Origin of the sequence: Fibrobacter sp., assembly GCF_045601785.1 — a bacterium.
Classification (GTDB): Bacteria; Fibrobacterota; Fibrobacteria; order Fibrobacterales; family Fibrobacteraceae; genus Fibrobacter.
Map to the genome: position 1 here is coordinate 1 of NZ_JAZSAF010000040.1, position 57671 is coordinate 57671.

The window sequence follows — 57671 nt, forward strand, 5'->3', positions numbered from 1 at the left end:
ACTTTTTTCATAGGTTCCTCTCGGTTGAAGTCTTTACATGTTCAAATATACCTCTTTTTTCAGATATTGCAAATACTTTATTTTCATAACTAGATATGCTTGAAAAGCATTGGTTTAAGGCAGAAAACTCGCAATACGGCACGTATTTCGTTGAATTTTACTTGTAATTATTCTTAAAATTTTGTATTTTAGGAAAGGAGGTTCCCCATGCCCTGTATTTTGCCAGTTTCTGATTTGCGCAATTATAACGAAGTTCTTCAGAACGTGACCGAAGATTCCCCAGTCTTTTTGACCAAGAACGGCCGGGGTTGTTACGTTGTAATAGACATCAAGGAATACGAACGCATGGTCGCCGAACTGACGTTACAGAAGGCTCTTGCCGAAGGCGAACGCTCCGCCGAACAGGGACGATGGCTTTCCGCCGCTGATGTGCGGAAAAAATACGAGGTCTAGATGCCCTCCATCGTATTTTCGCCAAAAGCCGTCGAAGATTTAGACGGCATCAACGCTTATATAGAATCCGAGCTAGGCAGCCCTAAAGCGGCGAATGAAAAGGTCATTGAAATTCTTGACGCCATTGACAACCTAGCCGTTTTCCCCGAGATCGGCCCTTCGTTAAGAGGTAAGGTAAATAGCTTGACGAAGTATCGTTGCCTATCTGTCAGCGGGTATTTGGTCTTTTACCGGAACGGACGTGATAAAGTTTTTGTCATTCGAATTTTGGATAGCCGGATGGACTACCTAAGGATTTTGGGATTGTGATGTTGGTTACAACGAACCTGTGCAATTTTTGCACAAGTTGAATTTTCATACAATTCCTGCGTCTGAAAAATATTGCAAATATGCCGATTTATTGAAGTTCAGTCCGTATTGAACAGCTCCGCCATTTGCACTATGTGCAATCGGCTGCAACTCGGTCATAAAATCAAGCAAGCTTGATTTTGCGACACTCGTTTTGCACGATTTTGCGCCTGCGTCAGCCAAACAGTGTCCTGATCCACGCGAACCTCGATGTGAAATTCGCCCCCTTCCGGCTGATACACGATGATTTCGTTCTTCTCGCCGTCAACTTCACCCGACGGCAACAAACCGACATTCTTCATCATTCCTCCCTCCGCCTACATGCATAAAAAAGGCGGGGCTTAATGTTCGTCATCGCGAGCCTCAAAGAAGCGTGGCGATCCGTTTTAGAGTTTTGCTCTTTTGAGCACTATAAATATAAATCAAAAAGAAATGATTGGCAAGGGATTCGCGAAAAACTTTTCAAACTGCTCAAAAATAAAGAGAACGACGCCTCGAATGAAGCGCCGCTCTAAATGTTTTCACAACGGAATAATCCTTATTGTGAATTGCTTTCAGATTTGACAATAATATACATAAAGAAATACAGAAAGTCAACACATTTTTTCTCTTTTTCAAAAAATCACACAAAAAATTTGAGATGTCATTATATGTCACAATAAGAATCTATATTTAATAATTTATTCTTTCCTGTATTTCCATAAAAATCGCCGATTTTTTTCAAAAAAAGCCCTTTTATCCTTACTTTTTCTCTCAAAATTGATTATTTTGAGTAACGAAATAAAAAGGAAATCAAATGAAAAAGATTCTTGGACTTGATTTGGGAACCAATTCGATTGGTTGGGCAGTGGTGAATGAAGCGGAAAAGGAAGGCGAAAAATCTTCTATTGTAAAATTAGGCGTAAGAACCATCAGCTTCGACAATTTTGTAAATACAGCATCAAAAAAAGCCTGCATGGATGCTGTAGCAGATTTTAACGGAGGAAAAAGCATTTCCTGCAATGCAGGGCGAACACAAAGCCGTTCTATGCGACGTAATTTACAGCGTTATAAATTACGTAGAGATCATCTAAGAAAACTACTCAAGGAACATGGCTTTATTGACGATTCGACGATTCTTGCCGAAAAAGGAAACGGCACAACATTTGAAACCTATCGATTAAGAGCCAAAGCAGCCTCTGAAGAGATTTCTTTAACAGAATTTGCACGCGTATTGTTGATGATCAACAAAAAAAGAGGTTATAAGAGCAATCGAAAAGCAAAGTCTTCTGACGAGGGTTCCCTGATTGACGGTATGGCTATTGCTGAAAAACTCTATAATGAAAATTTAACTCCTGGTCAACTAGTCCTTTCCTTGTTCAATCAAGGTAAACGCTACGAACCAGAATTCTATCCATCTGATTTGCAAACGGAATTTGATAAAATTTGGAGTTTTCAAAAAACATTCTATCCAGATGTCTTGACCGAATCCTTAAAGCATAATGTAGAAGGGAAAAATAAATCTGCTACATGGGCTATTTGCAAGACGCCGTTCAACATTGTTGGCATTAAACGATCAACAAAGGGATTCGACCAAAAAAAAGAAGACTACGAATGGCGAGTGAATGCTCTTTCTGAAAAGATTGGGCTAGAGGAATTAGCAATTGTTCTTCAAAATATCAATGGTCAAAAAAGTGGAACAAGTAGTTATCTCGGAAATATTGGGGATCGCAGTAAGGAGTTACGAATTAATCATTTGACTGTTGGACAGTTCCAAATGAATGAATTAGCCAAGAATCCTAACTACAGTCTTAAAAATCAGGTCTTCTATCGTCAAGACTATTTAGATGAATTTGAGACGATTTGGGAAACGCAAGTAAAATTTCATCCGGAATTGACTCCCAAACTAAAGCACGAAATTCGCGATATTACTATATTCTATCAGAGGCCTCTTAAATCACAAAAAAATTTAATCAGCATTTGTGAACTGGAAGGTCGCAAAGTTAATAGAACTATTGATGGGCAAACAAAAACTGTTTCATCGGGACCTAAAGTTATTCCCGCGTCATCTCCAATTTTTCAAGAATTTCGTATATGGCAAGTTCTAAACAATTTGATGCTAACAAGCAAGGAAACTGGCGAGTATTGCGCATTAAAGCAAGACGAAAAAGAGAAATTATTTGCTGAACTGAATGTAAAGGAGCAATTAAGCAAATCAGATGCGTTAAAAGTTCTATTTAACAAGGAATACCGTGAATACGATTTAAACTTCGATAAACTAGAAGGAAACCAGACTCAATCAAAATTATTTGATGCTTATCAACGTATTATCGAAATGAGTGGTTACGGAGAATTCAACTTCCAAAAGATGCCTGCAAAAGAAATCTTTAATACCGTTCAGAACTCATTCGAAAAATTGAAAATCAGAACAGACTTCTTGAGTTACAATTCCTCATTGACAACTCCAGAACTCGAAAATCAGCCTTTATTCAAACTTTGGCACCTATTATATTCATTCCAAGATGACAAGTCTATTACTGGCAACAGAAATCTCATTGCAAAGATTGGAAATCTTTGTAACATGGAAGAAGACTATGCAGCCATTTTAGCTAGCGTTACCTTTGAAGACGCTTATGGAAGTCTTTCGGCAAAGGCAATTAAAAAGATTTTGCCTTTCATGAAACAAGGTCAAATGTATAGCGACGCTTGTGCATCCGCAGGATACAAACACTCAAAACGTTCTCTCACTCGTGAGGAGTTGGCAAATAAGGTCTATAAAGATCATTTAGACGCGCTTCCAATGAACTCGTTAAGGAATCCTGTTGTTGAAAAAATTTTGAACCAGATGGTAAATGTTGTCAATTCAATTATTGACACTTATGGGAAACCAGACGAAGTTCGAATTGAATTAGCAAGAGAATTGAAGAAGAGCGCCAAAGAACGGGAGGAAATGACTAACGCCATTAAGAAAAGTACGGCTGATTATGATGATTTTAGAAAAATTCTCATAAATGAATTCGGTTTGGAACATCCTAGCAAAAATGACTTACTTCGCTATAGACTGTATAAAGAACTAGAATCAAATGGTTTCAAAACTCTTTATTCAGACACGTATATTCCTCAAGAAAAACTGTTCAGTAAGGAATTTGATATTGAACATATAATTCCCCAGGCAAAGCGTTTTGACGACTCGTTTGCAAACAAAACGCTTGAAAAAAGGCAAACCAACATTGAGAAAAGCAACTCTACCGCTTATGATTTTGTTCTCGCTAAATATGGAGAAAATGGCGCAGAACAATACAAGTCTCGTATAGACAAAATGTACAATGAAGGAATGATTAGCAAGGCGAAATACAAAAATTTGTTAATGCACGAAGCCGATATTCCTTCTGGTTTTATTGAACGTGATTTACGCGATTCTCAGTACATCGCGAAGAAAGCTCGAGAAATGCTTGAAGACGTTGTAAAATTTATTGTTCCTACAACAGGTTCCATCACAGACCGTCTTCGTGAAGATTGGAAACTTGTTGATGTTATGCAGGAATTAAATTGGGATAAATATAATAAGCAGGGACTTACAGAAGCCTTCAAGGACAAAGACGGCAGAACCATTCATAAGATAATTGATTGGACAAAACGAAATGATCACCGTCATCATGCGATGGACGCTTTAACGATTGCATTTACCAAACGCAGCTATATTCAATATTTGAACAATTTAAATGCTCGTGTACCTAAATCAGAACAGGAATACATAGATTTGGCGGATTATGATTTAAGCAATATAAACCCTGCGGATGTGAAAAGGATTGAAGCTACTATAGAACAAAAAGAACTTTACCGGAACGAAAAGGGGAAACTTTGTTTCATTCCTCCGATTCCGTTGGATGAATTCCGCGCACAGGCAAAAGAGCAATTGGAAAATACCCTTATCTCAATTAAGGCGCGAAATAAGGTTGTAACACGAAATACAAATATCAGTAAGGGTAAAAATGGAAAGTTAAATCAGCAACAAACTTTAACACCTCGTGGACAGTTGCACAACGAGTCTATTTACGGAAGCTATCAGGCTGAAAATGTAAAATCTGAAAAGATTGATGCAAAATTTACTGCTGAAAAAATAGCAACAGTATGCAATGCCAAATATCGAGATGCTTTGCTCGAAAGGCTAAATGCATTTAATGGTGATGCTAAGAAAGCGTTTACGGGGAAAAATGCACTTGCAAAATCGCCTATTTATTTGGACGAAATGCACACAACAAAGATTCCGGAAATTGTAACAACGAAATCATACGAAACGACCTATACTATTCGTAAAGCAGTTTCATCACAAAATTTCAAAGACGCTAAATCTATTGAAAAAGTGATTGATGGAAAAATAAAGCAAATATTACTTGATCGTTTAGCTGAGTACGATAACGATGCAAAGAAAGCTTTTGACAATTTAATGGATAACCCTATTTGGCTGAATAAAGAAAAAGGAATTTCTATTAAGAGTGTTACTATTCGTGCTGTAAACAATGCTGTAGCCCTGCGAAAAGGACATGATTTCGTGAATACTGGTAACAATCACCATGTTGCGATTTTCCAGGATGCAGACGGCAATTTGCAAGAACATATCGTTTCGTTCTACGAAGCGACGCAACGAGCCACAAAGGGATTACCAATCATTGACAAAGAATACAACAAAGAGCTAGGATGGCAATTCCTGTTCACAATGAAGCAAAATGAATTCTTTGTATTCCCGAATCAAGAAACCGGTTTTGACCCGCAAAAAATCGACTTACTAGATTCAAAGAATAATGCATTGATTAGTCCAAACTTGTATAGGGTACAAAAATTTACAACCAGAGACTATTTCTTTAGACATCATCAAGAAACGATGCTAAACGACAACAAAAAGCTTTTGGGAAAAACGTGGAAACGTGGTGGTTTAAGTTTATTAAACGGCATTGTAAAGGTTCGTGTAAATCATATTGGTCAAATTGTGTCTGTAGGTGAATACTAAATGGGTATAGCCTATGATTAAACGGACATTATATTTTGGGAATCAGGCGTATTTAAGCCTAAAGGACAACCAGCTTGTCATTAAGAAACGCGACGACGAAATCGTCACTGCGGCTATTGAAGACATTGCATACATAATCCTTGATTCACCCCAAATTACAGTGACCAACGCTTTGCTCGGAGCCTTACTAGAAAACAATTGTGCAATAATCAACTGCGACAAGACTCATTTGCCATCGGGACTACTACTACCACTTTCCGGAAACACCTTGCAAAGCGAAAGATTCCAAGCACAGATAGAAGCATCTCTTCCATTAAAAAAGCAACTATGGCAACAAACGGTCCAACAGAAAATTTTGAATCAAGCAGCCATCTTGAAGGCCACAAGAAACGCCGAAATAGGCAATATGACAGCTTGGGCAAACTCCGTACGAAGTGGAGACGTTGATAATCGAGAAGCCGTTGCTGCAGCATACTACTGGAAAGAGATGTTTCTCGACATTTCTGATTTTGTCCGTGATAGAAATGGAGTTCCACCAAACAACATGTTGAATTATGGATACGCCATTTTGAGAGGAGTCGTTGCAAGAGCTTTAGTTTCCAGCGGGCTATTACCGACATTGGGCATCCATCATCACAATCGTTACAATGCGTATTGCCTTGCAGATGATATAATGGAGCCCTACCGACCGATTGTAGACAAACTAGCCATAGATATCCTGACTGAAATTAAAGAATATCCAAAGGATTTGTCTACCGACATCAAAGCAAAAATCCTGCAAATTCCTGTTCTTGATTGTTTTATCAATGGAGAGCGAAGGCCTTTAATGAACGCCGTTGCAACAACAACGGCATCGCTCGCCAAATGCTATATGGGAGTCACAAAGAAACTAATCTATCCTGAGGTGTAGGATGGATCGATTTAGCGAGTATCGAATTATGTGGATACTATGTTTCTTTGATCTACCTACAGAAACAAAAATCGAACGGCAACGCCATTCGCTGTTTCGAAAAAATCTCTTGAAAGACGGCTTTTCAAGATTTCAATTATCCATTTATGTTCGGCACTGCGCCTCGGTTGAAAACGCCGAGGTCCACATTGCTCGCATAAAGAGTTTTATGCCCCCCAAAGGGTCTGTCAGCATTCTTTGCATTACCGATAAACAGTTTGGGAAAATTCAAGTATTTTACGGAAAAAAGGAAAAACCTTTACCCAAGCCCGCTCTCCAACTAGAGCTTTTCTAATCACAAAAAATGCCCTAAAAACGAAAAAATCGGCTTCGAAAAGTCGATTTTTTCTTTATTTCGATTTAACAACTAACTCATTGACACTTATTCAGTTACAACAAATCAGTTGTTATTGCTCTAGTAAAACTAGAAAATCTGAAAGCAATTCACAACTATGGTGGTCTTGACTCCCACGGTTACCGGTTGTTATTGCTCTAGTAAAACTAGAAAATCTGAAAGCAATTCACAACCAGCTCTTAATGTCAACACTGCATGGTCTAGTTGTTATTGCTCTAGTAAAACTAGAAAATCTGAAAGCAATTCACAACTGAGTAGATGTGTGTGTGTTGATTTTCTGTGTTGTTATTGCTCTAGTAAAACTAGAAAATCTGAAAGCAATTCACAACTTGATAAGCTGGGTCAGGAAACTTTGTCAAGTTGTTATTGCTCTAGTAAAACTAGAAAATCTGAAAGCAATTCACAACTTGCGTCCGGCTTATCTTCTGAAGATTTGGGTTGTTATTGCTCTAGTAAAACTAGAAAATCTGAAAGCAATTCACAACTAAGTCGTGGAAGAACGCTTGTTGGTATGCGTTGTTATTGCTCTAGTAAAACTAGAAAATCTGAAAGCAATTCACAACCTGCGGTAAGTGTAGTGAATGCCGTACTTCGTTGTTATTGCTCTAGTAAAACTAGAAAATCTGAAAGCAATTCACAACATTTGACCGTCTGTCAGTTCTTCCAGGATGGTTGTTATTGCTCTAGTAAAACTAGAAAATCTGAAAGCAATTCACAACTGATTTGGTCGAACAAGTACCCCACGTATGGTTGTTATTGCTCTAGTAAAACTAGAAAATCTGAAAGCAATTCACAACATGGACTTGGTTCGGTGCAGATTCAAATTCGTTGTTATTGCTCTAGTAAAACTAGAAAATCTGAAAGCAATTCACAACATGAACGCTATTCTGCCGTTCCCGATCTTCGTTGTTATTGCTCTAGTAAAACTAGAAAATCTGAAAGCAATTCACAACTCGGTGGCCTCCCAGCATTCGCCAGCGTCGGTTGTTATTGCTCTAGTAAAACTAGAAAATCTGAAAGCAATTCACAACTCTTGGTGATGTCGGTTCTGCTGCCGCCGTGTTGTTATTGCTCTAGTAAAACTAGAAAATCTGAAAGCAATTCACAACTGTTGCGTGCGTAGGAGCGGATGAAGTCCGGTTGTTATTGCTCTAGTAAAACTAGAAAATCTGAAAGCAATTCACAACTCCAGCCCTTCGCCGTATTCAAAAACCCAAGTTGTCATTGCACTAGTAAAACTAGAAAATCTGAAAGCAATTCACAACCCGTGTGGATGGCCGAATACTCCACTGGACGTTGTCATTGCACTAGTAAAACTAGAAAATCTGAAAGCAATTCACAACTCCATCCTGCACGCACGCTTGTGCGCTCCAGTTGTCATTGCACTAGTAAAACTAGAAAATCTGAAAGCAATTCACAACGGGCATAGGCTCTGTTATAATAGGTATAGCGTTGTCATTGCACTAGTAAAACTAGAAAATCTGAAAGCAATTCACAACTTGGCGTTTAACCATCATTGCGTATGACTTGTTGTCATTGCACTAGTAAAACTAGAAAATCTGAAAGCAATTCACAACACGAGGGATACGATAACGCCGATTCCGAAAGTTGTCATTGCACTAGTAAAACTAGAAAATCTGAAAGCAATTCACAACTCGCCATTCCTGGTATTCGCCACTGCAATGTTGTCATTGCACTAGTAAAACTAGAAAATCTGAAAGCAATTCACAACATGAGCCTTTTGGTTATGAGCCTCGTATGAGTTGTCATTGCACTAGTAAAACTAGAAAATCTGAAAGCAATTCACAACGTGTTGTCCTTGACGATGCCCGGGCAGAGTGTTGTCATTGCACTAGTAAAACTAGAAAATCTGAAAGCAATTCACAACAAAAATTGTCTATGCGAAGCCGCTAGATAGTTGTTATTGCTCTAGTAAAACTAATATAATTTGATTATTTTGCAACCAAAAACCGCAAACATTCTAGAAATTCCATTCCTCTTGCCTTCCAACAATCATGAGCTTATATTTATGATGCCTCGTCTAGACATCTTGCGATGAAAACTGCCATATCGAAAACACGCAATATATTACACATTTTAAACACAAAACAGCGATAAATAGATGCAGAATCTTGGAGAACAGATAGCGCAACGGCGCAAATACTTTAGGATTTCACAGGCGGACCTTGCGGAAATGGCGGGCGTCAGCCTGCGCACCGTGAGCGCAATCGAAAACGGAAGCGCAAATCCGAGCATCAGCATACTTTCTAAAATTCTTGAAATCCTCGGTTTCGTCATCACCCTGCAGGAGCGAGTCAAATATGATTAAGACAAGTCAAGTATAGTTGATCTAGCCTATTCCCTATGTTCGTATAGGTACAGGTTGGCCTCGGGTACTGCGAGGTCAGAGCCCTTGATTTTCCATTCGTCGTCGGTGCCGGTGCGGTAAGTTACAACGACGCGGTAGCGGTTGCCGGTCTTTAAGACGGCCTCAGGAACGGTCCAGAAGTTTTCGGTGCCCACAACCATTTCTAGTTCGTAGAAGTCACGTGTGTCGACACCGTAGATGGCGATGGATTTTACCATGTCCTTTGGGTTGCGCACCTGGATAATGCTCCAGAATTCGCTGGCACCTTCCTTGACCCAGAGCGACGTTGAATCGCCCCACACGCCGTCGACGCCCTCACAGCTCACGAATTCCCATTCGCCATAGTAGCGGCCCACCTGATTTCCCATGATGTCAGCGGCAGGGGCGCCGCCCAGGTCCACGCCGCAATCAGCATCGGGGCAGCGGTCGGTAATGCGCACGGTCACATGCTTCCAGCCGTCGGGTGTTTTCGCCTTCACGCGCACGCAGCCGCCACAGGCCGCGCCGCCATTCCACGGGCCCTTTTCATCGCCGGGGGACACATTCACGTGAATGGCCGCGTAGTACTGTATGTTAGTTTGTCCGTAGTTGCAGGCGCCACCGAGGCTCGTTTCTTTTGCCGTGATGCTCCCGTAGGTGGTCACGGAACCCTTGCCGCCGTTTTCGGTGAGTTCGGGGTCTGCCGCGGTGTAGCTGTCGCAATCGGTGCACTTGCCGTCGTCGCTATCGTTATCGTCAGAAGACGCAAGCGCCTCACTCGATGAAGAACCCTCCGACACAACGGACGAAGAGGATACCGGAGCAGATTCAGAAGAACCAGACTGCTTTCCCGAAGAAAGCGCATCGCTCGAACTCCGCGCCTCATTTTCGACCGATGATGAAAATGTTTTCGATTCCGAGGAGATTTGCGTGGAACTTGACGAATCTACATCGGAGGAACTCGACAGGAGCGCGCTTTCGCTCGAAGGTGTATCAACTGCACTCGCCGACGAATCGTCACCGCAAGCAACAAAGCCTGCAGCCAGCAGGGCGCTGAAACCAAAGGCAAGGGCAAGATTTCTCATACCCTTGAATATAATATATTCTTTTAAGGAAAAAAGGTGATCCCGGCACAAGGCCGGGATGACATGTGAGTGGTTAGCCGGGATGACATGTGAATGCCTTACCAGTCATTGCGCTCGTTGAGCGCAAGACCTTGCGGGTATCAAAAGCCAGCCTTACCAGTCGTTGCGCTCGTTGAGCGCAAGACTCGGCGGCTCGGCCATAGAAAAATGCAAGCATTTTTCTGCGGCGCTCGCCTTACCAATCATTGCGCTTTACAAGCGCAAGACCTTGCGGGTATCAAATGCGAACCCACAAGTGGGTTCTCGCTTGATACCCTTACCAGTCTTTGACAGGTCGTGCTTGCCCGCGGATGGGTTTCCAGGGTTTGCGTTCGCCGTTCTGTTCGTCAAAATCCTTCAGGAGCTGCGCGGCTTCTTCGGGGCTCATCTCACCCATCTGCACGGGCTGTTCCTGCGGTTCTTCGCCACCGTTGCTATCGCTCGACTCGCCTTCGGGCTGCTGCTCGGGCTGTTCGCCGGCACCGCCACCGTTACTGTCGGAGCTTTCGGCCCCCTGGCTGTCGCTGGACTCGCTACCGTTCTGGTCTTGATTCTGGTCAGATTCAGAACTGCTGGACTGCCCGTCACCATTCTGATTCTGGTCTTGGTTTTGCTGATCCTTGTTTTGATCCTGCTGATCCTTATCCTGGTTCTGATCTTGATTCTGGTCTTGGTTATTATCCTGATTCTTGTCGTTTTTCTTGTTTTCGTTCTTCTGCTCGTCCTTGGCCTCGTGAATGCGGTCCAGGAGCATTTGCAGTTTCTGGTCGTTCGGGTAGTATTGCAGGCCCTCGTTGCAGGTGATTTCGGCAGAAGGCAGGCGGTTTTCGATGTACTGGAACGCCGCATCGCTGTAGTAGGCAGATGCCGACTTGGGTGCGGCAATGGCCGCCACCGACAATAGCAAAACAGCAAGGAACATCATACCGCAAAAATGGATTGCTTCGCTCCGCTCGCAATGACAATTCTGAAGTCTGAAATCTGAATTCTGAATTTTCATCAGATTACCTCCAGGTCGTTGTCGGTGTTGCTCGCGTCAATTTTCGCCTTGGGCTTCCTGCCCGCCTTGATTTCAATGACATCGTCGATGCGCTGCACGTGTCCGCTGAGCTGGCCCGCGGTCTCGTCTTCGGCAATCAGGTTCTCGAGCATTTCCTTCGCTTCGGCATACTTGCCATCCTTGCAAAGCTGGAGTGCACGCGCCAGGACTTCCTTCGCCTTCTCGGAAAGCGGCGGCTGTTTCTGGTCGTTATTCTGGTCCTGGTTTTGATCCTGATTCTGCTTTTGCTTGTCGAGTTCTTCTTTCAGTTTGCGCTGAACGATTTCTACGTTCTTCTTTGCGTTTTCAAAGTTGTTGTCGAGATCAATCGCCTTTTTCAGGTAGGCAACCGATTCGCGCCAGGCCGCAATGCGTTCGCTACCTTCGGCCGCCTTTTCGCCCATGCGGAAATGCGTATTCGCCAAGTTGTAGGCAGCCTTCGCCGCCATACCCTTATCGGGCATGCGCACGGCGCTTTCAAGTTCCTTTTTCGCCTCTTCGTAGTTGCCGAGCCTGTACTGGCAAGTTCCGATATTGTAGAACAAAAGCGGGTTCGCGGGTTCGGCCTCGCGGGCCTTCATGTACTTTTCGAGCGCTCCGGCATAGTCGCCGTTCTTGAACAGTTTATTGCCGTCATTTATGGGCCGCGCAAAAAGCGCTACCGACAGCAGACATACACAAATCAATAAAAAACGCATTTTCTTTCTTCCATAGATTGCTTCGCCCTCACGGGCTCGCAATGACGTAGAAAACCCTTCTACATAGCAAGAATATACAAAAAAGCCTGGCGCGTGACCAAGCTTGCATTTTGGCCCATGAGACCTTTACTTATTCTTCAACGAACACCACCGGGTTCACCCAGTCGGCATGGTCGAAGTTCTTGGAACCCATCTCGTCGGTAATGAGCGCGATCTTTTTCGCACCGCGCACATCGATTTCCGCGGCAGCCGACATGCGGCCTTCCATGCGGCCACTGCGCCATACTTCCTTACCATCCAATTCAATGATAAAGTCCACGACGCCGTTTCCCGATTCGTCGTCGATTCCGCAAATAACCGTAAAGCGGCTCGCCTTCTCGGGGAGCCTGTAGACATGCCTAGAGGGGGCGTGCGTCCCAATACCGCTCAGGTAGAGCCGGCCGTTCACATGCAGCGGATTGTCGTCGATTGACTTGCCTATGTGCGTGCTGCCGTAACCCTGTTCCTGGTGCAAAAGCTTTAGGTCGTAAATAAACATTTCGCCCTTCTTCAAATGGTAGGCGGTCTTTGCCTGCTGCAGGTAGCTTGCGCCCACGTCAACGGCGTAGATCAGCACGAACAGCACATACGGCACAAGCGCAGGCAGCTTTACCTTGGAGCAAACCTGTAGCGCCTTGTCGAGCGCAGCCGGAGCAAATACATGCACCATGTAGGCAAACATCACCACGATGCCTGCCATGGCTATCCAGAACCAGAGAGCGCTTCCGCGAATCGAAGTCATCATCGAAATGTTCAAGAAGGCGACCATCGAAAGGAGCACCGCCCAGATCACGACCGGGCGATTCTTGCAGGCGACACCCGCAATGGCAACCACGGCCGCCGCGAGCACGTAGCGTTCGTGCATGCAGGGCAGAATCATAAAGAACGCAAAAGCATTCAGCGCCGCAAGCGACATAATGCGCGAAACGGGCAGGCGTCTAAAGAAGGTGAGAGCCATCACCGCCACCGAAACGACCACGAACAAAATCTTTCCCAGGAGCCCAGGATTCATGAACGAAGGAGCCCATTCAAAAATCGGCCTCGATTGCGGCGTCATGTTCCCCGAAAAAACCATCCACAAATTACCCGCGTTCATCGATGCGTAAGGGTACTCGTCGATCGTGCTCAAGTAGGCCTGCGCAAATTCCTTGCTAAAATTCCCCGCTAAAATAAACGGCAGGAACACCAGCAAAAAGGCCGCAGCCATCGCAAGAAGCCCCTTCCACATCACCCTGCGGTAACGGAGCGACAGTGCACCGAATACCGGCAGGAACATGATCATCTGGAACTTCGTCAAGAGCCCAAGCATAAAGAGCGCCATGCCTATTGCGTAAGTTTTGGGGCGAGAGGCGTACCAGAGTCCCCACACGCAGAACGTCACGGGCAGCACATCGACCTGCCCCCAAATGGGGCCGTCCAGGTAAAACGCCGGGTTTGCCACCACCAGAAGCATCACGATGGTTTTCACTTCAGGGAGCCAGCTGCGCTTCCAGATGCGAAGCCACACAAAGTGCGCAAGCGAGATGTGCGCCAAGATGACCGGGAAAAGGCAGAACTGCTTGAGTTCGTATTCCAGGTCCATATTGAGGCCAGTCACCTTGTAGATGACGCCAACCACGCGGAGCCACAGCACATAGAGCGGGGGGTAGTTGCCGGTAAAGTTTGCAACACCCATCTGCAAGTCGTTAATCCAATGCCGCCAGAATGTCAAGTCAGAGGCAAACCCGATTCCGTGAAGCATCACAAAATTGAGCAAAATGACCAGCAGCCCCCACAAAGCAAAGGAATCCTTCTGGAAACAACCCTTGACTTTTTCAAGCATGACCATCACTAGACTTTTGAACGAGAACTCTTTCGGTAAACGCATAAAGGTAAATTTAGTTATTTAGGGTTACTTCCAGAACGCAGAGACCAAACTTGTCATTTTTTCGTGATCTGCAACGGCCGTCATTTCGCGGATGCTGTGCATGCTGAGCATGGGTTCGCCAATATCCACCGTCGGAATCCCAAGACTGGCAGAAATTGCAGGCCCCACCGTAGAGCCGCAAGGCATATCGTTACGCATCACGAAGGTCTGATACGGAATTTTACTTTGTTCGCAAATAAGCTTGAACCGAGCATTGGAAAACACGTCGCTTGCGTAACGCTTCTGCGAATTCACCTTCAACACGACACCGCCACCCAATACAGGGGCATGGTTGCTTTCGTGCTTCTGCACAAAGTTCGGGTGTTCCGCATGCGCCATGTCAATGGAGAGCGCAAGGCTTGCCGCAAGCATGCAATCCAAATGGATTGCTTCGGTCGCTTCACTCCCTCGCAATGATGTTTCCAATACGCTCTTCAGGAAGTTGCCGGCGGCACCTTCGCGGGTCTCGGAACCAACCTCCTCGTTGTTGAAGAAGGCCGCCACCTGGAAGTCGTTCTCCAGCGCGCTCCCCGCAGCAAAGGCCTCGGCAATCGCATGGCAGCTGCTCAGGTTATCAAGCCTACCCGAATAGATCCACTCGTCCTGAAGGCCGCCCCGGTTTGCCGGCTGTGCGTCAAAAAGCTGAAAATCGAAGTCCAACAGGTGACCGCCTGCCGGAACCTCGCGCTGCAGCATGTCGGCAAACTTCGCGCCGCATGCCGCCGTCCACAGGGCATTCAGGTCCGTTTGCGGGTTCACCTTGAGCCCGTCCTGGTTCACGCCGCGGTTCAGGTGAACTGCCAGTTGCGGAATGCGGACAAGTTTATCGCCACGGAACAGCTTTGTCTGGACTTTTCCGCCAAGTTCATAGGCGATGAGCCCCGCATAGCCCAGGTCGCGGTCCAACCAACTTGTGTATATGGGGCTGCCGTAGATTTCGGGGTGCAGCGTCTGGACCCCTGCCGCGGCACGGTCCGGATTCGGGGTGATCTTGAGTGCCGGAAAATCCGTATGGGCAAGGGCTATCCTAAAGTGCGAGTCCAGACAAACTTTCTTTGGCAGGCGCACCGCGATAAGGGCGCCGCCCCGCTCAAAAATTTTCACGCTATCGCTCGGCGTGGCCAAAATTTGCCTGATTTTGTCTACCGTATGGTAAGGAGTGACCGCATAATTCAAAAATTCAAAGAAATCCATGTTGAAAAGATAGATATTGCTATATTATTGAACATGGCATTCAAACCATTAAAGCGAATCAACTGGATGGAGATATCCGGCCTCCTGGTCGGCATCTTGTTTACCGTTGCCGTCATGGTGTTTGCCATTGTGCTTTACGCAAAGCTGTTCTCCACCGGCATGATCGGTGTTGAAGAATACCGCCTGCACAGCAACTTCGAAAAGGCGTTCGGCCTGCGTCCGGGCACTCGCGTCCAGATCAGCGGCGTGGATGTGGGCCAGATCGGCGAAATGGAAATCGAAGGCGACGGCGTAAAGATGGAATTTATTATCCGCAAGCAGTACCAGAACCTGATTACCGACAGTGCCGAAGTGTTTGCGATGCGCGACCAGAACATGATCTCGGCGCGTATCATCAATATCGACGTGCGCCGTGGCAAGGGCCGCGTCCTGCAAGACGGCGACTACCTGCCGCCCGGACAGGCGCAGGACATCGAAACCGTGATCGAAACCGCCAACGAGCTCCTGGGAAGAGTCAACAAGTTGATCAACGCCGCCGACACCCTTGTCGGAATGGCCCTGGATACAGGAACGACCATCGGTGCCCTTTTCGGTTCAAGGCAGCTCTATGACAACCTGAATCGCCAGCTGGTCCGCCTCGACGACATCACGTACTCCGGCAAGAAGGTGCTTAACCAGGCATCAGGTCTGTTCGATACGATACAGGTGCAGGTCCCGGTTCTCCTGGGCAAGGTGGACGGCATCACCGACAATGTCGCCGAACTCATGACCGAAATGAAGCCCATGCCGCAAAAACTCGACAACCTCCTGGGAAATGTCGACGGCATGATGGGCAAGGTGGACAACACCTTCAACCGAGTCGACGGACTGCTGAACGAAGTAAGCCTCGTGACTGCCGGACTCTCGGACTTCATGGAATCGACCGAGCAGACGCTGCAGAACGCAGACGACCTGATGGCAGGCATCTCGAACATGTGGATTATTCGCCGCTCGATGCCTAGCAAGGATTCCGTGCCCTTTATGGTGGAGACGCTATGGTAACGCGCAGGCTCAAGCAGATTCTTGTCGCGATGCTTGCTGCGGGTACCGTCGCAAGCGCCTCCGAATCGGGCATTCTCTCTTACCGCGCCCAAAGGTCTTTCGACAACGGCAAGTTTGCCAAGGGGTACGGCCAGCTGGAACGCGCCCTGCTTGCAAGCCGCAAGGAATCGGACCTGCTTTCCGAAGGACGCGTGCTGATTGCCATGGCACAGATTCGTACCATGAGCCTGGACCTTGAATTTGCGGATTCGCTACTTTCTGTCGTCCGCGAAAATGCGCTAGACCAGAGCACACAGGTACAGTACGCCAAGGTGAAACTGGCACTGCTGAACGCCCGCGAAAACTACAAGGACGCCGCGAAAACCTGCAGCGGCTTCGATGAAAAGACCCTGAAAAAAGCCGACGAGAATACGCAGGCGGCATTCTATGGCGAATGCGCCATCGCCTATGCAGGCAGCCGCGACACGGACCGCGCCCAGGAATCGCTGAAGATGGCGGGCAAGCGTTCCGACAAGAAAGGCGGATTTTACGCATTCACCGCGGCACGCATGGCAGACATCAGCGGCAGCGGCGAGGCAGACTCCCTGTACCGAGTCGCCGAAGAAAAGGCAATCAAGGCGAACAAGCCCTACAATACGGCAACCATTCTCTACTACCGCTCGCAGCTGAAGGCAACTCCCGCCAAGGAAGCTGCGGATTTAAAGCTCCGCTGCAAGAACGCCTTCGAGCTGATGGGTCTCCCGAACAACTCGAAGCGCTGCGGGGAATAAAAAAGCGGGTCGTCGCCCGCCCCGTTTCAAGAAAAATCTTCAAACGCTAATTCGATGCCGACGTTGAATCGGCCTTTGATGCAGCTGCAGTCGTGTCCATCGCTGCCGTAGAATCGACGACTGTTGAATCTGCTGCAACTGTCGTGTCCGTCACTGCCGTAGAATCTGCCGCAGCTTCTTTCGCCTTGGCTTCTTCGGCAAGTTTTTCATCTTGAAGTTTCTTCATGGTGAGGAGTTCGCGGTAGACGATTGCCGGGTGAATCTTACCGTCGGCCATGCCGTCAACAAGCATCTTCACCTTCTGATAAGTCTCATCCTTGTCAAAGTCTGTGATCAGTCCCTTGTGGCCCAGCAGCTTTAAAATCTTGGAATAGAAGCTTGCGCGGAACTTCTTGAAGCGCGGTTGCATCACATCGTTCAGTACGGTTTCGAGCGCAGTCTCCGTCTGCATGGAATCCAGTTCGAAGCTGCGGTAGATGGTGCGGATGTGGTCGGGAATCGTTGTGTCTGGGCTATCAAAATACTTGCGCATCACGTTAGCCGCTTCGGTCCTGTTCGGGTACGGGCCACGGGCAAGGCGAAGCGCGTAGTAAAGCGACAGGCGCCAGTTCTCGGGGTAAACGCGGCTTGCACGGCGCAGCACCGAGAAATCCGACGTATCGGGAGCATCGATCGGAGTCACGCCTCCAACAAAGTAATACGGCGTGTAGAACAGGGAATCGAGACTTGTCGAAAGTTCCGCCACGTGGCCAAGGTAGGCATATTCCTTGCCGGTCAGGTAGCTCTCGCCAAGTTCCGTAAGTCCCTTGATCCAAAAGAGTCCCGCGACCGATGCGTCATGCCCTGCCGCCACATAATGCACCGTCGAAGCCTTCGGCAAGAAAGACTCGTCGAAGTTCGTACCGGGGAGTGGCTTCGCAAAGTGGAAGGCCGCCGCGATAACTGCGATAGCGAATATGATGACAGCAAGAAAACGCATACTTAAATCTGGCAAGCCTCGGCAAGTTTTTCGAGAGCGTCCACGCAGTCGTTTGCAAAGTTCTCAGGGTGGCCGCTGCGCTGGTAGGCGAAGTTCAAACCGCTGGAGCTGTTGAGCACATGGAACTTGCGCTTGCCACCGCCATTGGCAATAGCGGTAAGCACGGTCTTCGCGTCACCGCCCTGACCGCCCGGAACACCAGGAATAGACACGCCCGGAATCAGGAACGGAATTTCGTGCTTGTGGGCCACCGTGTAAGCGGTAATCTTTTCGAGTTCTTCGGGGTGGGTTGCACCGACCACGGCACCGAGGTAACCGAGGTTAGCGTCCCATTCCATAATCTTGTCGGCCACGGAATAGAAGGCTTCGGCAACATCGCGCGGGTCGTCGCTACGGGACACCGGCAAATCTTGGAAATCGTGGGCGCCCTTGTTGCTGGTACGCAGCAGCACATAGGCACCGTTTTCAGAATTTTCGCGAATGAACGGGCCCACGGAATCGGCACCCATCCACGGGGAAACCGTCACGGCGTCGGCCTTGTACACATCGTAAGCGGCGGTTGCATAAGCGGCGCTCGACTTACCGATGTCACCACGCTTTGCATCTAAAATCACGGGAATGCCGGCACTCTTGTAGTCGGCAATCAGCTGCTGCAACACAAGCATCGCCTGCACGCTCACGCATTCGTAGTAAGCGCTGTTCGGCTTCACCACGGCGGGCGCCACGTTACGCTTTAAACAGCATTCCAGAATTTCGGAATAGAAACGCTTGATCTTGTCTTCGGCACTCCCTTCGGGGCAGCACGGGTCGATCAGCTTCATGACCGGATCCATGCCGAGGCAAATCGGGTTACCGCACTTCGCGATACGTTCTTCTAAACGGGCCTGGAAGTTCATTACTTAAGTTCCTCTTGAATCTGTGCGGCTTCGTAGCTAAGGATACCGTGAGCGACAGCGACATTCAGGGATTCGAGTTCGCTGCTCATCGGGATCTTCACCGTTTCGTCGGCAAGCTCGATGAAGTATGGGTTGGTGCCCGCACCTTCGTTGCCTACGAGGAATGCCATCTTGCGAAGCTTGTTCGAAGGAATCTGGCGCAGGGACTGCTTGGCGTGCAAATCGGTTGCGATGATGGTGTAGCCCTTGCTACGGAGGAAATTGATCTGGTCCACGAGATCGACATCAAATTCGAAAGGCACGCGGAGGAATGTTCCCGAGGAACCGCGTACCACCTTCGGGTTGAACGGGCTCACGGTGCCGCGGCCAAGAATCATGCCGTCGGAACCAAAGCCAAGGCTCGTGCGGAAAAGCGTTCCCAAGTTACCCGGATCCTGCACGGCGTCCACGAGCGTAATCACGCTGCGGCTAGATTCGTACACCGGCTTCTTGCTTGCGATGCGTGCAACCGCCACAATGCCCTGCGTCGTCACCGTCGAAGAAATCTTCTTCATCTGGTCTTCGGTAAGAACATTCAGCTTGATTTCGGCATCGTTGATCAGTTCGATCATGGCTTCGTCGTTGAAGCCTTCGGTCACATAGACGCCCATCACGAGCTCGCGGTGGTTGGACACCAGTTCCTGCACCACGTGCACGCCTTCGCCAAGGAACTTGCCTTCGCGTTCGCGGCCCTTTTCGGTTGTGAGAGCCAAAAGCTTCTTGTACCAGGGCGGGTTGAAGTTCGTATCTTCGCTGGCCTCCACTTCGGCCACGCGGGCTTCGAGTGCGGCTTCGTCCAAAACTTCTTCGACAGCTTCCTTCTGTTCTTCGGGGCGCTGGCGGTAAATCGGTGCACCTGCAGATGCAAATTCGCGGCGCGGGCGACGGTCGCCACCAAAGCGGCCCCTGTCACCGAACGGGCGGCGACCTTCGCGGCTTCCGTTGAAGCCACGGTCATCACCGTCGCGACGCGGGCGGCGTTCACGGTCGAAACGGCCTTCGCGGCGTTCACCACGATCGCCACGGTCACCAAAGGGCTTACGGTCGCCAAACTTCTTGTCGCCACGGGCACCCGCGCGATCACCGAAGGAACGACCTTCGCGGTCATCATCACGACGCGGACGACGTTCAGGCTTTTCGCTCACTCCGAACTTGCGGTCCAGGGTTATCTTTACGGTGCGTTTGTTGTTATTTTCTTCGCTCATACTTTTTCCATGATTTGTTTGGCGACGGATTCCCCGTCAATTTTCAAAAGCTTGAACAAGGCAGGAATTTCGCCCTGTTCCACAAAATGGTCCGGCAGGCCAAAGCGCAAAAGGCGCTTGCCCTCAAGCCCAAGATCCGCGATGAGTTCGGCCACGGCAGAACCGAAACCGCCCACCAGCGTGTTGTCTTCAAGCGTCACAATAACCTTGTGGACGTCAAAGAGCTTGCGGTAAGCCTCGGTATCCAGCGGCTTGATAATGCGAGCATCCACGACCGTCGGGTTCTTTCCGTTTTCGCGGAGAATCGCAGCCGTCTTCTTGAGTTCGTTTGTCATGAAGCCGGCACCCAAGAGCAAGATGTCTTTGCCTTCTTCCAGCACCTTCGGGAGCTTCACGTCCACAGTTTCGGGAGCGGGCTTCAGGTGTTCTTCGAGTGCGGTGCCGCGCGGGTATCGGATCGCGACAGGACCCTTCATGTCGATAGCCGCGCGCACCATGTCGCGCAGTTCGTTTTCGTTGCTCGGCGCCAAGATGGTAATGCCCGGCACCGTGCGCAGGTAAGACAAGTCGAACGCGCCATGGTGAGTCGGGCCGTCGGCCCCAACAAGCCCCGCCCGGTCAAGCACCATCACAACGTGCAAGTTCTGCAAGGCGATGTCGTGCATAATCTGGTCGTAGGCGCGCTGCATAAAGCTCGAATAAATCGCGACCACCGGCACCACGCCGTCGCAGGCAAGGCCCGAGGCAAACGTAAGAGCATGTTCTTCGGCAATGCCCACGTCAATCACGCGATCCGGAAGTTCCTTCGCCACAATATCCATACCGCAACCGGTAGGCATGGCTGCCGTAATGCCGATAATGCGGTCATCCTTCTTCGCGAGTTCAAGCAACGTCTGCCCGAACACATGCGTGAGTGACGGGTTCGGCTTTCCCGGAGCAAGCGGAAGTCCGCTTTCAGGGTCGAAAGGTCCAATGCCGTGCCACTTGGTCGGGTTCTTCACGGCCGCATCAAGCCCGCGTCCCTTCTCGGTCAAGATATGCACCAAGCACGGGCCCGGCTGTTCCTTGACACGCTGCAACAGCATAATCAGTTCGTTGATGTCGTGGCCATCAATCGGGCCAAAGTAGCGGATGCCCAGGTCTTCGAAGAAGCGTCCCGGCTTTACCGCAGTCTTCGCGGCGCGTTCCGCCTGCAGGAACAAGTCACGGAAACGCGATCCCAAAATTCCCGGAAGGCGCTTCATCAGGCGGTCCAAGTCCGAACGCATCTTGTTGTAGACCGGGTCCGAAATCACGCGGTTCAGGTACTTGCTGAAGTTACCCACGTTCGGGGCGATGCTCATCTTGTTGTCGTTCAAGATGATGGTCATGTTCTGCTTCGAAAGACCTGCGTTGTTGATGGCTTCGTAAGCCATACCGCCCGTCATGGAGCCGTCACCAATCACGGCCACCACGCTGTTCTTGCGCTTGAAATGGTCACGGGCCACCGCGAAACCGAGCGCGGCAGAAATCGAGGTCGTCGCATGTCCTGCACCGTAGCAGTCGTACTCGCTCTCGTTCCTCTTCAAGAATCCCGAAATACCACCCTGCTGGCGAAGCGTGTCGAAACGGTCGAAACGACCCGTCAAAAGCTTGTGAACGTAAGCCTGGTGTCCCACGTCCCACACGATCTTGTCGTCGGGGGCGTTAAACACATAATGCAGAGCGAGCGTCAGTTCCACCACACCCAGGCTAGACGCCAGGTGACCGCCATGCTTAGCCACTTGACCGATGATGGTCTCGCGGATCTGCGACGCCAGGTGATAAAGCTCCTCGACAGAGCAATGCTTTATGTCCTGGGGGGACTTGATATTCTTAAGGTCCATTAGTTAACCCTGGTAATGATGAATGCGGCAATGGAGCGCAGGATCGTGGTATCGCACTTGAGGCCGTCCAAAGCCTTAAGCGATTCCTCGTACAGTTCATGCGCACGTTCGCGGGACTTTTCGAGGCCCACCAGCGCCGGGTACGTCGCCTTACCCTTTTCAATGTCGGAACCGGCATCCTTGCCCAGTTCCTCGGTCGTCGAAACGATATCCAGAATGTCGTCCACAATCTGGAACGCAAGGCCGATGGCGCGGCCGTAGTCGCGAACAATCTTGATGTCGCCTTCGCTTGCACCTGCAAGGCGCGCGCCCACTTCCAGGGAAGCCTCGATCAGGGCCGCCGTCTTGTGGTAATGGATGTAGTCGACAATTTCGAGATCGACCTTCTTGCCTTCGCACTCGATGTCGATCATTTCGCCACCGATCATGCCGTAGGTACCCAGCAGATGTGCGAGGACTTCAATCGCCTTCGCGTTGCCGGTCTTGCCCATCAGTTCAAAAGCGAGAATGCAGAGGGCATCGCCAGCCATGACGGCGGTGGCTTCGCCGAACTGCTTATGGCTCGTGGGCTTTCCGCGCCTAAAGTCATCATTGTCGATGCAGGGCAGGTCATCGTGAATCAAGCTGAAGGTGTGGAGCATTTCGAGGGCGCTCATGGCGTAGTCCACCAAATCGCCCTTTCCACCGAACATGTCAAACGCAGCGCGAACAAGTGCCGGACGGAGTCTCTTTCCACCGGCGAACATCGAATAACGCATCGCCTCGTGGAGCCTTTCCGGACGGTCGGCGACGGGCGGCAAAAATTCATCAAACTTCTTTTCCGCTTCCTTCGAGATGCGGGAAAGGTAATCAAGAGCAACAGATGCTTCTTTTTCAAGATTTTCCATAAGTACAAAGATACTTAATTTCGGGTTCCTATACAAGCCTTGACAAGCCGAAAACAAGGCCAGAAACACTTAAAAAACCGCCTTTTCCGGGCGGTTTTCTCATGTAATAAATTGTATTTGTTGCCTAGAACAATACGCCGTAGAGCGCCACGTCGTCGATGTAGAATTCGGTGCCGTCCTGCACAAAGATGTGGAACTGCTTCACGTAATTCTTGACCGCGCTCCACGATGCAAAACAGGTCTCGTCGGTGGCGTTGCCTACGCAAAGTTCCGCCGGATTCACGCTAATGCGCGTCCAGTCCTTCGAGAGCTTTATCCATTCGGTGGCGGCTTTCAGGTTCTTGGACGGATCGATGTAGTTTTCCAGCGAAAGACGGATATTGCCGTCGCCCTTCGCGTAGAACACCACGGAATCGATGGCGGCAAGGTTCATATAGTGTTCAAACGATGTTCCAACAAGCGCCCAGGCGTAGCCGTCGTTTGCTAGTTTGTACGTACCGTGGAACACCTTGGACTTGCGGGTAGAATCGTATACGACACCGTCCTTCGCATTCTTTGCGGGCGTAATGGTCGTCCCCTTCTTCAGGGAATCGGTATTCACATACCAGCCGTCGACGCCGGCCTCAAAATCCTGGAGCACCTTCACGGGGCTCAGGAATTCCGTGCTGCTCGGTTCGGCAAAAGCTTTCCATTCGGCGTACAGGCCATTGGCGGAATCCGCCGTCACAAAGTAGATGCCGAGTTCATCGTTCGCAGGAACATTCGGAAGCACGTAGGCGCCCACGTTATTCGTCTTGACCAACAAATCGAGGCCATAGACGCCCACCCACACCGCGGTATCCACCGAACGGAGCGTTACCTTGCTCGAAATCGAGGCGGTAGCCGAAAGGCGGACCGTATCGAGGCCGGCGAGTTCCTTGGCGCTATACACCTTGGAGAAAGCAAAGCCATCTTTTACGACCGTCAGACGGAAGTCACCCTTGGTAGGCCATTCCATATCGAAACGCCCCTGCTTATCGGCGCGGAGATCGGATTCAGCCATCGCATTTTGAACAACATAACTATCAACCATCGCACCGGCGGCGCGGAGTGCCACCGTCGCATAGGCCGCAGGAGAGCCATCTCCCATGAGTGCCAACACCTGCGGGAGCGGCACGGCGGTATCCTTTTGCGCCGTATCCCTGGACGAGGTATCGCCAGGAATCACGCTACGGTAATCCTTCATCAGCGATTCACGCGGAGTCACGTAGACCGACTGCGATCCCAGATTCTGGGCGAAATTTTCACTTACGAAGTAGAGCACGAGAGAATCGTTCGCCGGCAACGCCGACAGCGCGAACCAGCCCGCCGCATCGGTCTTCACCAGCACATCGGTTCCGACAATGCCGACCCAGACAGAGGAATCGCCCTCGGGAATGTCGACAACGCCCGCCATCACGGCCGTCGCAGTGAGGTTCACCGTATCGGGTTCCGTCGCCTTGCCCACTTCGGCAAAGTCACCGTGCGACACCACCTTGGAATAGGCCACGCCATCGTGCAGCACCGTCAGGCGGTACTCGCCGTCAGCAGGGATATTCACGTCAAAGTAGCCGTCCTTGTCGGCATAGACATCGGCCACCACCAGGGCGTTTTCCTCGACGGGCCGCTCGGCCCTGAAGTCCACCTTGCGCAGCGCCACCGTGGCATAAGATGCCGGCTGGCCGTCAATCAGAGCAAGTCCGTTCGTGGTAATGCTGCCCGGTCCACCCGCAATACCTTCGCTTTCCGCCTTGTTGGAACAGGCGGACAAACCGAAAACCAAACCCGAGACTAGGGGCAAAAGAAAAAGCGATTTTCTCATTTTTCCTTCTCCTTTAGAGGTTTGGTGAACGCGAGCGGGAACATCTGGATGTTCAACTGGAATACAGTGTCGTCATCCGTCCCTTCTTGGGATAAACGTAGTAAATCTTCGCGGAAAGCGTTAATCTTTTCGCGCAAAAGCTGGATATCGTCCATGCAGAACGTCATGGTGACAGTGCTGATATCCCTCAAAAATGGCTGGTGACGGTCCAGGGACTCGTCGGCGAGGCGGATCGTCTCGTGCTGGAAGGCGCGCACGGCCTGGGAGCGCCAGTTTCCGCCGGTAGACACGAAGGTGTCGTTCACCTTCCAGTAGCCTTCGCGGTCGGTCGAAATCATGTTCAGGTCTGCAAGCAGCTTGACGGCGTCCTTCGCCTCTTTTTCGGTAATGTTCGGGGTGCAGCTTTCGGCAAGACCCTGGTAGTCGTCCTTGAACTTGCAGATGCCGATAACGGAACGGATGGCGTTGTAGTACCAGTGGCGGTAGAATTCCAGTTCCTTCTTTTGCAACAACTTAAGAGAAACGCCCTTGAGCGCCTGCATGCGCTCGTAGTGCTGGAGCGCATCGGCGTCGGTCTTTGCGCGGCCAAAGTAGACCATTTCGGCCCAGTAGTCGGCTTCCTTGCCTTCGAGTTCGAAAAATTCCGCGGCGGGCTTGATCAGGCTTAACGGCAGATGAATCTTACCTTGCGACACGCGCAACAGGTTGCCGGGGTCGGCACCCATCTTCATGGCCATGTAACGCCAAGAAATAATGGTCTTACGTTGCTTAAAGTCTTCAAAAGCGTCTCGTAGCCATTCGCGGTAGTCGGTATATTCAAAAATCTGCTTCATACTAGGAAAGATAAATCCTTGATACTCAAAAAACTAGGATTAAGGACTAATCTCCGTTGTGAAACTTTACAACGATATTTAGGTCTTCGTCGCAGGTCGCCTTCCACCGGCATTCCGGCCCCTCCATTATGGATAAATCTGCGCAAATTCCTTCAAATTCGACAATTTTGGCGTTTTCAGGGCTGCGGCGGTAGGTCACCTCGTAGCTAAGTTCCCCCACCGTAGAAGCCTGCACCGGAGCCTCTCCCATAAGGCGCCCTGTGAGCAGTATCACACAGTCGTCCTTGCGGGGCATTTGGGCCTCGTCTTCGCCCTCGGCAAGGTTCCAGTGGAGCTGAACCGGACGGAATTCCGGCTCGGGAACCTTCTTGGCGCAACTAGAAAAAAGGACGGGGATCAGGAGGAGTGTCCACACGAAAAACCGTTGCATCGCCCTAACTCCCCCGCCACGCCCTAGTAGTTGATGGCGATGTAGAAGCTTCCGGCACCGAAGCGGCGGTCAAAACTGTCGAAGCCGTCCCACAGGGCATCCCAGGCAAGGCCCACTTCGAGCTGGGTCGCCGAGTTGCGGAAGAAGATTACGCCAAGTTCTGCGCCGCCGGCAAGGCCGATGGCAAAGCTTTCGTCGTTTTCGTAGTAGTGGTCGTCGAGCTGGATGCCGAGACCAAAGCCTGCACCCAGGAACGGCGTGATCGTGCCGGTGCTCGGGAAGAAGCGGCCACCCAAGAGGAAGGTCTCGTGCAGCTGCCATTCGTCGCCAAAGGACATGTTCATGTTGTTCACGATGGTGATAGCCGCCTGCGGGATCACCTCGAAGATGCGGGCGTAGTGGAATACGAAGGCCTGTTCCCAGCTGCGGTCCTCATCGTATTTCTTGTGGCATTCTGCGCTTTCATCGCAGCGGTCTTCCGTAAAGTCGTAGTTGTGCCAGAGGGCGGCACCAAGACCATAGCTCACGTAGTTGCGGGTCGGGCGCTTGTGGGCAAAGTTGTCGTTGGGATCGCCGCGGTCGCCGTCTTCGGCGACATACACCACCACGTTCGGCTGCGGTTCCTGCCTAGCGGCGGTCGATGCATAAGAATCGTCCGAATCGTTTTCAGAGACATTGGCGAGTGCCGACTTGACGGCGCCATCGATTGCGACATCGAGATCGTCGATGGAGCCCGCCTTCTGCCTGCCACTCCCGACAACGGTTCCGTTGTTAATTTGTTCACAAACCACGACAAAGGACGAACCCATCGTCATGACATTCGTGCGCAGCTGAATTTCGGCGCCGCCATCGACCGGGGTATTGCCCGTTTCGCTGACGGATGCGCGCACAATGGAGTGCACCATATTCGGAGCATCGGGGGAGAACTCGGCTCCTTCGGGGGCGAGCACCTGAACATTGGCAGCAAAAGAAAGAGCTGCTAGGGAGAAAAGGGCAGAGATAAATTTCTTCATGACATAAAGATAATAAAAAAAACTAAATTCATTTCATGAACAAAGCCGCCATTATTGTCGCTGTCTCGATGCTCCTGAGCCGCGTGCTCGGAATATTCCGCGAAATGCTTTTGGCCCATGCCGCGGGCGTGTCGCTTGAAAAGAACGCTCTCGATCTCGCCTTCATGATTCCAGACATATTGAACCACGTGGTGAGTACCGGATTCTTGTCGATCATCTTCATCCCGATTTTTACCGGCTACAAGGTCGCAGGCGACGAAAAGGGCGGCTGGAAATTCTTCAGCAACGTCCTGAACACCTTCGGCATTGCACTCTTGATTCTGGTAGTCCCCGCATTCATCTGGATGAAGGAGCTTTTGCAGCTGTTGACCGTCGACGGGGCCACGCCGGAACTGATCGAGCGCGCCACCTACTACGGCCGCATCATCTTGCCCGGTCAGGTGTTCATCTTTGTCGGAAGCATCTTGGTGGCCGTGCAGCACACCCGCAAGCAGTTCCTGATTCCGTCCATGACCGGGCTCATCTACAACGTGGCGATCGTGGGCGGCGGTGCCCTGGGAATCGCGCTCGAGAAGTTTACCGGCACGCATTATGGCTTGGAAGGATTCGCCTGGGGCGTGCCGGTGGGCGCCTTCATCGGCTTCTTTGCCCTGCAGATTTTCGGCGCCCGGCGTGGCGGCGTCCACTACGAGTTCCTGGTGCAGCCCACGCATCCAGACATTGTTCGCTACTTCAAGATGATGCTCCCGATGTCGCTTGGCGTGGGTTCCATGTTCGGCCTCGAATTCATCATCCGAAGCTTCGGCGCGAACTTCGGCACGAGCGGCATCTCCAGCCTGAACTACGCCTACCGCGTCATGTACACGCTGGTCGCGGTATTTGGATTTTCCGTATCGGTCACGAGCTACCCCGACATGGCACGCCTCGTGAAAGAAGGCGACTTCGGGCAACTGAACCGTAAAATCTGGAAGAGCCTTTCGCGCATGTTCTGCATATTGATTCCGGCGGTCGTCGCCGTGTGGGCACTCAGCTTCCCCGCCGTGCGCATCCTCTTTGAACGCGGCGCCTTCCAGCGAGAAACCACCGAGGCAATCTCTGAAATTCTCCGCTGGTACCTGCCTGTGAGCCTCGGCCTTTGCCTACAGGCGGTGCTTGTGCGCAGCTTCTACGCCTGCGAACGCATGTGGGTGCCGACGCTTCTCAATACCGGAATCTTTGCCGCGACCATTCCCGCCTACATGCTGCTGGGCGCCCCCGAAATGGGGCTCGGCATCAAGAGCGTACCGATTATCGGCGCGACGGGCGCAATTCTCCAAGTCATCTCGATGATCTTCATGTGGGCAAAGAAGAACGGCACCGACGGCATGAAGGATGCACTCCTGAACATGGCGCGCGCCCTCGTCGCCTTCGGCATCATGATCGCCGCTGCAGTCGGGCTCGACCGCGTCTCGGGCGCATTCGTGCGCGAGGCGAGCTTCGTCGTGCTCGTCGTCTACGCGTGCGCCGCAGGAATTCTGCTGTTCACGCTCACGCTGATTATCCAGCGCTACCTAGGAAGCAAAGATGCCAAGGATATTCTCAACGAACTCCTTGGCAAAGTCTTAAGAAAGCTGCACCTGGCAAAATAAAAGATGCCCGCTTTCGCGGGCACAACAAGAAAGTCGCAATTACTTCCGCCAGCCTTCCATAATTTTCATGCAGCCGGCGAGCAGCTCGGCGGAACGTTCCTTGCCTTCGGTCTCCACATAGCAGCGGAATTCCGGGGCGTTTCCACTCGGTCGCAGGTGCACGATGTCGCCGGAGTCGAATTCCATGCGGTAGCCGTCGGTTTCATCGATCGAGACGACTTCGCCGTGGAAAGGCTTCGGGGCAGGGCCGTCTTTCGGCTTGAACTTAGAAGGCTTTGCGGTAAGGGCGCCGAACAGCTTTGCGCCGAGTTTCTTTTCGCGGATTTCGGCAAGCTTCGCCTTCGACACTTCGGTCGGGAATTCCTTCAAGCGGTCGCTCACGGTAAAGCGCTTCGGAAGCTTCTTGAGCAAGTCCACCACGCACATCTTCTGTTCGCGGACCATCACCATCACGGCGATCATCGGGAGCAGCGCATCGCGGGTGGGGAGCGCCGGAAGCGTACGCGTGCCGTCTTCAAAGGCGCGGGTAAGGTTCGTCTGCAAGAGGAACCCGCCATTTGCCTCGTAGCCTGCGACGGAGACGCTTGCATCGTTTGCATCTACTAGACTTTCCATGCCGGCGATCACGTAGGGGCTACCGATGCGGGTGCGGCAAATACGCTCGAAGCTGCCGCACTTTTCTAGCGACGTGTTGCAACTCACCGGAGTTGCAATGCGCTTGATACCCAGCGCCTGGGCAGCCAGGATGCCCAGCACGTCGCCACGCAGCCACATGCCCACATCGTCTGCCAAAAGCGGGCGGTCGGAATCACCGTCGGTGCTGAAGATCGCATCCACGAAGTCCTTGTGCGCAAAGTCGCGGGCAAGTTCCTCGTCTTCCTTGCGAATAGCCTCGGTATCCACCGGGATGAACGTCTCGCTGCGGGCAAACGGCTTCACGACAGCCCCCAGGCTTTCCAGCACCTTCACCACGATGTCGCGGCCCACGGCGGAATGCTGGTACACGCCGATGGTGAGCCCCGAAAGCGCCCTGCTGCCGAAAAATTCGGGGTAGCGCTTCACGTAGTTTTCCTCGGCTTCAGTTTCCACCGCCGGGAGCTCGGGGGCATTCTTCAGCATGCCCTTGGCATCAAAGATCGCTTCGTCGAAATCCACCGCCTGCGAAACAATCCCCTGCTCGTCCTTCTTGGAAATTTCGCCCTGCGGATGGTTGAACTTGATACCGTTACGGTCAGCGGGAATGTGACTGCCCGTGACCATGATGGTCGGGAGCGCCTTGTCGATGCCGTAGAGCGCAATGGCCGGAGAAGGGATGCGTCCGCAATAGACAACCTTCCATGCGGAATCTTCGCCTGCCTTCACGAGCGCCTTCAGAATGCGTTCGGTACTGGGGCGCAAGTCACCTGCAATCGCGATCGTGTGTTCGCACTTGTAGCTCTGTTCGCAATACTTGATAAAAGACCGCGCGTACACATAGCACACACGGTCAGTCATTGCAGTCACTAGGCCACGGGCACCACTGGTGCCGAATGCCACGCCGGACTGTTTCATCACTTCTTGCATCGTAACGCTCATAAAAACCTCAAGTTGGAGTGGCGGCAACACCCGACAGAAAACCATCTAGAGCCTGCCACAAGTTTTACAGCGCAAAAGATACAAAAATGAGCAAAAGTCCCACGCTCCTAGTCGTCCATTCCAATCAGCTGGGACTGTTCATTGAACTTGAGCTCCACGCCATTGGAAAGTTCCACTTCGTAACCATTCCGTTCCTTTTCGACCTTGATGACCACAAATGCAGCATAATTCGCCTTGACAAAGTCGGCAATTCCCTTGGGAGCAAAGCCCGCCGGAACGCCGCTCGTCTTATTTTCGACCTTGTTCCAGGTTCCGTCTTTATAGACTTCAACCTTACTTCCATCGTCCAGACGGAGCTCGAACTTGGTCTTTTCTAAAAAGCCTGAATCCCGCTCGGCAAAAACGACCTTCTGCTTGGGAAAATGCTTTGCCACAAATGTCTTGACTGCGGCAGGCAACTGGTCGGCGGCAACCGGGGTGTCGTCGGCATACCCAGCTACAGACAAAAACAAAATGCAGGCTACAGTCATTACGAAATTACGAATTTGTTTCATGATAGGCTCCTTCGCCAAAGGGTTCAGTTTTATTGTTTGTTCCTATATAAAAAATTAAAATACCATTCGCTACCCTCCGTTAACGGCATCCTTCATGGACCTTGCCTGCCTTAACAGTGCCAGCAGCTCAATCACAACTTCACTACTCATCTTCAATCAAAGACCTCCATTCGTTTTAAGGGTTTTTCTTGTTCACATCCATAATATACCCTTAAAAATTCATAATGTCAAATACATTAATTCTATAGCTTTAATCAATTTATTTGATTGATTTACGCAGAAACAATCCGCAGCACGGTACTCTCTCTTCTTATTGAGCCGCTGCGGTAAAAAAATAATATATTAAATTTCGTACCACTATGGCGATGAAAAATGTTTTAGTGCAACTGGCAGTAGTTTTTATTTTCGCGGCCTGCTCCGAGTCGTTCACCGACCCGCGCGACGGTCAAAGCTACGACATCGTGCAAATCGGTCCGCAGACCTGGATGGCCGAGAACTTGAATTACGAAACCGAGGGGAGCGCTTGCCCCGAAGGTGACAATCGCAACTGCTCCAAGTACGGGCGGCTCTATACCTGGAAGGCTGCGCAAAAAGCTTGCCCCGAAGGCTGGCACTTGCCTGACCGTGCGGACTTTGAACAACTTATCGCAAGCGCTGGCGGTACGGATCTTGCAAGCGGCATGGCAGTCGCAGGTGAAAAACTTAAGTCAACAAGCGGCTGGTTCAAGAAAGGGAACGGCTCCGACGAATTCGGCTTTAACGCCCTCCCCGCCGGTTACCGCCTAGGCGGCAGCGAATCTGCTCCCGGCAAGTTCGATGGCATCGGCGGCTACGCCCACCTCTGGAGCGCCACCGAAACCGCTGACGGCCTCGCTTATTACATGCTCCTCGATTTCAGCACCAAGGCCGCCAAGCTCAGCGCCTTCGGCAAAGACGAAGCGCGTTCGGTTAGGTGCGTGAAGGAATAGGGGAAATCGGCTAGACTTTATTCACGCACTGCGCCAAGCGTAGCTGATTGTTGAAATAGCATTTTTTCGTTAAAAAAGTGCTAAAACGATTAAAAAATATATCGGTTTAGCACTCCCCGAACTTGGAGAGTTCTTCCATGATGCCGTAGATGACGTCTGCCTTGGCGTTGTCGCAGTCGATAATCAGGGCTATTTTCTTTTCCGTGTCCATAGTAGGGAATATATAATTTTTTTTCGCTTAGGGGCTTGACTGGGGCAATTTTTGTTTATATATTCATAGTACATTCTTTAAGACTCCGCGTCGATATTGTGCTTTTTTCTTCGGTGTAGGGTCTGAAACAGCTTACGCCCCTAGTAAATTAGGGCTTTGTAGCGTTTTAGGCTCGCCGGGAGATAAGAAGAATAGAAGTACAAACGCTTAACTAGGAGTCGCAAATGAACTTCCATTAAATCACTAACGCAACGGCGCCGACACCTAGTCGGTATAGTTTTTCGCGCACCCGCAAGCGCGATGCAAAATTAAAGAGTAGATTTATAAGTGTAAGTCTATGGTTAAACAAGACATAATTTGAGGAAAATAATTATGGATAAGAAAATAGACAATTTTGATATGGACGAAGCTTTTGAAAGCCTATTTGGCGATGATACTTTAGATTCCGATAAAGCAGTCTCGAATATCGCCTCTAAAGAATCGGGTAATACGAATTCTATCAATACAAATATTGAAATAATTTTCAGGCGCAATATCTCGGATTTGCGAGAAGGGCGTCCACACATTGACGACCAATTAATGCAGGAATGCATTTTTCTCGTTGAACACGACATTCCCGAATTAAACAAAAAGAACGTTCGATTCAACTGCGATGAATTTTCCATTTTCTTCGCTGCCTTATGCGCCATTTACTATCAATTCTACATATCCAAACTTCGCGGCAATAAAGGTTGCAACGCCAAAATGGTCAAAGTAAAGAGCAAGCTCGTTCAATGCCTTAAAATGCTCACGCAGGAATACAAAGAACTCTATAATGACGAAAACATCGATTCCTTTGTATCTCACTTTGATTCATACAAGGATTCGTGGCATAAGAAAAAAACGAGCGCCCTAAAAAAATTTGCTCTAGAACAGAAGTCTTCGGATGAAGATTTTCCTTACGTGTTATTTTCATACTGTTTCAAATTTTTCGATTACGAAGAATCTCCCATTGTCAAAAAAGAGTTGTACAGAATCTCGCTATTCTGCGCCTACCATTCCAATATAAATCTCATTTATAAGAACGCCAACGACTTTTTTCTTGACAAATTAATTAAGAATAAACAGGAAAGCCTCCCTTCTCCAGACAACCTTCGACTGATTGTACAAAAAAGCTCATTCATCTATTGGTCTTTCGGTAACAGAAGAAATTTCAAATCTTTATTTTGGAACCTAGATGACATTATCTCCGTCTTAAATCTCGATCACTCCATCGTGGCCCAAAAAGTCCGTTACTACAATGACATATCCGGCGAAAAGGAAAGCCCCCGCAAGCATTTTGTCAAGCAAGAAAAAAGTATCATTGAACTGATAAAAAGATGCTTCGGAAAAAGTTCTTGGGAATACGGTTCCGAAACGGAATCCGCCGAACAAGTCACAGCATACTTGCGAACAGCCCTCTCAATTCCTCAATCTATTATACAGAGATTCCCCACAATCGCATTTTTCATTTACTGGTCCATCAGTTTCGTTAAGTACAACGAGTTCAAATCCTTATTCTTAGAAAACACAAACAAGCCTGAAGCCTATCAATTTGAAGACCACAATCACCCCTATATCAAGAGTACTGAATACAAAAAATTCGTCAAAAATGACTTCATCGCTATTCCCAAAGAAACCGAGAAAAGCAACCAAGCCTCATTATTACAGCATCTCCTCTTTTTCGCCTTGCTAGATCTTGTGAACGTACCGAAGCTCGAACAAATCAGTTTTTCTTCTACGAAAAACAAGAAACTAGTCGAGAAGTTCAAAGATGCGCTGATGGCCCCAGAGATGGATTGGCGTAATCCCAAAACGCAACTCGAACTATTAAACGAATTGCTAAAGAACAACGACCTGCCGACCGTAACAAAAAATGTTGATTTTTGTTTATTCGACGGAAAAGCCGATGAAAAAGGATTTTCGCAAACAGAAAGTGCAGTCAATCTAATTTACAATATCATTTCATTCACCTCAATCAATCCCGAAAATGGAATCGTTCAGCAAGTCAACCACCTTGATGAATTGCGTGACCGCACATTTGACTATCATAATGAAAAAATTACCTCATGGAACAACGTTGACGAACCCAAACAAACTCTCTATAAAGATGAATTTGACAAGCTTCAATCAATTGATTGCGGTTTTGAAATAAAAGACGTTTCTCAAACAAAGTTGACCAATCGAAGGGGTGATTTATTACGCGATTTCAAGTGCAAAGTATTTTCGGAGACAGACACTTCGTGTGTGCCCACCACAACAGACTACAAGCCATACCGACAACTGTACCGTACCATGCTTTCGACACTGTATATAAACTTCGCAAGAAACATGTTTGTTCACTACGCTCCGTTTAAATCAACCGAAACCTTATTAGATGTACGCAACTTTAATGATTTGCTTGGAATTTTATACGATGTAAAAGATCGCATCGAAAACGAATCTGTCTTGTATTCCGTCGCCAAGACCTACGAGGATTTCAAGTTCGTTCGCAAGGGCGCATTTGCTGTTGACGGTAAAAAAGAATCCCTCAACCAAATCATAGAGAAAACATTTGATATCATTCTAGATTCCGGAGCTTTATGCCTTAAATATATTGCAGAAAACAACGATATCATCAATCCGATAGACTTCTCCGACATCTCAAAAGCAAATGATCCTGTATTCAAATCCGTCTATGAAAAAACGAAAGGTATAATAGGAACAAAAAAACTTAAATCGCTCGCCCCCGAATGCCTTGGCATTGCAAAATCTAAAAGAAATGATTTTGTAAAATATGTCGACAAACAGTGGAACAAAAAGGATTATAGAGAAATCATAACCTCCTTAAATTGCCTCAAGGAGATTTTTTCCCGTATTTACTGGAATTCACTTCCTTCCGAAAAGCCTACTCCTGACGAGAAAAACTTGCATTGGGCAATTTATTATGAAATCGAAGCCTGGGAATCCTTCTTTGTATGGAAAACGGTTAGAAGAGATATGGAATCAGCAAAAAAGGCCCTAGGCAAGTTAGATTACTTTGAAAAGGACCTAGCAAAGGCAGTTGATCTGGAAAGCTTGGACAAATGCTCTCAATTGGGAGATTATGATTTATGCGAAAAAGAAATCCAGGAAATAGCCAAACAGCTTCCCTCGCTCATCTTATTCAGGAATATTTATAACCGTAGAAACGACTTCGGCACATACAAGGATTACGTTTTTTCGTTATCAGACAACGATGACGAATCACGGCATTATCAATGGTATAAGAACGATATCAACGAAATTGCGAAAGAAAAAGATACTGGGGAAATGAAGAAATACCTTGAATTCATCGAATACGAGGTTCTAAGAAACGAATACTACTATCCCAATAGCCCCAAATACAAAATTGACTTTATCGAGTTCTTAACCGACATCGATTCCCTAATAGAATCAAATTTTATAGCCCCCGATCTGATAGCCATCTCAAGGAAGGTTTCTGAAAAGGCGCGGGAGAAGCTGACTGAAGCTCAAAAGGAAATTAATCCCAAAAGCATTGATGTGTTTGAAAATGATTCCACATACAACATTCATTTGTTAGAAATTACGAAATCGCTTTTGCAGCGAACCATTTGTTATTTAACCTCATTAGAGGAAATTCGAACAAAATTAAACGAAAACCCGTTACTCAATGTTAGCGGTCAACTCCCCTTCAGCAGACATGATTTGTACGGAGACAAGCGCAAAGATGGCATAAAAGAAAATCTCGAATTAAAAATGTACGAGAAACCCTTACGCGATGACCTCCAGAAATTCCTGAATTTCATATTCGGAATTATAGGGCATTATGAAAGAGACAGCGAGTTCCATGAAACAGAAAAAACGCTTCTGGACCTTTACGGCTACCGTTTCTTCCTGTATCTAATAAGAGTCTCTTTTGAAATGTCGCAATCGAAAGATTTCTCAAATAAAGAATCTTAACACAAGCCCTATATTTTAAAACGACAGGTTTTCCACCTGTCATTTTTTTATTTTTTCTATTGCTTTTTCTTCGTCTTTATTGTATATTATAAGTGTCATAGTTGACGATCCCGAATCCAGCAAGTCGCTTGAGCCTTTTGACAATCGCTGGAGTCAAAAGGGGAGGTTCTATGACAGCGATTCATTGACATTTATTAGTAGTCACCTGTTGAATCAATAGGTGGTTTTTGGCGTTTTGTCTGCGGTTGCATTAGCACTGCTCCAAACGCATAAAATTCCGTTCCAACCGAACGGGATGTTTCAAAGTACAACTTCAACGCAAAATTTTACCCAAGCGAGGTATACCATGATCTACATCTCTGCCGATAGGCGCATCAACGAATTCTGCAACGCACTCATCCGAAGCAAGCGTTGGGAATTCATTTCAGGCAAAACGCACCCTTCGCTCAGGCATATGTCTAAGGGCGGTTTCAAGACACTCATCGTGTCGAGTACGCCCAGTAACAACTACGCCTACGAAATGATGCGACGCGAATACAACCGTTATATCCGCGCTTATCTCATCCAGACCGGCGTCATCATCGCCTAAACCTCAACCTTAAAAAAGGAGATTACATTATGTCTACTCATACAGAAGCGACTGTCCCTATGTGCGTCAATTGGCACGTTACCGAAACCTGCAATTATGGTTGCAAGCACTGCTTTGCCAAGTGGGGCAAGCAGCGCGAAGCCTGGGAAGATCCCGACCAGGTCAAGCATATTATCAGGGGCATTGCCGACTATGTGGATACCACTTGTATGATTCCCAAGCGTTTCCGCCTCAACATTGTCGGCGGAGAGCCGGTTCTACATCCGGAAAGGTTGTGGAATGTCGTAAAGGCGGCAAAAGATAGCGGGGCCGAAATCTCGATGATTACGAACGGCAGCCATCTCGAAGTCATTCGTCCGTTCGCCCACATGATTTCGCAGGTTGGCATCTCCATTGATTCCTTCAATCACGAGACGAACCTGAAAATCGGCCGCGCTTGCAACGGCAAGACTCTTTCTTTCGAAGAAATCAAGGAGAAGATCAAGTATGTACAAGAAATTAATCCGAAACTTAAAATCAAGATCAATACGGTCGTGAACAAGTACAATTTCTCCGAACAGCTCCTGAACTCGGTTCTTGCGCTCAAGGCCAGCAAGTGGAAGATTCTTCGCCAGATGCCTTTCGGCGAAAACAAGGGAATCTCGGACTTTATGTTCTATTCCTTTATCCGCAATAACTATAAGGAGCTTGACCGCTATCCTGATGGATGCGAAATTACCATTGAGGACAACAATGCCATGACCGAAAGTTACTTGATGATTTCCCCGGACGGGCGCCTTTTCCAAAACGGGAGCACCGAATACAGCTACAGCCGCCCGCTGACGGAAGTGTCGTTCGCCGAAGCCCTTCAGGACATCAAGTTCAACGAAGCCAAGTTCGACGGCCGCTATGACGGTTCGTACACTTGGCAGGCAACCAATGCCATGGAGAAGTTCTTTGGTATCGAAAATCCGCTGAATCCGTTCGCCTCGATATTAGGCGATATCTAGGCCACAATACTCCAAACGACCAAGTAAACCGCTCCCCGGCCTTAGCGCTCGGGGAGTTTTAATAACCCAAATTTAGGTTTTTAACAAAAGAAATTAAGTTTAATGACCCCGTTTTGGGTTAAATAATATTCATTATAATCATCGCAACTAGTGCTCTCGGTACATTGTAATCCAGGGAGAATGGCGAAGTTCCGTTTCTTTGGAGAAGGCTTCCCTACGGTTTCTGCAACTTTTTGTTAAAAGTGTCCATAGTAGGGAATATATGATTTTTTGAGGGGAGCTAATTCTATTTTTTTATCTCTTTTAGTGCGTTCTGTAGCGTTTTTGTTGTGCAACCGAGTTTTTGCGCGGCAATTCCTTGCGTTTCGCATTTATTGCAGGAGTATTCCGCAAATTTATGCTGAAAATGCTTTGTCGCCTCTTGCCAAGATAAGTTTTGGAATTCGGCAAAGTCTTCGATGTTGAAACAATCTGTTATTGGATTATTGTTAAAAGATATATTATGTAATATCTCATTTGTTGTTTTTTTATCTTGCCATGCAATAAACTGGTATGCAATCGTCTGTAGAGAACGGAAGTTTCCTGGTAAATCTGATGTTGTTAAAAAATTTTTCAACAAATCATCCATTGGCGCTTCTATCGGACAGCTGTCCAGTCGAACCGTCTTCCAAACTTCTTTCCAGTCGTCAAAAACATCTTCACGGCATTCACGCAGCGGGGGCAATGCGACTTTATAAAAACTGATTCGATCGTAAAAATCAGGATCCAGTTTTTGACGAAGTTCCTTTTCAGTCAAGTTAGACGCACAAACAAGTTCAATATTAGCCTTTGCTTCTTTTGTATCGCCAAGAATGCGGTAGCGGTGATCCTTATCTTGTAATGTTCGGAGTAGTTTGCGTTGGACATTTTTAGGCAAATCTTGAATTTCGTCTAAGAAAAGGATTTTGCCGTTGGCCTCTTCCAGATATCCCGTTTTGTCGCTGATCGCGCCCGTAAAAGAACCCTTCTTGTGACCAAACATTGCTGATTCTGCCAATGTTGAATCCAAGGTGCCGCAGGCAACTGTTACAACCCTTTTTTCCTTTATTGCTGCTATATGTGATTCTACAACACTACTTTTGCCTATACCCCGTTCTCCAAGTAAAAGTAGGGGAACGCCTTGCACTCTAGCGTAAACACGAATTTTCTCCAAGGCGTTTTTTCTCGCCTCGGATTTTGCGTTTTCCGGTTTATAAAAAGCCTCTTTAGGATTTTCCTTTTCGTAATCACGAAGTTTGCTTAAATAAGTGGTTATTGGAAAGTCAACATCATCACAGAAAGTTTCTTTTGTTTTAGGATTCCATTGCGACGAAATCAATCGTGTTCCAGATGGGAATTCCCCTGCTGCATACAGGATGAGCCATACTGCATGCATGGCTGGGGTACCGGGAGAAATATTGATAAAGAGATTCTGCTCCTTTACGACAATGGGTAGTACATTATTGCGAATTTCATCGTAAATTTTCTTGTGGTCAGTCGGCTTGTCTAGTTCAATGCAGATCGGTTCCAGACAGGGGTATTCCTGTTTGATTTTTTCTAGTTTATTTTTCTGAAATGACTGGTAAAGGTAATAAACCTTGTTTACGATATGTTTTGCTTTTTTTAGGTCTTTTAAAACGTTTTTTATGACCTCTGGGTCGTGATTCTCAGAGGACCATGTTAATAGAGTTACCATATTACTTTTCATAGACAATAGCCTCGCATTTCATCTTCTTCTTTAGCTCAATGGCCTTTTCCAATTCAGAGTCATCCTGGATAGCGACAACCATTCTTCCGGAGGGCTCCGTGAATATTTTAGGATTATAGGATTCCGTGTCTGCTTGTTGCATTCTTTTTAATAAGGAACCCCGCAATTCATTAGGATTAATCGGGGATCCTTTATCCCGTTTCTTTCTTATCTCCATACTTCCATATTCTAGACGAGGAGGCTCACATTCCCATGAATAAACGATTGTGGCATAAATTTTTTCATCTGAAAGTATAAGTTCGTGCTTTTTGATTTCTTCTTTTGGCTCAAAATTACCGATAAGTTCAAGAGATGGGGAGTGTATTCCGCAATCAAATGTTATAGAGTTTACGATTTCTTTTTTCTTATCAAAATTTGAATCTTTCAACTGAATGACTTCGCCATTCAAATTTCCCAATTTCGTGTTTAATTGGAGTTGCCATCCGGAATTTTCAATCCAGTTATTCAGCATGTCAGAATATGCGCTGATAATCTTCTTCTCTGTTATCAAGGCTCCAACTTCAAAACTCTTGTAGAAGCTAACATCCTCAAAATTTGCAGTCATCATTATTGCTTTAGAATCATCAGCGATGATGCATTTGGCATGCAAGTAACGGAAGCCATATACAGTCGCTCCCGCTTTATGCAAGACTTCTACGGCTTCGTTATTTTTGGGACGTATTCGGGATAAAACTATAACTTTAACGCCTTCTTTGGCCTTCTTGGCAATTTCCTGAACGATATCGTTGCGATTGTCAAATCCAAATGCAGAAACGACGAGTGATTTAGATGCCTTTTTTACCATGCTCAAGCATGCATCATGTAGAGATTTGTTTCCATCTAAGGATGTTACAATAGATTGCGTTGTTTTTGTAGGCAAATCTACAGAAATCATCATTTTTTCTGCAGGTACGAACTGCCTAGAACGCATTTCATGTTTCGCGCAATTCCAAAAAGCATGCTTGAAATAATTCGCGAGCACATCTACTTCTTTTTTTTCTAGAGCATAGTGCATCTCTTCGTTTCTTCCACCAATACCTTCATCAGTGAAATTTCCGGTAGTAATATAGCCTTTAGCATTATTGGTATATGGATCAATGAATACAAATTTTGCATGGTTAGATGGTGCCGAACGGATAAATATTTTCCCAGATAATTCATCCAATAACATAATGTGTGAATTAATGCATTTTTTTGAAAAATCATCTTCCGATTCGTAATTCTTTTCAAGCGTATTTTCAGAGGCTATTAATAAATAAATTCGAGCACCTCTATTTGCGGCACTCTTTACTGCATCAACAACTTTTCTGTCCGCCAAAAGGAAGGTTGTTATACAAACCATTTCTTCTGCCTCATCAATACAAGCACATACAAAATGCTCGGTATTGAAGTGGCTAAGTCTCATATCTTGTTTTTCGCGATTCCATCCGCTAAATGTTTTTGAGGCATTGTCAATTGTTTTGGTCTTAATCATTCAATCCTCCTTAAAGGTTCCAGTCTAGAGTCGCCTGTATAAGCATTTTTTTCTCTTTGACTACTTCGCAGTTTTCTAAAATGTCTTTCAAGAATTCTTCTTTTCCTATTTCATCTTGTTGCCAGTCTATTTTTTTGGAAATGGATTCTGTTAAGTCATTGAAATACTTGTTCGTTAGATATTTGTTTATTCCATCTATAAACAGCCAACGGAACCATTCGTCTGCATCAAACTTTGTCATCGGCATGATTTCAACAGGAATGGATGTTTCATCCCAATTCCCTACGCTTGTTTTACTTATTGGGCATTTGATTGCCAGATTTCGTTTGGTTTCGTCTGAAAGAGAGTCTAAGAATGGAATTTCAAGTTTCCCGTTTTTATTAAAACTTACGTCTAAATTTAATAGACTTAATTTATTTGTTACAGCTTGAGAGATAATCTCCTCTTTTGTCTCTTTCGCCCAACTGGGTAAAGTTTCTATGGGATATTCGTGATTTTCATAGTTATAGGAAACACTCTTTTTTGAAACATTCCATTGGATACAAAAGTCCTCTTCTGAGGAAATCCATGGACTTTCTTCTGTATTTATATCAATAATTCGATATTCTTTACCATTAAGTGTTTTTACAATATTTTCAGATTCTAACATAGAACTTATATCGGTATCGTATATTTTTTTTAAATAAAGAGATCGGCTACTCCGTTGTATACAGTTATCCAATTCTTTTCGTTGATCAATCTTCATCTTGGTTGAATTAAACTTTCTTATATCAAGGATACGATTTTCGATGCGACAATCTGCATCGCAAAATGTTATCATCCATTCGCCTTCTTCGGGAACGAATGCCTTGCCATTTTCAAGATACTTCTTGCCTTCTTCTGTTATCAACATCTCTCCGTCGTCATCTCGAGAAATGAGCCCCAGTGAGAAAACGGCGTTAATCCATGATTGGGCAACCTTAGTTAAATGGGGGGTACACAAAAGTTCTGAAGCGACCGCATTCGGCGTGAGAACACCTTTCTCCTGCAATAGGTGTAATAAAGGCTTGGGAAACCTACATGGCTTACGCGTCGCAATAGTCGCTTTAACTATATGGGTATGCCGTTTCAAGTATTTATTTAATATCAAGTCGTTTTTCATAATATACCCCTATACAGTTTTCTCGTAGTCAATTTCATCTGTGATATGGTAAAGGAATTCGTTCTGCCGATCTTTTTCCAACGAGTGGTGCAAGGCTTCTCGATTGCCAACAAGAAAACACTGGTACTTGGCTCGTGTTAAGGCAACATTCAAGCGGTTTTGCGACAATAGAAAACTAGTAGGGTAGGATTTAACAAACGAAATGAAGACTAAGTCAGCCTCGTGTCCCTGGAATCTATCGATTGTACACACGTTTAAACGGATTATTTTTTCCCATTGCTTGCGTTTTGGGGCAAAAGCCTTCCATAGTATTCGTTCCTGTCCTTGATAAAAGGAAAGGATTGCCACTTCCCAAATCCCATTGGATTTTACTTCGGGATTAGGATTCTTTTTTGCCCATTCAACAAACTCCTCCATTTTCTTCATAATCACATGGCATTCGTGAGAGTTTGCGTTTTTTTGTTTTTCGTCTTCCAGTACCGCATGACTTTTCATGCTGCCAGTCCAGAGGATGTGCCTTGAACATGGCCAGAATGTGGAACGAGAACTTGCCATTTTTGCCGATGAATTTAAGGCTTCGTTATTATAGATATACTTTTTGGACAGTTCCGCAATTTCTGGATGCATCCTATGCTGAAAACTTATGCGCTGAGCTCTTGCTTTATACACGTCTTCTGGTAATCCGTTGGTTATGGCGCTTTGAATTTCATGTTCTCCGTTGAATCCATCCTTCAATAGTTCAAGAATCGACGGTAAGGCGACATGGCGTAATCGTTCTATTTGCGGTCTGATATCATTGCCAGAAATTTTTTGCATTAAATCGCATAATTGATTTATTTCGTCATTTAGACGTTCCCTGTTTTTTGACTGTTCACTTTTGCGAAGGTCATAACTAGTCGCTATGCGCCATGACAAATCCGCTTCCCAGGAAGAAGAATCCTGTCTTTTTTTACCTTCTATTAGTTTGTATGCCGACTGCCCTTCTTGTCGAATAAGGTATCTTCCTGTTTTCTGTTGGCGAATCCATTTACATGCGGTATTGATTTTTTTTGCCTTGCCTAAATAGATTGCATTTTCATTTCCATCAAATCTATTGCTGCGATCTAAATCAATGTAGGTAGCATGAATTTGAGTGCAGTGCTTTATATAAAGTTCTTTTGTTGTTTTATCATTACACTCGACAAGAACCCCGTGGTGTTCATTTTTGCTCTTAGTTTTAATATGAAAAATATCGCTTGCAATGTTTCTAAGAGTTTCGTCGGCACAATAATACTGCAAATTATTAGAAAGTTCTGCATCGTCTACATAGGGCGAAAGCTGATTCACGTCTCCGACAAGGATCCAGTGTTTTGCCCACATCGCAGGAACGAGGAATTCCTGAAATGTAGTTTTAGAGGCTTCATCTATAATTAGATAGTCGAACGGAGCCATTAAATCGGATGAGTCCTTAATATCAGGGTGTTGCAGGATCCCTATGGTTGTTCCGCAAACGAGATTGGCAGAATCAAGAATTAGACGCATCAATCCATCTGCTGCACCATTTTCGCTTTCCACTAGTTCAATCATTGCGTTGTGAGCGCTATTGCGAACTTTATTTTTTAGTTCCTTGCTTATTCGGTTCTTTTCTTCTTTTACAAATCTTCTTAAGCTGTATTTTTTTGCGATATCCGAAGATATTCGGTCTTCGTTCCGCGCAATTCTTACGGGGATAATTTGTTTACGCCATTCGTTTTTCTCGTCCATCAGCCGTTCTAGAACATTGTCTACGGCAACATGTGTGGAAGCGCATAGTAGAACCCTTTTCCCTTCTGAAATAAGTAATCGAATCGTTTCACAGATTGCACGTGTTTTCCCTGATCCCGGAGGGCCTTCTAAAAAAGCGAATTCAGGAGTATTGAGCACTTTCAGTACAAATTGACGCTGTTCGTCAACACCATCAAAGGAATCGTTGTCTAATAGTTGCCAGTCAACGGAGTCTTTGGTGTATTCCTGCTCAACATCATTCCATAAATTTGTCCATTCGTTATTATCAAGCAATAGTCGAGTTATCGGAGATAAGCGTGGGTTTGGGTTCTCGTAAAGACGGTCAATCGCTTCCAGTTGCTTTTTTAGCTGGTATGTGTCGGGGCGAATCGCTATCCATTTTTTGGAAGGCTTCTCGTCTAGGGTTAATGTGTATTCTTCTTCGTCATAACTAAGAACAAAAATTTTTTTGCATACTTTGGAACTATCCCATTTGATTTTATTGTTGTCTTCTACAGGATCAATTGCGTATAATTGGCTGATATTCTCTTCTGTAAAGAAAATATCTAAATCATCTTTTTCGCTAATGGGGTTGAGGCGAATCTTATATAAAGTCCTTTTGTTTTTGACCTTCTCAATTTCGTTATCGGAGCCTTCTGGGTCAGTTTTATTCGTGTTTTCCGTTTCGTCCGTGAACGGAGTCCACTCTGCCTTTTTGACGACATTGCATCTATCAATACATTGTATCTGCCGATTTAGGAAGTCTCGGTATGGCTTCAGTGTCTTGCGCGCTTCGAACGCCATCTTTCCAGGATTCGTGCTTAATGATAAGTAGCTAACTAAACTCATGGTAAGCCTCCATTGTTGGGCGAAATCCTTCCTGCAAAAAACATGCCAAATAGCCGATTGTTTTTTTTGTGTAAAAAGCTCTCCTTGTTTGTTAATATAAGAAATTTATTTCGCATTAGAGAAAATTATTTCTTGTTATGGTAATGTCTGCCAAAAAAGGATGCTTTTTTTATCAAAAAAAGCCCTTTTTACGAATGGCACCATTTTTGCATTGCATTTGCACAACCTTCAACAAAACAGGAATAACGCAATGCAACAGTACATATCCAGCGACAAAAACATCCGCGATTTCGTTCAGAACATTCTTCGTTCTGGTCAATGGGAAATCGTTAGACACGGTAAACACGTCATTATTCGCCATGTGGCGGAATATGCCAATAAAACTATCGTGGTCCCGAGCACCCCTAGCGATCCGAGAACCTTTGAAAATTTTCGACGGGATTACTATCGCTATTTGCGTCAGTATTTCTCGCAAGTCGGCTGGATTAGAAATGAATCTATTTCCCAGCAATCTTCACCCTTAGCAGCATAAAGGAGGTAATACCTATGTCTAAGCATAATGGACAGCCGCCCGTCAATCCTCATGGAGCTGGATGGCCTTCTACTACAGGAGGCAAGTCTGGTGGCGGTCGTGGCGGAAATCCGCCTAGGGGCAAGTAGCCCCACCGACCAAGTAAACCCACTCCCCGGCCCAGCGCTCGGGGAGTTCTTACTTTATTACATTTTTACTCGGACGAATGTCTAAATTTGCCTAATGTCCCTGAAAAAGATGTATATTCCCTAAAAGCAATGCAGTACGGAAAAATTGTAAAGGCAACATTCGTTTCTCGGCCAAACCGCTTTATAGCCCATGTGAACATCGAGGGGCAAAAGACCGTGGTTCATGTGAAAAATACAGGCCGGTGCCGGGAACTTTTGTTACCCGGTACGGTCGTTTACCTAGAACAGTCCACGAATCCTGCCCGCAAGACTCCTTACGACCTGATTGCGGTGGAGAAGGTTACGCCTAGAGGCACGGTTCTCGTAAACATGGACAGCCAGGCCCCCAACAAGGTGGCGGCAGAATGGATTAGAGCAAACAAGCGGCGTTTCCCAAAATTGCAACTAGTTCGCCCTGAATACACCTTCGGGAACTCTCGGTTCGATTTCTACATCGAATTCGCGGGCCGCAAGATGCTTTTAGAAGTGAAGGGCGTCACCCTGGAGCACGATGGTTTCGCCACCTTTCCTGACGCCCCTACAGAAAGAGGAATTAAGCACCTGACGGAATTAACCCGCATAAAATCGGAACGTGTGACCGCCGAAGACGGCACTTCCTACGAATGCGGCGTCCTGTTTCTCATTCAAATGAAGGGATGCAAGCGTTTTGGCCCCGACGACAATATCCATCCTGAATTCGGCAAGGCGCTTCGAAACGCCCGGAAGGCGGGTGTGGAAATTTTTGTGATTGACTGCAAGGTTGCACCGGACAGTCTCGTAGCTGACAAGCCTGTTACACTGATTTTGTGAAGTCTAGATATAACCCAAATTTAGGATTTTATTTTCAAAAATATACTTTAAAGACCTAATTTAGGGTCTTTAAAATTTAATCAAATTCTTCGCAACTTCCTGAACAAGTTTCTTGGGGACGTCGTTTGCCTTGGCGCGTTTCTTGAAGCCTGCGAGAGCGTCTTGCACTTGCTCGAGGATTCGCTTGTAGCGCCCTTGCACGAGGCCGGCACTTTTTGCCGCCGCCTTGAAGTCTTCGAGGGTGAATTTTTCGCGTTTGCCGTTGAAGGTCATCTGGTGCGTTCCGGTCCAGCGGCCGGCGGGGTTGTAGGCGTAGGTGACGTCGAAGGCGGGGGCGAGCGACCAGTTGCCGCGCTTGTTCATCAAGAAGCCGATGTTTTTCGTATGGTCGTCCTGGTTTCTCGCACAAATGTTGAATGCGGCCCTGCGGTACATCTGTTCGATGTCGGCAGTAGTGAGCCCGATTTGCCTTGCGATGGCGAAAGCCTGCTCGTAGCTGTACGCCCCTGCAATGTTGAAGTCGTAGTGCGCGATGGCCGTGAGCGACTGGTAGTGCAGTTTGCCGCCGTTTTCGGCGCGATCGAAGCGGCGCGTCATGAAGTGTCTATGATCGCCGTCTTCCAGCAGGCGGCATTCCGTCATCTGGATTCCGGCTTCCTTCGCGATTTGGCTGTAGGTGTATTCAAGCGCCCCGAAACCTGCCGGGTCGGCGTTTTCCTTGTCGCGATTGTTCTCGATGTCGTCGAATTTCAGGAGCCAGTAGCCGTATCCTTCGGGGGCGCGGACTTGCCCCGAGAGCACGGTTCCTGTAGAATCGTCATAAGCGATGAGAACCTTTGCGCGGGCGCCTCCGGCAGATGTCCCGACACGGACAATCTGTTCGAATGCGTCTTTCTCGCGGAGCCTGACCTTTACTTTTTTGCGTTGGTCCAAGATGTTTGCCGCAAGGGTGCGGAGCCTTTCAATTTCGAGCGGTTCGCTCTTGACGGGGTCGGGACCGACGACGGGGTAAAACTCAAGTGCGCCCATGCCGCGCGAGCCGGTGTAGCAGAGCCGTTCGAGCGCGGTAAAGCTTTTAGGGTCCCTGCCGTTCTGGACAAGCCATTGGTCGATAATCTTGTTGCCGAACTTGTCGGGAACGGAATCGGCGAAAAGCCCCGGCAGCCTATGGAAGGTGGCGGGAGAAAGGTCCGGAAAACGGTAAATGGCGCCGCTGCGTACGGGCATGGCGACCGGCGCGGGTTCTATGCCACTGCGGACGAAGTCCGGAGCGTATTCGAACGAAGCGAATTCGTCGCCCTCTTTTTGGTAGAGCGCCCCGACAGTCGTTCCCCAGAGCTTAACCTCGACGGAGGTCATTTGTCCTCTCCCCATACCCAGGGCGCATTGGCGGCAGCCTTCTTCTTGCGACCGGCACGTTTGCGCTGGGGCAGTTTTTGCGATTCGCGGAGGAGCATCATGGGGCTACGGCTGTAATCGGGAACGGTGTCGACAAGCGATTCTGCAAATCCAAATTGCAACAGTACCTTGACAAGGTGCGAGAGGCTTACGCTCTGGCCCATTTCGAGTCGCACTAATGTATTCTTGCCTATGCCCGCCTTTTCGGCGAGGGTTTCGCGCGAAAGGTCCAGGGCAATGCGGTGCGCACGGATGCGTTCACCAAGCTCCTTGAGAGCGGTTTGTTCTGTAAGCGGTGTTGCCCTGTACATGTCGACCTCCTGGATATCTATCTTAAATATACTAAATTTCTGTCTATAAAACAACCCTATAATGGGTTTTTAATTCAGAAATTGTAGTTTTAAAACCCAATTTAGGGTCTATTTAAAATATCTTCCACAATCTGCTTGGGCGTGAGACGGTTCCTTTCCATGAGCTCGCCGTAAGGCACCTTGTCGTAGAATTCCTTCTTGAGGCCTTTCACGAGAACGCGCATGTCGCTGTTGCCGTAGAAGCGGGCAATCTTTTCGCCGAAGCCGCCATCGACTACGCCGTTTTCGAGTGTCACGACCACTTGATGGTCGGTGCATAATCCCGTGAGCGTAGCTTCGTCGATGCCCGTGGCAAATCGCGGGTTGATGATGGTCGCGTCGATTCCTGATTTTGCGAGTTCCGCGGCGGCACTTTCAGCGAGGGCGTAGTAACTGCCGAGACCGATGAGCACCACCTTGCTTCCGCGCTTGTCAACCTTGAATGTGTTGAGCTTGGAGTAATCCTTATCGAAAGCAACATTCCTATGCGCGACTCCGTTCGGGATGCGGATGGCCATGGGGTGTTCTGTCTGGTCAATCGCGTAATCCATCATGGCGATGGCCTCTTCTACGCAGGTGGGGCAAAGATACACCAGGTTCGGGATGTTGCTCATCATCGCGATGTCGAAAATGCAGAGGTGCGTGGTGTCGTTCATGCCATCGGCGCCGGACATGGTAATGAGCAGTGTGGCAGGGTTGTTGTTCGCGCACAAATCCTGCGAAAGTTGGTCGTAGGTGCGCTGGATAAACGTGCTGTGCGTGCTGTACACGGGCTTTGCGCCGCCCTTCGCGAGTCCGGAGGCGAGTGCGACGGCGTGCTCTTCGGCGATGCCCACGTCAATGAATTGCTTGCCCGCTTCTTTGCGGCGGTCGGCAAAGAATCCGATACCTGCAGGAACCGCGGAATGGATTACGACCACCTTCGGGTCTGCCTTGATTTTCTTCATCAGGTATTCGCCGAGAATGTTGCCGTACGATTCTCCGTTGCCCCAGTTCACGACGCCGGTGGGAATGTCAAAGGGGGCGGCCCAGTGGAAACCTTCCTTTGCGTTTTCGGCGTAGCTGTAGCCCTTGCCCTTGAGCGTGTGGATGTGAACGACCACGGGCTTTGTGGAATCCTTCACCTGCTTGAATGCGGCGATGAGCGATTCGATGTCGTTACCTTGTTCTACATACAGGTAGTCAAATCCGAGGCTCTTGAAGTAATTGTTTTCGCTCTTGCCCTGCGTGGCTCGGAGTTCTGCGAGGCTCCCGTAAAGGCCGCCGTGGTTTTCGGCGATGGACATTTCGTTGTCGTTTACCACCACGATAAAGTTGGTGGCGTATTCGCCGGCGTTGTTGAGGCCTTCGAACGCCTCGCCTCCGCTCAAGGAACCGTCACCGATGACAGCAATCACGTTGCCTTTTTCGCCCTTGATATCGCGGGCGGTTGCAAGCCCGAGTGCAAGGCTCACGGAAGTCGAGGTGTGGCCAATCATAAAATGGTCGTGTTCACTTTCGCAGGGTTCGGTATATCCCGTGACGCTCCAGTACTTTTCCGGATTCAGGAACGCTTCGGCGCGGCCCGTCAAAATCTTGTGCGTGTAGCTCTGATGGCTAACGTCGTAGACAATCTTGTCCTTGGGCGATTCAAATACATAGTGCAGCGCGATGGTCGGCTCCACGAATCCGAGGTTCGGCGCCAAGTGCCCGCCGCACTTGGAAATCTTGTTCAAAAGCGCCGTGCGAATTTCTGCCGCGAGCGCCTTCAGGCTTTCCGTGTCCATCTTCTTCACATCGGCAGGGGATGCAATCTTTTCTATCAGCATATAATACCGCCTTTCTGGTGGTTTAAAATTAATTCACGTCGACGACTTCGTCTTCGATGCAGCGGACATAAGCGCCGGTTATCTTGTGCGCATTGTCAGTCCCGACCGAGCCATCGGCACGATACGACCACACATAGGCAAACTCATACTCGTAGGCCGTACCCGAGACATCGTATTCCGTGGAACTCCAGTAGAGCGCCTCGTAGCCTTCGCTCCTGTAGTAGCCCTTGTAATCAAAAGCCCCGCCTGTCCGATTTGTGAAATACGCCTGGTAGTCCGGATAATCCTGAAGGAACTCGTACAGTTCCTTCCATTCCTTATCACTAGGCAGGTGCCAGCCGCTCGGGCAAATGCCGCGGTAGGGAGTCACGACATCTCCCAGTTGCTTGCCGTCAAATTCCGTCTTAGCACCCATCGCCATGGCCCAAGTATAAAGGCGCCCGTACTTTTCGCAGTTTTCCGCCTTGTCATCGTAGCACATGCTTCCTTCGACAGGAGTATCCAGGTTATGCGTACTCCACACCTGCATTCCTATTCTCACGCTTTCCACATCGGGATTATACACCGAATTCGAAGATTCGACCGTCTCGGTGCTCGAAGAAGACGGTTCGTCCAAGGCCCCGTCCTTGACGCAGCGGACATATGCGCCGGTAATCTTGTGCGAATTGTCCTTGTCGAAAGAAAGGTCGCTGCGGACGGCCACGAGCCAGGCAAACTCAAACCCGTAACTGGTTCCCGTGACATCGTATTCCGTGGAACTCCAATACAGCGACTCGTAGGATTCGTTCTTGTATTCTCCGCGGTAGTCATAGAAGCCGCCGATCTGGTTTGCGAAATCTTCCCTTTCCTTGGAATGCTTTCCCAGGTAGGAGAACAGCTGCATCCATTCGTCATGACTTGGAATGTGCGAACCGTCGGGGCAAATTCCCTGATGTGGCAACTCAATTTTTCCCAGTTCGTTCCTGTTATAATCTACGCCAACCTTCATCGCATCAGCCCAGGAGTAGAGCCTGCCGTACTTTTCGCAGTTTTTGGATTCGTTCTCATAGCACCGGCTTCCTTCGACGGGCTCGTTCAGGTTCGTCGTCATCCATTCCTGCGAACCGAACTTGACGAACTTGTAGCCCTCCGCTTTCGCACTCGACGAAGAACTTTCGGGGCCACTGCTAGACGAATAGCGCTCATCCGAGCTGGAGGAGGCGTCTGAACCGGAACCATTTCCGGCAGAGCTCGAAGAACGCTTCTCGCCCACAACGACATCATCTTCTGCATTCCGATAGAACGGAGCGTCATAAACCATTTTGCAGAGGCAGCCGTCGATTTGCCAATAACCCATGTCCGTGATTATCGCGTAGTAGGCAGACTCCGTTCCCAGTTTAAAATTGCAGTTCCACACATTCGCCCAGATGTGCTGTTCCATCGATTCGTTCTTATCGTAAAGGGTTATGTTATAGCGTTCATTCCACGAATCGTAATCCACAGAAACACAGACGACATCGTTGTTGTAGCCGTTGATGTACGACACGGCGCGGTCGCAGACCTGCTTTTTAAGGTAGCTCTTGTCGGACAAGTCCTTGGACCACAAGTCGCCTTCAACCTTGTAGGTCTCGGCGCAGGCGTCGGTATTGTAGACGGACTCTTCCTCGCTGCTGCTCGAAGAATCGCCGCCGCAAGCTGAAAGAAATGCCATCGCAAGAACACTGGCTGCAGAAATTACTTTGTTAAAACTGAACATACGGTTCCCTTGTTCCCCTATTTTTCATGACCTAATATAAAAAATTAGTTACTATATTTCCAAACATGAAAATCAGGATCCTGTTCGTTTGCCACGGAAACATTTGCCGGAGCCCCATGGCAGAGTTCGTCATGAAAAAGCTTGTACGGGATTTGCCCGCTGAACTACAACAGGGGGCAGCGCAGTCCCAGTTGAAAGATATAGAATTCGAAATCGCAAGCGCCGCGACGAGCACCGAAGAAATCGGGAACCCGGTTTACCCGCCCGCGCGCCGCATGCTCGCCATGCACGGCATCGATTGTTCCGGGAAAACGGCGCGCCAGATGACGGTGCGCGATTACGAGTATTACGATTACATCGTGCTCATGGACCGTAACAATTTGCGCAACCTCCGCTGGATTTTACCGGCCGACGTGTACGCCTGTGAAACAGCCGCTTCAAGCGAAAACCGCAAGGTCTCGCTCCTGATGGACTGGGTACACGAAAGCCGCGATGTGGCGGACCCTTGGTATACAGGCGATTTTCAGGCCACCTGGGACGATGTGAACGAGGGCTGTAGGGCGATGCTCGCCCAGATTTTGCGGTTGACTCGGCAATAGGCCCTTGTTTCAAGACGAAACAATTTAGACTTGGCACGCAATTTGCTAAATTATCCCCGTATTTTTTAATAATCAGAGTCCGCGGGCGGTGCCCTCGGCCGTAAAAAGGAAAAAGATGAGCATAGTCGATACCGTTCTTCACAAGATCTTTGGTACCCCTCACGAACGCAAAGTGAAGCAGCTGCGCCCGGTCATTGCGCAGATCCATGCCGCAAGACAGGCGCTTGAAGCCCTGGACGATGCAGCCCTGGCCGCAAAGAGTGCGGAATTCCGCGAAAAGCTCAAGAATGGCGCTACCCTCGAAGATATCAAGGTCGAAGCGTTCGCCGTGTGCCAGGAAGCCTGCGACCGCCGCCTGGGCATCTTCAACATTTTCAAGCCGGAGTTCAACTTTGACTTTAGCCGCCTGGGCCCTGAACTCCAGGAATCGGTGAACGCCGCGAAGGCCGAACTGGCCGCCGGCAAGAACGAATGGGAAGTCTACCTGCCCGCCTCCGTGTACGCGAAGGTCCGCGAACTCTACCCCGAATCGGTGAAGCCGTTCCGCATGATGCCTTTCGACGTGCAGATGATCGGTGGCTTGGTGCTCCACGAAGGCGCCATCGCCGAAATGGCTACCGGTGAAGGTAAGACCCTTGCCGCCGCCCTGCCGGTTTACTTGAACGGTCTTAGCGGCCACGGTGTGCACGTGGTGACCGTGAACGACTACCTCGCCGGCCGTGACGCCAAGCAGATGGGTATGGTCTACAAGTTCCTCGGACTCACGGTGGGCCTCATCGTGAACGGCCTGAACCCCGAAGAACGCCGCATAAGCTACAACAGCGACGTGACCTACGGCACCAACAACGAATTCGGCTTCGACTACCTGCGCGACAACATGGCCGTGGAACCTGCACACCTCGTGCAGCGCGAACTGAACTTCTGTATCGTCGATGAAGTGGACTCCATCTTGATCGACGAAGCCCGTACCCCGCTCATCATCAGCGGCCCCGCCGAAGACGCTACCGTAAAGTACGCCAAGGCAAACGAGATTGCGAAGCAGCTCATCAAGAACAAGGACTTCTCGGTCGACGAAAAGGACAAGAACATTCAGCTCACCGAAAAGGGTGTGAACCACATTCAGGAACTCATGCACATTACGAACCTGTACGGCGAACATGCCGACTGGGTGCACTTCTTGGATAACGCCCTTAAGGCCTGGTACCTTTACGAAAAGGACGTGGACTACATCGTCCGCGACACCGAAATCATCATCGTCGACGAAAACACGGGCCGTCTCATGGAAGGCCGCCGTTACAGCAACGGTATGCACCAGGCCATCGAAGCCAAAGAAGGCGTGCAGATCCGTCGCGAAAACCAGACGCTTGCAACGATTACGTTCCAGAACTACTTCCGCATGTACAAGAAGCTTTCGGGTATGACGGGTACCGCCGAAACCGAAGCCACGGAATTCATCAAGATCTACAACATGAACACCTGGGTGATTCCGACCAACAAGCCTTGCATCCGTAAGGACCTGCAGGACATGGTGTACAAGAGCGAAGATGCCAAGTGGCGCGCCATTGTGGCCGAAATCAAGGAACGCCACAGCAAGGGCCAGCCGCTCCTCGTTGGTACGGCCTCTATTGAAAAGTCCGAACACTTGCATGGCCTTTTGGAAAAGGAAGGCATTCCGCACGAAGTCTTGAACGCCAAGAACCATGGCCGCGAAGCTGAAATCATCCAGTACGCCGGCTACAAGGACAAGGTGACGATCGCCACCAACATGGCCGGTCGTGGTACCGACATCGCCCTTGGCCCGGGAGTTACCGAGCTTGGCGGTTTGCACGTGCTTGGCACCGAACGCCACGAATCCCGCCGTATCGACAACCAGCTGCGCGGCCGTTCCGGCCGTCAGGGCGACCCGGGTTCCAGCCAGTACTTCCTTAGCCTCGATGACAACCTGATGCGTATCTTCGGTGGCGACAGCGTTAAGAACCTGATGACCCGTTTTGGCGTGGGCGAAGACGAAGTGATTACCCACCCGATTGTTAGCCGCTCGATTCGTGGTGCGCAGCGCCGCGTGGAAGGCCAGAGCTTCGATATCCGTAAGCACTTGCTCGACTACGATAACGTGATGAACGAGCAGCGCAAGGTGATTTACGGGCTGCGCCGCCGCATTCTGAACGGCGAAGACATCAGCGAAGAAATCATGAACCGCATCGAAGACGCCTGCGACATCAAGGTGTCTCAGTACATTCCGGCAAAGAGCTACGCCGAAGCCTGGAACCTCGAAGGGCTCCACACCGACCTGCAGCGAAGCCTCGGCATGGAATACAACTTGACACTCGAAGATGCGATCAACAAGACTCCCGAAATGGTGCTTGACGAAATCATCGACATGTGCAAGGCCCGCTACGAAAAGCTCACGAAGATCATTCCGGAGACGGACTTCCGCCAGATTGAGCGCCGCTTCTTGCTGATGACTATTGACCAGGTGTGGAAGGAACACTTGTACGCCATGGACCAGCTGAAGGAATCGATCCGCTTCCACGGATACGCCCAGAAGGACCCGCTGATGGTCTACAAGAACGAAGGCTACAAGATGTTCGAAGGTTGCATGGAAAAGATCGCGACGCTCACCGCGCTCCGCATCTTGAACATCCGCATTACGCTCCCGAACGGTGTGACTGTGTCGCCTGACCAGTTGCAGCTCAAGAGCCAGGAACAGATCGAAGCTGAAAAGAAGGCTGCCGAAAAAGCTCAGGCTGCCAACGCCGCCGCAGCACCTGCCACTGAACAGGCCGCGCAGGCTCCCGAGGCGAAGCAATCCAATGCCGAATCTGCCGAGCAGATGAGCGCTGAAGGTGCAAAGCCCGCTGGCCTCGCAGGCACCGCCGCTACTTCTGAAACGAATGCGATTTCTGAAGAACAGCAGGCTCAGCCGATGCCGCAGTCCGCACTTCCGGGCACCCGTCAGGTGAACCCCGCTATGCTCGCCGCTGCACGCCGCCGCGCTCAGCAGCAGGCTCCGAAGCTCGGCCGCAATGATCCGTGCTGGTGCGGTTCTGGCCTCAAGTACAAGAAGTGCCACGGCAAGGACCTGGAGTAAGGCATCGCGCTCATCAAGCGCACTGCAATTTAAAAAGAAGCCGTCTTAACCGACGGCTTTTTTTGTATAAAAAAATTCCCGGTTTGTCACCGGGATAAATTTTGCGAGTTGTATTAGTTTTCGCTTGCGAGGTGGTCCAGGTAAAGCTTCTGGGCTTTTGAATCGTACATCACCACGTCGTAGAGTTCGCCGTCTTTGCCGGTGCGCGATTCCACGAAGAGTCCGCCCATGGAGCCCTTTTCGGTGGGCAGGAATGCGCTGCGGCCTTCGGGCGATGTCTTGAATTCAAGGTAGCCCTGTTCCACGTACCAGTCGCGAATGACTTTGTAGTAGATGCGTTCCATGTTTTCGCCTACAAGGGTGTTCAGGCGGCGAGCGATTTCGCTGACGGGCACGGGCGTGTCTTCGGTGGGGTAATCGGCCAGCTGTTCAGCGGTCAGGTGGAATTTTTCCCTTTGCACGCGCTTCGGAGCGTATTCCTGGTCGTCTTGAAAATCTTGAGCCTGATTGGCCTTGCGCTTGGCAAAGCGTTCGTTTGCAATGTCGACGCACTTTTGAATGTTGTCGAGAATGAACTGTTGCGCCTGTTGCCAGCACTGCGTATAAATGTTGTGGTGGCCGCGCAGGTCCGATTCGCCCTTTTCGAATCCGTAGGTTTCGCCCTTGGCAGTGGGCAGGTTGGCGTCGGTGCCGCTTTCTGTGGACTGTCTTTCGAGAATGCCTTCTTGCACCAGGAAGTTTGCCACGTCGGCATAGAGCAGGTGGTTCATGTTCTTGGGCAGGAGTTCATTTACATTGCGCACCACGCGGGAAATCGAAACCGGGTAATCAAAGAAGCGGTAACCCTTCAGGGTTTCGGCGTCGATGGCCAAATCTTGCATGGTGGGCTTTGCGGTTTTCTTGGCGGGGCGCTGCTTTTCGGCGGTAGGCATGGGGGCCACTTGGTCGTGGTTCAGCTGCTGCTGCAAAAGCGATGCGACGTAGGCGAGGCACTTGCTGATGCGTTCCTGTTTGCAGGAATCCCCTTCGGGCAGGATTTCGTCTGTCAGGGGGTTGATTCCGCAAGAGAGCTTGCGCAGGTACATTTCGGCACGTTCAATAATCGCATTTTCAGAGGCCATACAAAACTCCATTCGTTACAAAAAGCGTTGTAAAGATAGTATTTTCTTGGCGTACCATAATTTTTTTCTACCTTTTAAAGTAATTGTGAATCTACTATGAAAACGGCTAAGCATTTTTTTAGTTTAGAAGGTATCGACGGTTCGGGCAAAACGACCCAGATCGATATGCTGATTGACGCCCTCACCAAGGAAGGCTACTCCGTGGTGAAGTTGCGCGAACCGGGCGGCGCAAAGATTTCGGAACGCGTGCGCGAGATTCTTTTGGATACGAGTTTCAAGGGAATCATGAGCGACAAGACCGAGCTTTTGTTGTATAATGCCGCCCGCGCCCAGGTGATTGCCGAAATTATTCAGCCTGCGCTTGATGCCGGGAAGATTGTGATTGCCGATCGATTTGCCTGGAGCACTTTTGCCTACCAGGGTTATGCCCGCGGCTTGGGTGCTGATCTTGTGCAGCGCCTGACCGAGATCACTTGCGACGGTTGCTTTCCGGAGTTGACTGTGGTGCTTGACATTGATGTGGCCAGGGGACGCGCGCGCACCGCGAAGCGGGGCGAGGCACCCGATCGACTGGAGAGCGAGAAGGCCGAATTTTTCGAGAGGGTGCGCAAGGGGTACCTTGCCGCGGCCCGTGACTACAGCGACTGTGTTGCCGCCATTGACGCCGACCGCAGCCCCGATGCCGTATTCGCCGACTTGTATAAGCTTGTAAAGGCTAGACTCTAGAAAAATCGTTAAAGTATAACTTGAAAGGCCTGCAATTGAATTGCAGGCTTTTTATTTCTATCTTTGGCGGTATGGATAGAGCCCGCCGCCGTAAATTTGGCCAGAATTTTTTGGATGTACCTACCGCGCAGATGATTGCGGGCGATTTGCCTGCGAATGCGGGCGACTGGGTGCTTGAAATCGGCCCTGGGCACGGCGCCTTGACGGAACACTTGCTCGAACGCGCCGTGCAACTCACTGCCGTCGAAATCGACGAGCAGTGCGTGGAATTTTTGCAAGAAAAATTCCAGGGCCGCGAAAATTTCCACATCGAAAACATCGACTTTCTGAAGTTTGACTTGCAGGCGTTTTTAGATGCCCACGAAAAACCGTGGGTCACGGGAAACTTGCCCTACAACGTGTCGACTGCGATTATCGCAGGGCTCATGCCGAAACTGCACTTGACCAAGGGCTTTATGGGAATGGTGCAGCTCGAAGTCGCCGAGCGCATCTGTGCAAGCCCCTGCAGCAGCAATTACGGAAGCCTATCCGTGCTCGTGTCCGCCTACGCTGACACGCAGATTCTCCGCAAGATTGGCCCCGAGCATTTTACGCCGCGCCCCAATGTGGATAGCGCCACCATGCTCCTTACGCCCAAGGCCGATGCGCTCG

General features: G+C 48.8%; 46 protein-coding genes and 1 CRISPR repeat array (1 of these 47 running past the window's edge). Of the genes, 20 read left to right on the top strand and 26 right to left on the bottom strand.

Annotated elements, in window-relative coordinates; all coding sequences use genetic code 11:
• Window positions 1–207 precede the first annotated feature (207 nt).
• Window positions 208–453: a type II toxin-antitoxin system prevent-host-death family antitoxin gene (locus ACKI61_RS05735; RefSeq protein WP_407456804.1), complete on the top strand. Its 246-nt coding sequence runs from the start codon at window positions 208–210 to the stop codon at window positions 451–453.
• Window positions 454–762 carry a type II toxin-antitoxin system RelE/ParE family toxin gene (locus ACKI61_RS05740; RefSeq protein WP_407456805.1) on the top strand — a complete coding sequence of 103 codons (309 nt, stop codon included), beginning with the start codon at window positions 454–456 and terminating at the stop codon, window positions 760–762. It begins immediately after the preceding gene.
• A gap of 155 nt (window positions 763–917) precedes the next feature.
• Here the strand turns inward: ACKI61_RS05740 and ACKI61_RS05745 are convergent, their stop codons facing one another.
• Complete coding sequence (locus tag ACKI61_RS05745) at window positions 918–1106, bottom strand: hypothetical protein (RefSeq protein ID WP_407456806.1); 189 nt, start codon at window positions 1104–1106, stop codon at window positions 918–920.
• Between the two features lie 39 nt (window positions 1107–1145).
• Here ACKI61_RS05745 and ACKI61_RS05750 point away from each other — a divergent pair, with 39 nt between their 5' ends.
• The 5 genes from ACKI61_RS05750 to ACKI61_RS05770 all read left to right on the top strand — a co-directional run bounded on the left by ACKI61_RS05750 (window position 1146) and on the right by ACKI61_RS05770 (window position 9421).
• Window positions 1146–1316 carry a hypothetical protein gene (locus ACKI61_RS05750; protein WP_407456807.1) on the top strand — a complete coding sequence of 57 codons (171 nt, stop codon included), beginning with the start codon at window positions 1146–1148 and terminating at the stop codon, window positions 1314–1316.
• 281 nt (window positions 1317–1597) lie between these two features.
• Complete coding sequence (gene cas9 / locus ACKI61_RS05755; RefSeq protein ID WP_407456808.1) at window positions 1598–5788, top strand: type II CRISPR RNA-guided endonuclease Cas9; 4191 nt, start codon at window positions 1598–1600, stop codon at window positions 5786–5788.
• A gap of 13 nt (window positions 5789–5801) precedes the next feature.
• Complete coding sequence (cas1, locus tag ACKI61_RS05760) at window positions 5802–6698, top strand: type II CRISPR-associated endonuclease Cas1 (RefSeq protein ID WP_407456809.1); 897 nt, start codon at window positions 5802–5804, stop codon at window positions 6696–6698.
• 1 nt (window position 6699) lies between these two features.
• Window positions 6700–7032, top strand: a complete 333-nt coding sequence (gene cas2 / locus ACKI61_RS05765; RefSeq protein ID WP_073058180.1) for a CRISPR-associated endonuclease Cas2 — start codon at window positions 6700–6702, stop codon at window positions 7030–7032.
• A gap of 108 nt (window positions 7033–7140) precedes the next feature.
• Window positions 7141–8980: a CRISPR direct-repeat array (repeat unit 48 nt; unit sequence GTTGTCATTGCACTAGTAAAACTAGAAAATCTGAAAGCAATTCACAAC).
• Window positions 8981–9214: 234 nt separating this feature from the next.
• On the top strand, window positions 9215–9421 hold the full coding sequence (locus ACKI61_RS05770; protein WP_407456810.1) for a helix-turn-helix transcriptional regulator: 207 nt from the start codon (window positions 9215–9217) through the stop codon (window positions 9419–9421).
• A 26-nt stretch (window positions 9422–9447) separates the two neighbouring features.
• Here ACKI61_RS05770 and ACKI61_RS05775 read toward each other — a convergent pair whose 3' ends face one another.
• The 5 genes from ACKI61_RS05775 to ACKI61_RS05795 form a co-directional block, all read right to left on the bottom strand.
• The gene (locus ACKI61_RS05775) at window positions 9448–10524 is read right to left on the bottom strand and encodes a hypothetical protein (RefSeq protein WP_407456811.1); all 1077 of its coding nucleotides are present in this window, start codon (window positions 10522–10524) and stop codon (window positions 9448–9450) included.
• 316 nt (window positions 10525–10840) lie between these two features.
• Complete coding sequence (locus ACKI61_RS05780) at window positions 10841–11488, bottom strand: hypothetical protein (RefSeq protein WP_407456812.1); 648 nt, start codon at window positions 11486–11488, stop codon at window positions 10841–10843.
• A gap of 74 nt (window positions 11489–11562) precedes the next feature.
• On the bottom strand, window positions 11563–12300 hold the full coding sequence (locus tag ACKI61_RS05785) for a tetratricopeptide repeat protein (RefSeq protein WP_407456813.1): 738 nt from the start codon (window positions 12298–12300) through the stop codon (window positions 11563–11565).
• 130 nt (window positions 12301–12430) lie between these two features.
• Complete coding sequence (locus tag ACKI61_RS05790; protein WP_407456814.1) at window positions 12431–14206, bottom strand: NPCBM/NEW2 domain-containing protein; 1776 nt, start codon at window positions 14204–14206, stop codon at window positions 12431–12433.
• A gap of 24 nt (window positions 14207–14230) precedes the next feature.
• Window positions 14231–15439, bottom strand: a complete 1209-nt coding sequence (locus ACKI61_RS05795; RefSeq protein ID WP_407456815.1) for a M18 family aminopeptidase — start codon at window positions 15437–15439, stop codon at window positions 14231–14233.
• A gap of 33 nt (window positions 15440–15472) precedes the next feature.
• Between ACKI61_RS05795 and ACKI61_RS05800 the strand changes: the two genes are divergently transcribed.
• Both ACKI61_RS05800 and ACKI61_RS05805 read left to right on the top strand, forming a co-directional pair.
• On the top strand, window positions 15473–16480 hold the full coding sequence (locus ACKI61_RS05800) for an MlaD family protein (protein ID WP_407456816.1): 1008 nt from the start codon (window positions 15473–15475) through the stop codon (window positions 16478–16480).
• Window positions 16474–17250 (top strand): hypothetical protein, encoded by a 777-nt coding sequence (locus ACKI61_RS05805; protein WP_407456817.1) that lies wholly within the window; start codon window positions 16474–16476, stop codon window positions 17248–17250. The genes ACKI61_RS05800 and ACKI61_RS05805 overlap by 7 nt, the downstream gene beginning before the upstream one ends.
• 46 nt (window positions 17251–17296) lie before the next feature.
• Here ACKI61_RS05805 and ACKI61_RS05810 read toward each other — a convergent pair whose 3' ends face one another.
• From ACKI61_RS05810 to ACKI61_RS05850, 9 genes are all read right to left on the bottom strand, one after another.
• On the bottom strand, window positions 17297–18229 hold the full coding sequence (locus tag ACKI61_RS05810) for a hypothetical protein (protein WP_407456818.1): 933 nt from the start codon (window positions 18227–18229) through the stop codon (window positions 17297–17299).
• 2 nt (window positions 18230–18231) lie between these two features.
• Window positions 18232–19125: an orotidine-5'-phosphate decarboxylase gene (gene pyrF, locus ACKI61_RS05815; RefSeq protein ID WP_407456819.1), complete on the bottom strand. Its 894-nt coding sequence runs from the start codon at window positions 19123–19125 to the stop codon at window positions 18232–18234.
• Window positions 19125–20369 carry a TrmH family RNA methyltransferase gene (locus ACKI61_RS05820; RefSeq protein WP_407456820.1) on the bottom strand — a complete coding sequence of 415 codons (1245 nt, stop codon included), beginning with the start codon at window positions 20367–20369 and terminating at the stop codon, window positions 19125–19127. Before ACKI61_RS05820 ends, pyrF begins: the two co-directional genes overlap by 1 nt.
• Window positions 20366–22234: a 1-deoxy-D-xylulose-5-phosphate synthase gene (gene dxs, locus ACKI61_RS05825; protein WP_407456821.1), complete on the bottom strand. Its 1869-nt coding sequence runs from the start codon at window positions 22232–22234 to the stop codon at window positions 20366–20368. Before dxs ends, ACKI61_RS05820 begins: the two co-directional genes overlap by 4 nt.
• Window positions 22234–23121, bottom strand: a complete 888-nt coding sequence (locus tag ACKI61_RS05830) for a polyprenyl synthetase family protein (RefSeq protein WP_407456822.1) — start codon at window positions 23119–23121, stop codon at window positions 22234–22236. Before ACKI61_RS05830 ends, dxs begins: the two co-directional genes overlap by 1 nt.
• A 124-nt stretch (window positions 23122–23245) precedes the next feature.
• A complete protein-coding gene (locus ACKI61_RS05835) occupies window positions 23246–24961 on the bottom strand; it encodes a hypothetical protein (RefSeq protein ID WP_407456823.1) in 1716 nt (571 codons plus the stop codon).
• Window positions 24958–25794: a TIGR02147 family protein gene (locus ACKI61_RS05840; RefSeq protein WP_407456824.1), complete on the bottom strand. Its 837-nt coding sequence runs from the start codon at window positions 25792–25794 to the stop codon at window positions 24958–24960. The genes ACKI61_RS05835 and ACKI61_RS05840 overlap by 4 nt, the downstream gene beginning before the upstream one ends.
• Before the next feature lie 46 nt (window positions 25795–25840).
• Window positions 25841–26224: a hypothetical protein gene (locus ACKI61_RS05845; RefSeq protein ID WP_407456825.1), complete on the bottom strand. Its 384-nt coding sequence runs from the start codon at window positions 26222–26224 to the stop codon at window positions 25841–25843.
• 23 nt (window positions 26225–26247) lie between these two features.
• Window positions 26248–27237: a hypothetical protein gene (locus ACKI61_RS05850; protein ID WP_407456826.1), complete on the bottom strand. Its 990-nt coding sequence runs from the start codon at window positions 27235–27237 to the stop codon at window positions 26248–26250.
• Window positions 27238–27272: 35 nt separating this feature from the next.
• On the opposite strand from ACKI61_RS05850, the gene murJ reads away from it, so the two are divergent.
• Window positions 27273–28865: a murein biosynthesis integral membrane protein MurJ gene (gene murJ, locus ACKI61_RS05855; protein WP_407456827.1), complete on the top strand. Its 1593-nt coding sequence runs from the start codon at window positions 27273–27275 to the stop codon at window positions 28863–28865.
• 39 nt (window positions 28866–28904) lie between these two features.
• On the opposite strand, the gene ACKI61_RS05860 is transcribed toward murJ, so the two are convergent.
• A complete protein-coding gene (locus tag ACKI61_RS05860) occupies window positions 28905–30440 on the bottom strand; it encodes a phosphomannomutase (RefSeq protein ID WP_407456828.1) in 1536 nt (511 codons plus the stop codon).
• A gap of 107 nt (window positions 30441–30547) precedes the next feature.
• Window positions 30548–30994 (bottom strand): PepSY-like domain-containing protein, encoded by a 447-nt coding sequence (locus ACKI61_RS05865; protein WP_407456829.1) that lies wholly within the window; start codon window positions 30992–30994, stop codon window positions 30548–30550.
• Window positions 30995–31353: 359 nt separating this feature from the next.
• Between ACKI61_RS05865 and ACKI61_RS05870 the strand changes: the two genes are divergently transcribed.
• The 4 genes from ACKI61_RS05870 to ACKI61_RS05885 all read left to right on the top strand — a co-directional run bounded on the left by ACKI61_RS05870 (window position 31354) and on the right by ACKI61_RS05885 (window position 37711).
• Complete coding sequence (locus ACKI61_RS05870) at window positions 31354–31962, top strand: fibrobacter succinogenes major paralogous domain-containing protein (protein ID WP_407456830.1); 609 nt, start codon at window positions 31354–31356, stop codon at window positions 31960–31962.
• 583 nt (window positions 31963–32545) lie between these two features.
• Window positions 32546–36133 carry a hypothetical protein gene (locus ACKI61_RS05875; protein WP_407456831.1) on the top strand — a complete coding sequence of 1196 codons (3588 nt, stop codon included), beginning with the start codon at window positions 32546–32548 and terminating at the stop codon, window positions 36131–36133.
• A 346-nt stretch (window positions 36134–36479) separates the two neighbouring features.
• Window positions 36480–36722: a hypothetical protein gene (locus tag ACKI61_RS05880; RefSeq protein ID WP_407456832.1), complete on the top strand. Its 243-nt coding sequence runs from the start codon at window positions 36480–36482 to the stop codon at window positions 36720–36722.
• A 29-nt stretch (window positions 36723–36751) separates the two neighbouring features.
• Window positions 36752–37711, top strand: a complete 960-nt coding sequence (locus ACKI61_RS05885) for a viperin family antiviral radical SAM protein (protein WP_407456833.1) — start codon at window positions 36752–36754, stop codon at window positions 37709–37711.
• Between the two features lie 286 nt (window positions 37712–37997).
• Here ACKI61_RS05885 and ACKI61_RS05890 read toward each other — a convergent pair whose 3' ends face one another.
• From ACKI61_RS05890 to ACKI61_RS05905, 4 genes are read right to left on the bottom strand one after another with little or no spacing between them, the layout of a single operon-like run.
• The gene (locus ACKI61_RS05890; protein WP_407456834.1) at window positions 37998–39437 is read right to left on the bottom strand and encodes a sigma-54-dependent transcriptional regulator; all 1440 of its coding nucleotides are present in this window, start codon (window positions 39435–39437) and stop codon (window positions 37998–38000) included.
• Window positions 39427–40950 (bottom strand): phospholipase D-like domain-containing protein, encoded by a 1524-nt coding sequence (locus ACKI61_RS05895; protein ID WP_407456835.1) that lies wholly within the window; start codon window positions 40948–40950, stop codon window positions 39427–39429. Before ACKI61_RS05895 ends, ACKI61_RS05890 begins: the two co-directional genes overlap by 11 nt.
• Before the next feature lie 10 nt (window positions 40951–40960).
• Window positions 40961–42091: a hypothetical protein gene (locus ACKI61_RS05900; protein ID WP_407456836.1), complete on the bottom strand. Its 1131-nt coding sequence runs from the start codon at window positions 42089–42091 to the stop codon at window positions 40961–40963.
• 9 nt (window positions 42092–42100) lie between these two features.
• Entirely contained in the window at window positions 42101–44683 is a 2583-nt protein-coding gene (locus ACKI61_RS05905; RefSeq protein ID WP_407456837.1) for an AAA domain-containing protein, read from the bottom strand.
• A 250-nt stretch (window positions 44684–44933) separates the two neighbouring features.
• Between ACKI61_RS05905 and ACKI61_RS05910 the strand changes: the two genes are divergently transcribed.
• Together ACKI61_RS05910 and sfsA are read left to right on the top strand one after the other, a co-directional pair.
• Window positions 44934–45215 carry a hypothetical protein gene (locus tag ACKI61_RS05910; protein ID WP_298769264.1) on the top strand — a complete coding sequence of 94 codons (282 nt, stop codon included), beginning with the start codon at window positions 44934–44936 and terminating at the stop codon, window positions 45213–45215.
• Window positions 45216–45472: 257 nt separating this feature from the next.
• Complete coding sequence (gene sfsA, locus ACKI61_RS05915; RefSeq protein WP_407456838.1) at window positions 45473–46192, top strand: DNA/RNA nuclease SfsA; 720 nt, start codon at window positions 45473–45475, stop codon at window positions 46190–46192.
• 69 nt (window positions 46193–46261) lie between these two features.
• On the opposite strand, the gene ACKI61_RS05920 is transcribed toward sfsA, so the two are convergent.
• From ACKI61_RS05920 to ACKI61_RS05935, 4 genes are all read right to left on the bottom strand, one after another.
• Entirely contained in the window at window positions 46262–47551 is a 1290-nt protein-coding gene (locus ACKI61_RS05920) for a type II toxin-antitoxin system HipA family toxin (protein ID WP_407456839.1), read from the bottom strand.
• Window positions 47548–47901, bottom strand: coding sequence for a helix-turn-helix domain-containing protein (locus tag ACKI61_RS05925; RefSeq protein ID WP_407456840.1), 354 nt, complete (start codon window positions 47899–47901; stop codon window positions 47548–47550). Before ACKI61_RS05925 ends, ACKI61_RS05920 begins: the two co-directional genes overlap by 4 nt.
• Window positions 47902–48002: 101 nt before the next feature.
• The gene (locus ACKI61_RS05930) at window positions 48003–49748 is read right to left on the bottom strand and encodes a 1-deoxy-D-xylulose-5-phosphate synthase (RefSeq protein WP_407456841.1); all 1746 of its coding nucleotides are present in this window, start codon (window positions 49746–49748) and stop codon (window positions 48003–48005) included.
• Between the two features lie 28 nt (window positions 49749–49776).
• Window positions 49777–51483: an FISUMP domain-containing protein gene (locus ACKI61_RS05935; RefSeq protein WP_407456842.1), complete on the bottom strand. Its 1707-nt coding sequence runs from the start codon at window positions 51481–51483 to the stop codon at window positions 49777–49779.
• Window positions 51484–51548: 65 nt separating this feature from the next.
• Here ACKI61_RS05935 and ACKI61_RS05940 point away from each other — a divergent pair, with 65 nt between their 5' ends.
• Together ACKI61_RS05940 and secA are read left to right on the top strand one after the other, a co-directional pair.
• The gene (locus ACKI61_RS05940; RefSeq protein WP_407456843.1) at window positions 51549–52082 is read left to right on the top strand and encodes a low molecular weight protein-tyrosine-phosphatase; all 534 of its coding nucleotides are present in this window, start codon (window positions 51549–51551) and stop codon (window positions 52080–52082) included.
• A gap of 115 nt (window positions 52083–52197) precedes the next feature.
• The gene (secA, locus tag ACKI61_RS05945; protein ID WP_407456844.1) at window positions 52198–55173 is read left to right on the top strand and encodes a preprotein translocase subunit SecA; all 2976 of its coding nucleotides are present in this window, start codon (window positions 52198–52200) and stop codon (window positions 55171–55173) included.
• A gap of 113 nt (window positions 55174–55286) precedes the next feature.
• Here secA and ACKI61_RS05950 read toward each other — a convergent pair whose 3' ends face one another.
• Window positions 55287–56294 (bottom strand): hypothetical protein, encoded by a 1008-nt coding sequence (locus ACKI61_RS05950; RefSeq protein WP_407456845.1) that lies wholly within the window; start codon window positions 56292–56294, stop codon window positions 55287–55289.
• Between the two features lie 96 nt (window positions 56295–56390).
• Between ACKI61_RS05950 and tmk the strand changes: the two genes are divergently transcribed.
• Both tmk and rsmA read left to right on the top strand, forming a co-directional pair.
• Entirely contained in the window at window positions 56391–57020 is a 630-nt protein-coding gene (tmk, locus tag ACKI61_RS05955) for a dTMP kinase (protein ID WP_407456846.1), read from the top strand.
• A gap of 71 nt (window positions 57021–57091) precedes the next feature.
• Window positions 57092–57671, top strand: the 5' portion of a protein-coding gene (gene rsmA / locus ACKI61_RS05960) for a 16S rRNA (adenine(1518)-N(6)/adenine(1519)-N(6))-dimethyltransferase RsmA (RefSeq protein ID WP_407456847.1). It continues 200 nt past the right edge of the window; only the first 580 of its 780 coding nucleotides appear in the window; the start codon lies at window positions 57092–57094; its stop codon lies off the right edge, out of view.

Bases quoted from the DNA above. Each gene is read 5' to 3' on its own strand.
- ACKI61_RS05735 (WP_407456804.1), top strand. From the start codon at position 208: ATGCCCTGTATTTTGCCAGTTTCTGATTTGCGCAATTATAACGAAGTT.
- ACKI61_RS05740 (WP_407456805.1), top strand. From the start codon at position 454: ATGCCCTCCATCGTATTTTCGCCAAAAGCCGTCGAAGATTTAGACGGC.
- ACKI61_RS05745 (WP_407456806.1), bottom strand. From the start codon at position 1,106: ATGATGAAGAATGTCGGTTTGTTGCCGTCGGGTGAAGTTGACGGCGAG.
- ACKI61_RS05750 (WP_407456807.1), top strand. From the start codon at position 1,146: ATGTTCGTCATCGCGAGCCTCAAAGAAGCGTGGCGATCCGTTTTAGAG.
- cas9 (WP_407456808.1), top strand. From the start codon at position 1,598: ATGAAAAAGATTCTTGGACTTGATTTGGGAACCAATTCGATTGGTTGG.
- cas1 (WP_407456809.1), top strand. From the start codon at position 5,802: ATGATTAAACGGACATTATATTTTGGGAATCAGGCGTATTTAAGCCTA.
- cas2 (WP_073058180.1), top strand. From the start codon at position 6,700: ATGGATCGATTTAGCGAGTATCGAATTATGTGGATACTATGTTTCTTT.
- ACKI61_RS05770 (WP_407456810.1), top strand. From the start codon at position 9,215: ATGCAGAATCTTGGAGAACAGATAGCGCAACGGCGCAAATACTTTAGG.
- ACKI61_RS05775 (WP_407456811.1), bottom strand. From the start codon at position 10,524: ATGAGAAATCTTGCCCTTGCCTTTGGTTTCAGCGCCCTGCTGGCTGCA.
- ACKI61_RS05780 (WP_407456812.1), bottom strand. From the start codon at position 11,488: ATGATGTTCCTTGCTGTTTTGCTATTGTCGGTGGCGGCCATTGCCGCA.
- ACKI61_RS05785 (WP_407456813.1), bottom strand. From the start codon at position 12,300: ATGCGTTTTTTATTGATTTGTGTATGTCTGCTGTCGGTAGCGCTTTTT.
- ACKI61_RS05790 (WP_407456814.1), bottom strand. From the start codon at position 14,206: ATGCGTTTACCGAAAGAGTTCTCGTTCAAAAGTCTAGTGATGGTCATG.
- ACKI61_RS05795 (WP_407456815.1), bottom strand. From the start codon at position 15,439: ATGGATTTCTTTGAATTTTTGAATTATGCGGTCACTCCTTACCATACG.
- ACKI61_RS05800 (WP_407456816.1), top strand. From the start codon at position 15,473: ATGGCATTCAAACCATTAAAGCGAATCAACTGGATGGAGATATCCGGC.
- ACKI61_RS05805 (WP_407456817.1), top strand. From the start codon at position 16,474: ATGGTAACGCGCAGGCTCAAGCAGATTCTTGTCGCGATGCTTGCTGCG.
- ACKI61_RS05810 (WP_407456818.1), bottom strand. From the start codon at position 18,229: ATGCGTTTTCTTGCTGTCATCATATTCGCTATCGCAGTTATCGCGGCG.
- pyrF (WP_407456819.1), bottom strand. From the start codon at position 19,125: ATGAACTTCCAGGCCCGTTTAGAAGAACGTATCGCGAAGTGCGGTAAC.
- ACKI61_RS05820 (WP_407456820.1), bottom strand. From the start codon at position 20,369: ATGAGCGAAGAAAATAACAACAAACGCACCGTAAAGATAACCCTGGAC.
- dxs (WP_407456821.1), bottom strand. From the start codon at position 22,234: ATGGACCTTAAGAATATCAAGTCCCCCCAGGACATAAAGCATTGCTCT.
- ACKI61_RS05830 (WP_407456822.1), bottom strand. From the start codon at position 23,121: ATGGAAAATCTTGAAAAAGAAGCATCTGTTGCTCTTGATTACCTTTCC.
- ACKI61_RS05835 (WP_407456823.1), bottom strand. From the start codon at position 24,961: ATGAGAAAATCGCTTTTTCTTTTGCCCCTAGTCTCGGGTTTGGTTTTC.
- ACKI61_RS05840 (WP_407456824.1), bottom strand. From the start codon at position 25,794: ATGAAGCAGATTTTTGAATATACCGACTACCGCGAATGGCTACGAGAC.
- ACKI61_RS05845 (WP_407456825.1), bottom strand. From the start codon at position 26,224: ATGCAACGGTTTTTCGTGTGGACACTCCTCCTGATCCCCGTCCTTTTT.
- ACKI61_RS05850 (WP_407456826.1), bottom strand. From the start codon at position 27,237: ATGAAGAAATTTATCTCTGCCCTTTTCTCCCTAGCAGCTCTTTCTTTT.
- murJ (WP_407456827.1), top strand. From the start codon at position 27,273: ATGAACAAAGCCGCCATTATTGTCGCTGTCTCGATGCTCCTGAGCCGC.
- ACKI61_RS05860 (WP_407456828.1), bottom strand. From the start codon at position 30,440: ATGAGCGTTACGATGCAAGAAGTGATGAAACAGTCCGGCGTGGCATTC.
- ACKI61_RS05865 (WP_407456829.1), bottom strand. From the start codon at position 30,994: ATGAAACAAATTCGTAATTTCGTAATGACTGTAGCCTGCATTTTGTTT.
- ACKI61_RS05870 (WP_407456830.1), top strand. From the start codon at position 31,354: ATGGCGATGAAAAATGTTTTAGTGCAACTGGCAGTAGTTTTTATTTTC.
- ACKI61_RS05875 (WP_407456831.1), top strand. From the start codon at position 32,546: ATGGATAAGAAAATAGACAATTTTGATATGGACGAAGCTTTTGAAAGC.
- ACKI61_RS05880 (WP_407456832.1), top strand. From the start codon at position 36,480: ATGATCTACATCTCTGCCGATAGGCGCATCAACGAATTCTGCAACGCA.
- ACKI61_RS05885 (WP_407456833.1), top strand. From the start codon at position 36,752: ATGTCTACTCATACAGAAGCGACTGTCCCTATGTGCGTCAATTGGCAC.
- ACKI61_RS05890 (WP_407456834.1), bottom strand. From the start codon at position 39,437: ATGAAAAGTAATATGGTAACTCTATTAACATGGTCCTCTGAGAATCAC.
- ACKI61_RS05895 (WP_407456835.1), bottom strand. From the start codon at position 40,950: ATGATTAAGACCAAAACAATTGACAATGCCTCAAAAACATTTAGCGGA.
- ACKI61_RS05900 (WP_407456836.1), bottom strand. From the start codon at position 42,091: ATGAAAAACGACTTGATATTAAATAAATACTTGAAACGGCATACCCAT.
- ACKI61_RS05905 (WP_407456837.1), bottom strand. From the start codon at position 44,683: ATGAGTTTAGTTAGCTACTTATCATTAAGCACGAATCCTGGAAAGATG.
- ACKI61_RS05910 (WP_298769264.1), top strand. From the start codon at position 44,934: ATGCAACAGTACATATCCAGCGACAAAAACATCCGCGATTTCGTTCAG.
- sfsA (WP_407456838.1), top strand. From the start codon at position 45,473: ATGCAGTACGGAAAAATTGTAAAGGCAACATTCGTTTCTCGGCCAAAC.
- ACKI61_RS05920 (WP_407456839.1), bottom strand. From the start codon at position 47,551: ATGACCTCCGTCGAGGTTAAGCTCTGGGGAACGACTGTCGGGGCGCTC.
- ACKI61_RS05925 (WP_407456840.1), bottom strand. From the start codon at position 47,901: ATGTACAGGGCAACACCGCTTACAGAACAAACCGCTCTCAAGGAGCTT.
- ACKI61_RS05930 (WP_407456841.1), bottom strand. From the start codon at position 49,748: ATGCTGATAGAAAAGATTGCATCCCCTGCCGATGTGAAGAAGATGGAC.
- ACKI61_RS05935 (WP_407456842.1), bottom strand. From the start codon at position 51,483: ATGTTCAGTTTTAACAAAGTAATTTCTGCAGCCAGTGTTCTTGCGATG.
- ACKI61_RS05940 (WP_407456843.1), top strand. From the start codon at position 51,549: ATGAAAATCAGGATCCTGTTCGTTTGCCACGGAAACATTTGCCGGAGC.
- secA (WP_407456844.1), top strand. From the start codon at position 52,198: ATGAGCATAGTCGATACCGTTCTTCACAAGATCTTTGGTACCCCTCAC.
- ACKI61_RS05950 (WP_407456845.1), bottom strand. From the start codon at position 56,294: ATGGCCTCTGAAAATGCGATTATTGAACGTGCCGAAATGTACCTGCGC.
- tmk (WP_407456846.1), top strand. From the start codon at position 56,391: ATGAAAACGGCTAAGCATTTTTTTAGTTTAGAAGGTATCGACGGTTCG.